This is a genomic window from Micromonospora fiedleri (genome assembly GCF_016774385.1).
Classification (GTDB): Bacteria; Actinomycetota; Actinomycetes; order Mycobacteriales; family Micromonosporaceae; genus Micromonospora; species Micromonospora gifhornensis.
Map to the genome: position 1 here is coordinate 456,827 of NZ_JAETXL010000005.1, position 57,671 is coordinate 514,497.

Annotated in this window: 49 protein-coding genes and 1 pseudogene (1 of these 50 cut by a window edge); 21 read left to right on the plus strand and 29 right to left on the minus strand. The window is 71.0% G+C overall.

What is annotated here, in order from left to right; all coding sequences use genetic code 11:
* Positions 1-1,838: the 5' portion of a DNA helicase PcrA gene (gene pcrA / locus JMF97_RS16200; protein WP_203222324.1), read on the minus strand. The gene continues 556 nt to the left of window position 1, outside the view; only the first 1,838 of its 2,394 coding nucleotides appear in the window; its start codon is at positions 1,836-1,838; the stop codon falls past the left edge of the window.
* A gap of 367 nt (positions 1,839-2,205) precedes the next feature.
* On the opposite strand from pcrA, the gene JMF97_RS16205 reads away from it, so the two are divergent.
* Complete coding sequence (locus JMF97_RS16205) at positions 2,206-2,523, plus strand: chorismate mutase (protein WP_203222452.1); 318 nt, start codon at positions 2,206-2,208, stop codon at positions 2,521-2,523.
* Between the two features lie 152 nt (positions 2,524-2,675).
* Here the strand turns inward: JMF97_RS16205 and JMF97_RS16210 are convergent, their stop codons facing one another.
* The 7 genes from JMF97_RS16210 to JMF97_RS16240 form a co-directional block, all read right to left on the minus strand.
* Positions 2,676-3,686 (minus strand): ABC transporter ATP-binding protein, encoded by a 1,011-nt coding sequence (locus tag JMF97_RS16210; RefSeq protein WP_203222325.1) that lies wholly within the window; start codon positions 3,684-3,686, stop codon positions 2,676-2,678.
* Positions 3,679-4,716 carry an ABC transporter ATP-binding protein gene (locus tag JMF97_RS16215; protein WP_203222326.1) on the minus strand — a complete coding sequence of 346 codons (1,038 nt, stop codon included), beginning with the start codon at positions 4,714-4,716 and terminating at the stop codon, positions 3,679-3,681. The genes JMF97_RS16210 and JMF97_RS16215 overlap by 8 nt, the downstream gene beginning before the upstream one ends.
* A gap of 3 nt (positions 4,717-4,719) precedes the next feature.
* Positions 4,720-5,664, minus strand: a complete 945-nt coding sequence (locus JMF97_RS16220) for an ABC transporter permease (protein ID WP_203222327.1) — start codon at positions 5,662-5,664, stop codon at positions 4,720-4,722.
* Between the two features lie 150 nt (positions 5,665-5,814).
* Positions 5,815-6,825 carry an ABC transporter permease gene (locus tag JMF97_RS16225; protein ID WP_013735852.1) on the minus strand — a complete coding sequence of 337 codons (1,011 nt, stop codon included), beginning with the start codon at positions 6,823-6,825 and terminating at the stop codon, positions 5,815-5,817.
* Between the two features lie 106 nt (positions 6,826-6,931).
* The gene (locus JMF97_RS16230) at positions 6,932-8,563 is read right to left on the minus strand and encodes a peptide ABC transporter substrate-binding protein (protein WP_203222328.1); all 1,632 of its coding nucleotides are present in this window, start codon (positions 8,561-8,563) and stop codon (positions 6,932-6,934) included.
* A 362-nt stretch (positions 8,564-8,925) separates the two neighbouring features.
* Positions 8,926-9,612 (minus strand): response regulator, encoded by a 687-nt coding sequence (locus JMF97_RS16235; RefSeq protein ID WP_203222329.1) that lies wholly within the window; start codon positions 9,610-9,612, stop codon positions 8,926-8,928.
* Positions 9,612-10,850 (minus strand): PspC domain-containing protein, encoded by a 1,239-nt coding sequence (locus JMF97_RS16240; protein WP_415878021.1) that lies wholly within the window; start codon positions 10,848-10,850, stop codon positions 9,612-9,614. Before JMF97_RS16240 ends, JMF97_RS16235 begins: the two co-directional genes overlap by 1 nt.
* A 193-nt stretch (positions 10,851-11,043) precedes the next feature.
* Between JMF97_RS16240 and JMF97_RS16245 the strand changes: the two genes are divergently transcribed.
* From JMF97_RS16245 to JMF97_RS16255, 3 genes are all read left to right on the plus strand, one after another.
* Complete coding sequence (locus JMF97_RS16245) at positions 11,044-12,753, plus strand: PspC domain-containing protein (protein ID WP_203222330.1); 1,710 nt, start codon at positions 11,044-11,046, stop codon at positions 12,751-12,753.
* Complete coding sequence (locus tag JMF97_RS32345; protein ID WP_203222331.1) at positions 12,750-13,139, plus strand: hypothetical protein; 390 nt, start codon at positions 12,750-12,752, stop codon at positions 13,137-13,139. The genes JMF97_RS16245 and JMF97_RS32345 overlap by 4 nt, the downstream gene beginning before the upstream one ends.
* A gap of 185 nt (positions 13,140-13,324) precedes the next feature.
* Positions 13,325-14,572, plus strand: coding sequence for a phosphatidylserine decarboxylase (locus tag JMF97_RS16255; RefSeq protein ID WP_203222332.1), 1,248 nt, complete (start codon positions 13,325-13,327; stop codon positions 14,570-14,572).
* A gap of 61 nt (positions 14,573-14,633) precedes the next feature.
* On the opposite strand, the gene JMF97_RS16260 is transcribed toward JMF97_RS16255, so the two are convergent.
* The 3 genes from JMF97_RS16260 to JMF97_RS16270 form a co-directional block, all read right to left on the minus strand.
* Positions 14,634-15,560: a CDP-alcohol phosphatidyltransferase family protein gene (locus JMF97_RS16260; RefSeq protein ID WP_203222453.1), complete on the minus strand. Its 927-nt coding sequence runs from the start codon at positions 15,558-15,560 to the stop codon at positions 14,634-14,636.
* 371 nt (positions 15,561-15,931) lie between these two features.
* A complete protein-coding gene (locus JMF97_RS16265) occupies positions 15,932-16,837 on the minus strand; it encodes an NUDIX hydrolase (RefSeq protein WP_203222454.1) in 906 nt (301 codons plus the stop codon).
* Positions 16,838-16,967: 130 nt separating this feature from the next.
* Entirely contained in the window at positions 16,968-17,915 is a 948-nt protein-coding gene (locus JMF97_RS16270; RefSeq protein ID WP_043721911.1) for an NUDIX hydrolase, read from the minus strand.
* Positions 17,916-18,059: 144 nt separating this feature from the next.
* On the opposite strand from JMF97_RS16270, the pseudogene JMF97_RS16275 reads away from it, so the two are divergent.
* Positions 18,060-18,299: pseudogene (locus JMF97_RS16275) on the plus strand (PspC domain-containing protein); the annotation flags it as partial.
* A 244-nt stretch (positions 18,300-18,543) separates the two neighbouring features.
* Here the strand turns inward: JMF97_RS16275 and guaA are convergent.
* On the minus strand, positions 18,544-20,100 hold the full coding sequence (gene guaA / locus JMF97_RS16280; RefSeq protein ID WP_043721915.1) for a glutamine-hydrolyzing GMP synthase: 1,557 nt from the start codon (positions 20,098-20,100) through the stop codon (positions 18,544-18,546).
* Positions 20,101-20,295: 195 nt separating this feature from the next.
* Positions 20,296-21,963: an FAD-dependent oxidoreductase gene (locus JMF97_RS16285; protein WP_203222333.1), complete on the minus strand. Its 1,668-nt coding sequence runs from the start codon at positions 21,961-21,963 to the stop codon at positions 20,296-20,298.
* 174 nt (positions 21,964-22,137) lie between these two features.
* Between JMF97_RS16285 and JMF97_RS16290 the strand changes: the two genes are divergently transcribed.
* Positions 22,138-23,253 (plus strand): LCP family protein, encoded by a 1,116-nt coding sequence (locus tag JMF97_RS16290; protein WP_203222334.1) that lies wholly within the window; start codon positions 22,138-22,140, stop codon positions 23,251-23,253.
* Positions 23,254-23,318: 65 nt separating this feature from the next.
* Here JMF97_RS16290 and JMF97_RS16295 read toward each other — a convergent pair whose 3' ends face one another.
* The 3 genes from JMF97_RS16295 to guaB form a co-directional block, all read right to left on the minus strand.
* Positions 23,319-24,716 carry a M1 family metallopeptidase gene (locus tag JMF97_RS16295; protein WP_438803758.1) on the minus strand — a complete coding sequence of 466 codons (1,398 nt, stop codon included), beginning with the start codon at positions 24,714-24,716 and terminating at the stop codon, positions 23,319-23,321.
* A 178-nt stretch (positions 24,717-24,894) separates the two neighbouring features.
* On the minus strand, positions 24,895-26,013 hold the full coding sequence (locus tag JMF97_RS16300; protein WP_126711213.1) for a GuaB3 family IMP dehydrogenase-related protein: 1,119 nt from the start codon (positions 26,011-26,013) through the stop codon (positions 24,895-24,897).
* A gap of 27 nt (positions 26,014-26,040) precedes the next feature.
* On the minus strand, positions 26,041-27,603 hold the full coding sequence (guaB, locus tag JMF97_RS16305) for an IMP dehydrogenase (RefSeq protein WP_126711214.1): 1,563 nt from the start codon (positions 27,601-27,603) through the stop codon (positions 26,041-26,043).
* Between the two features lie 207 nt (positions 27,604-27,810).
* Here guaB and JMF97_RS16310 point away from each other — a divergent pair, with 207 nt between their 5' ends.
* Positions 27,811-28,230: a DUF5319 domain-containing protein gene (locus JMF97_RS16310; protein WP_013735869.1), complete on the plus strand. Its 420-nt coding sequence runs from the start codon at positions 27,811-27,813 to the stop codon at positions 28,228-28,230.
* A gap of 83 nt (positions 28,231-28,313) precedes the next feature.
* On the opposite strand, the gene JMF97_RS16315 is transcribed toward JMF97_RS16310, so the two are convergent.
* The gene (locus JMF97_RS16315; protein ID WP_203222336.1) at positions 28,314-29,111 is read right to left on the minus strand and encodes a helix-turn-helix transcriptional regulator; all 798 of its coding nucleotides are present in this window, start codon (positions 29,109-29,111) and stop codon (positions 28,314-28,316) included.
* A gap of 255 nt (positions 29,112-29,366) precedes the next feature.
* Here JMF97_RS16315 and JMF97_RS16320 point away from each other — a divergent pair, with 255 nt between their 5' ends.
* Positions 29,367-29,750 carry a WhiB family transcriptional regulator gene (locus JMF97_RS16320; protein WP_043725796.1) on the plus strand — a complete coding sequence of 128 codons (384 nt, stop codon included), beginning with the start codon at positions 29,367-29,369 and terminating at the stop codon, positions 29,748-29,750.
* 169 nt (positions 29,751-29,919) lie between these two features.
* Here JMF97_RS16320 and groL read toward each other — a convergent pair whose 3' ends face one another.
* Together groL and groES are read right to left on the minus strand one after the other, a co-directional pair.
* Positions 29,920-31,563: a chaperonin GroEL gene (groL, locus tag JMF97_RS16325; RefSeq protein ID WP_203222337.1), complete on the minus strand. Its 1,644-nt coding sequence runs from the start codon at positions 31,561-31,563 to the stop codon at positions 29,920-29,922.
* A gap of 70 nt (positions 31,564-31,633) precedes the next feature.
* Positions 31,634-31,942 (minus strand): co-chaperone GroES, encoded by a 309-nt coding sequence (gene groES, locus JMF97_RS16330; protein WP_013735873.1) that lies wholly within the window; start codon positions 31,940-31,942, stop codon positions 31,634-31,636.
* A gap of 364 nt (positions 31,943-32,306) precedes the next feature.
* Between groES and JMF97_RS16335 the strand changes: the two genes are divergently transcribed.
* The 10 genes from JMF97_RS16335 (at position 32,307) to JMF97_RS16380 (ending at position 42,639) form a co-directional block, all read left to right on the plus strand.
* On the plus strand, positions 32,307-33,107 hold the full coding sequence (locus tag JMF97_RS16335; protein ID WP_203222338.1) for a helix-turn-helix domain-containing protein: 801 nt from the start codon (positions 32,307-32,309) through the stop codon (positions 33,105-33,107).
* A complete protein-coding gene (locus JMF97_RS16340; protein WP_203222339.1) occupies positions 33,098-33,307 on the plus strand; it encodes a DUF397 domain-containing protein in 210 nt (69 codons plus the stop codon). Before JMF97_RS16335 ends, JMF97_RS16340 begins: the two co-directional genes overlap by 10 nt.
* Positions 33,308-33,429: 122 nt before the next feature.
* Complete coding sequence (locus tag JMF97_RS16345) at positions 33,430-34,650, plus strand: THUMP-like domain-containing protein (RefSeq protein WP_203222340.1); 1,221 nt, start codon at positions 33,430-33,432, stop codon at positions 34,648-34,650.
* Between the two features lie 139 nt (positions 34,651-34,789).
* A complete protein-coding gene (gene ybaK / locus JMF97_RS16350) occupies positions 34,790-35,269 on the plus strand; it encodes a Cys-tRNA(Pro) deacylase (protein ID WP_102658816.1) in 480 nt (159 codons plus the stop codon).
* Between the two features lie 335 nt (positions 35,270-35,604).
* Positions 35,605-36,702, plus strand: a complete 1,098-nt coding sequence (locus JMF97_RS16355; RefSeq protein ID WP_203222341.1) for a sugar ABC transporter substrate-binding protein — start codon at positions 35,605-35,607, stop codon at positions 36,700-36,702.
* Between the two features lie 101 nt (positions 36,703-36,803).
* Complete coding sequence (locus tag JMF97_RS16360) at positions 36,804-37,622, plus strand: ATP-binding cassette domain-containing protein (RefSeq protein ID WP_203222342.1); 819 nt, start codon at positions 36,804-36,806, stop codon at positions 37,620-37,622.
* Positions 37,619-38,878 carry a sugar ABC transporter permease gene (locus tag JMF97_RS16365; RefSeq protein WP_203222343.1) on the plus strand — a complete coding sequence of 420 codons (1,260 nt, stop codon included), beginning with the start codon at positions 37,619-37,621 and terminating at the stop codon, positions 38,876-38,878. Before JMF97_RS16360 ends, JMF97_RS16365 begins: the two co-directional genes overlap by 4 nt.
* Positions 38,879-38,906: 28 nt before the next feature.
* A complete protein-coding gene (locus JMF97_RS16370; RefSeq protein ID WP_203222344.1) occupies positions 38,907-40,088 on the plus strand; it encodes an ROK family transcriptional regulator in 1,182 nt (393 codons plus the stop codon).
* A 148-nt stretch (positions 40,089-40,236) separates the two neighbouring features.
* Positions 40,237-40,974, plus strand: coding sequence for a DUF4142 domain-containing protein (locus tag JMF97_RS16375; RefSeq protein WP_043721931.1), 738 nt, complete (start codon positions 40,237-40,239; stop codon positions 40,972-40,974).
* Between the two features lie 9 nt (positions 40,975-40,983).
* Positions 40,984-42,639, plus strand: coding sequence for a copper resistance CopC/CopD family protein (locus tag JMF97_RS16380; RefSeq protein WP_203222345.1), 1,656 nt, complete (start codon positions 40,984-40,986; stop codon positions 42,637-42,639).
* Between the two features lie 45 nt (positions 42,640-42,684).
* On the opposite strand, the gene JMF97_RS16385 is transcribed toward JMF97_RS16380, so the two are convergent.
* From JMF97_RS16385 to JMF97_RS16425, 8 genes are all read right to left on the minus strand, one after another.
* Positions 42,685-42,939 carry a hypothetical protein gene (locus JMF97_RS16385; RefSeq protein WP_043725801.1) on the minus strand — a complete coding sequence of 85 codons (255 nt, stop codon included), beginning with the start codon at positions 42,937-42,939 and terminating at the stop codon, positions 42,685-42,687.
* A gap of 61 nt (positions 42,940-43,000) precedes the next feature.
* Entirely contained in the window at positions 43,001-43,453 is a 453-nt protein-coding gene (gene rimI / locus JMF97_RS16390; RefSeq protein ID WP_203222346.1) for a ribosomal protein S18-alanine N-acetyltransferase, read from the minus strand.
* A 356-nt stretch (positions 43,454-43,809) separates the two neighbouring features.
* A complete protein-coding gene (locus JMF97_RS16400; protein ID WP_203222347.1) occupies positions 43,810-44,961 on the minus strand; it encodes a glycoside hydrolase family 11 protein in 1,152 nt (383 codons plus the stop codon).
* 576 nt (positions 44,962-45,537) lie between these two features.
* Positions 45,538-45,888, minus strand: coding sequence for a hypothetical protein (locus JMF97_RS16405; RefSeq protein ID WP_203222348.1), 351 nt, complete (start codon positions 45,886-45,888; stop codon positions 45,538-45,540).
* Positions 45,889-46,046: 158 nt separating this feature from the next.
* Entirely contained in the window at positions 46,047-46,748 is a 702-nt protein-coding gene (gene ung, locus JMF97_RS16410) for a uracil-DNA glycosylase (protein ID WP_203222349.1), read from the minus strand.
* Positions 46,749-46,845: 97 nt separating this feature from the next.
* A complete protein-coding gene (locus JMF97_RS16415; RefSeq protein ID WP_203222350.1) occupies positions 46,846-47,940 on the minus strand; it encodes an alpha/beta fold hydrolase in 1,095 nt (364 codons plus the stop codon).
* On the minus strand, positions 47,937-49,055 hold the full coding sequence (alr, locus tag JMF97_RS16420) for an alanine racemase (RefSeq protein WP_203222351.1): 1,119 nt from the start codon (positions 49,053-49,055) through the stop codon (positions 47,937-47,939). The genes JMF97_RS16415 and alr overlap by 4 nt, the downstream gene beginning before the upstream one ends.
* A gap of 91 nt (positions 49,056-49,146) precedes the next feature.
* Positions 49,147-50,616, minus strand: coding sequence for an NAD(P)H-hydrate dehydratase (locus JMF97_RS16425; protein WP_203222352.1), 1,470 nt, complete (start codon positions 50,614-50,616; stop codon positions 49,147-49,149).
* Positions 50,617-50,787: 171 nt separating this feature from the next.
* On the opposite strand from JMF97_RS16425, the gene JMF97_RS16430 reads away from it, so the two are divergent.
* Positions 50,788-51,084 carry a hypothetical protein gene (locus JMF97_RS16430; protein ID WP_203222353.1) on the plus strand — a complete coding sequence of 99 codons (297 nt, stop codon included), beginning with the start codon at positions 50,788-50,790 and terminating at the stop codon, positions 51,082-51,084.
* Entirely contained in the window at positions 51,081-52,697 is a 1,617-nt protein-coding gene (locus JMF97_RS32035) for an alpha/beta hydrolase (protein WP_203222354.1), read from the plus strand. The genes JMF97_RS16430 and JMF97_RS32035 overlap by 4 nt, the downstream gene beginning before the upstream one ends.
* A 132-nt stretch (positions 52,698-52,829) precedes the next feature.
* Here the strand turns inward: JMF97_RS32035 and glmS are convergent, their stop codons facing one another.
* Complete coding sequence (glmS, locus tag JMF97_RS16440; RefSeq protein ID WP_203222355.1) at positions 52,830-54,743, minus strand: glutamine--fructose-6-phosphate transaminase (isomerizing); 1,914 nt, start codon at positions 54,741-54,743, stop codon at positions 52,830-52,832.
* A 157-nt stretch (positions 54,744-54,900) separates the two neighbouring features.
* On the opposite strand from glmS, the gene JMF97_RS16445 reads away from it, so the two are divergent.
* On the plus strand, positions 54,901-56,088 hold the full coding sequence (locus JMF97_RS16445) for a pyridoxal phosphate-dependent aminotransferase (protein ID WP_203222356.1): 1,188 nt from the start codon (positions 54,901-54,903) through the stop codon (positions 56,086-56,088).
* A 45-nt stretch (positions 56,089-56,133) separates the two neighbouring features.
* On the opposite strand, the gene glmM is transcribed toward JMF97_RS16445, so the two are convergent.
* Positions 56,134-57,489: a phosphoglucosamine mutase gene (gene glmM, locus JMF97_RS16450; RefSeq protein ID WP_203222357.1), complete on the minus strand. Its 1,356-nt coding sequence runs from the start codon at positions 57,487-57,489 to the stop codon at positions 56,134-56,136.
* Positions 57,490-57,671 lie beyond the last annotated feature (182 nt).

Here is a 57,671-nt window from a genome sequence, read left to right on the forward strand (position 1 = left end):
AGGAAGACCACCGGGAACTCCAGGCCCTTGGCGGTGTGCAGGGTCATCAAAGTGACCACGCCCTGGTGGTCCGGGTCGTCGGTCGGCACCTGGTCGGCGTCGGCGACCAGCGCGACCTGCTCCAGGAAACCGGCCAGGGTGGCCCGCTCCCCCTCCTCGCCGGTCGACTCGATCCGCTCGGTGTACTCGCGGGCGACGCTGACGAGTTCCTGGAGGTTGTCCACCCGCCCGGCGTCCTGCGGGTCGAGGCTCTCCTCCAGCTCGGTCAGGTATCCCGAGCGGGTCAGCACCGCCTCCAGCACCTCTTCCGGGGTGCCGTCGACAGCCAGCTCCCGGGCGGAGTCGAGCAGCGCCACGAAGTCGGCGATGCCGTTCGCCGCCCGGCTGGAGATGCCCGGCGCGTCCTTGGCCCGGCGCAACGCGGCACCGAACGAGATCCGGTCCCGGCTGGCCAACGCCTCCACGCACGCCTCGGCCCGCTCGCCGATGCCCCGGCGCGGGGTGTTGAGGATGCGGCGCAGGCTGACCGTGTCGTCGTCGTTGACCACCGCGCGCAGGTAGGCCAGCGCGTCCCGGACCTCCTTGCGCTCGTAGAAGCGCACCCCGCCGACGACCTTGTACGGCAGGCCGACCCGGATGAACACCTCCTCGAAGACCCGGGACTGGGCGTTGGTGCGGTAGAAGACCGCCACGTCGCCCGGTCGGGTCTCGCCGTCGTCGACCAGCCGGTCGATCTCCCGGGCCACCCAGTCGGCCTCGGCGTGCTCGGTGTCGGCGACGTACGCGACGATCGGCTCACCCGTGCCGGCGTCGCTCCACAGCCGCTTCGGCTTACGGGAGGTGTTGCGGTCGATCACCGCGTTCGCGGCGTTCAGGATGGTCTGGGTGGAGCGGTAGTTCTGCTCCAGCAGGATGGTGCGGGCGTCGGCGAAGTCGCGCTCGAACTCCAGGATGTTGCGGATCGTCGCGCCCCGGAAGGCGTAGATCGACTGGTCCGCGTCGCCGACCACGCACAGCTCGGCCGGTTCGAGCCCTTCGGTGCCGGAGACCAGCTCCTTGATCAGGACGTACTGCGCGTGGTTGGTGTCCTGGTACTCGTCGACCAGGACGTGCCGGAACCGGCGCCGGTAGGTCTCGGCGACGTGCGGATGCGACTGGAGCAGATGCACCGTCGTCATGATCAGATCGTCGAAGTCGAGGGCGTGTGCCTCGCGCAGCCGCCGCTGATAGAGCGTGTACGCCTCGGCCAGCGCCCGCTCGTTGGGCCCGGAGGCGCGGGCGGCGAAGGCCTCCGGATCGACGAGCTCGTTCTTCAGGTTGGAGACCTGGGCGGCCAGCCCCCGAGCCGGGTAGCGCTTGGGGTCGAGATCCAGCTCGCGGGCGACCATCTGCATCAGCCGGCGGGAGTCGTCGGCATCGTAGATCGAGAAGGTCGACTTCAGACCGGCGTGCTCGTGCTCGGCCCGCAGGATTCGGACACAGGCCGAGTGGAAGGTGGAAACCCACATCAGCCGGGCGCGCGGCCCGACCAGTTTGGCCACCCGCTCCTTCATCTCACCGGCGGCCTTGTTGGTGAAGGTGATCGCGATGATCTCGCCGGGATGCACGTCCCGGGCGGCGAGCAGGTAGGCGATCCGGTGGGTCAGCACCCGGGTCTTGCCCGAGCCCGCGCCGGCGACGATCAACAGCGGCGATCCCGCGTGCGTGACCGCGTCCCGTTGCGGACCGTTGAGGCCCTCCACCAGTTGCAACGGGTCGAGGCGGCCCGGCGCGGCGACCCGGCGCGGCGGCGGCTCGGGCGCGGGCGAGGACACGGGGATGTCGAAGAGAGGATGCATCGCAGAGCGAGTCTATGCCGCCGGCCCGACACCGCCCGCCTTGGCGGTGTCGCAGCGCTCCCCACTGCACCGGGCCGGGCCGCTGACAGCCGCGTTCTCGCAGCGTGTGACGGTCGTTCGCTTGCGCACCGCCCGACGCGGGCGGCATACTCGACGACATGTTCGATCAGCGCTTCTACTTTTACTACGGCACCGGGAGTCCGGCTGCCGTAGGTCGCGCCTGATCAATCAGACCTACGAAAGCCCCGGGCTCACGGAGCCCGGGGCTTTTTTCGTCCCGGGATCCGGGCAGCGGGCACCAGACTCTGAGAGGTACCCGAAGATGTCAGACGTGATGGAACAGAGTGGCGTCCCGGCCGGTTCCGGCATGGCCCCCGACCGCACCGGGGCGGCCGGCACACCCGACTCGGCGGAGCCGGGTACCGGAACCACGGAGCCGATGGCCGCGGCCCGGATCGTCGAGATCCGGACCCGGATCGACGAGATCGACCGAACGCTCATCGAGTTGTGGCAGGAACGGGCCGAACTGTCCCGTGAGGTGGGCGCGACCCGGATGGCCTCCGGCGGCACCCGGCTGGTGCTCTCCCGCGAGCAGGAGATCCTGGAGCGGTTCCGCAGCGCCCTCGGGGCCGACGGCACCCAGCTCGCCCTGCTGCTGCTGCGCGCCGGCCGTGGGCCGCTCTGACCGGCCGCGCCCGCGCCGACCGCGTAGTGCTCGGCGATACAGGAATCCGGGACGCCGGCCGCTGGTGACGGCCGACGCCCCGGATCACTGAGGAGGCACTTACCCTTACCGCCGATCCCGTACGGATGGTCGGGGCGGCGGCGTCTGTGCGGCTACTCCGTCGCGTGCACCACGTCGCGTACCTCGGCGAAGTGGCAGGCGCTCGGGTGGCCGGACTTGTCCCGAACCTCCAACAGCGGCTCCTGCTCGGCGCAGATGTCCTGAGCCTTCCAGCAGCGGGTGCGGAACCGGCAACCCGACGGCGGGTTGGCCGGCGAGGGCACGTCGCCGGTGAGCACGATCTGGTCGCGCTGCCCACGCAGCGTCGGGTCCGGCACCGGCACCGCCGACAGCAGCGCCTGGGTGTACGGATGCGTGGGCGTCTCGTAGATCTCGTCCTCGGTGCCGACCTCGACGATCTTGCCGAGGTACATCACCGCGACCCGGTCGGCGATGTGCCGGACCACGGACAGGTCGTGGGCGATGAAGATGTACGACAGACCCAGCTCGTTCTGGAGCTTCTCCAGCAGGTTGATCACCTGGGCCTGGATGGAGACGTCCAGCGCCGACACCGGCTCGTCACAGAGGATGATCTCCGGGTTGAGCGCCAGGGCCCGGGCGATGCCGATGCGCTGCCGCTGACCGCCGGAGAACTGGTGCGGGTACCGGTTGATGTGGTCGGGGTTGAGACCGACCAGCTCCAGCAGTTCCTGCACCTTGCCCCGCCGCTGCCCCTTGGGCACCACGTCCGGGTGCACCTCGAACGGCTCGCCGATGATGTCACCGACGGTCATCCGGGGGTTCAGCGAGGTGTACGGGTCCTGCATGACCAGCTGGATGTTGCGCCGGCCCCGTCGCCGTTCCTCGGCGCCGACCCTGGCCATGTTGCGGCCCTGCACGAACAGGTCACCGGAGGTCGGCGTCTCCAGCCCGACCAGCATCCGGGCCAGGGTCGACTTGCCGCAGCCGGACTCGCCGACGACACCGAGGGTCTCCCCTCGGCGCAGTTGCAGGTTGACGCCGTCGACGGCCCGCACCGCGCCGATCTGCTTCTTGAAGACGATCCCCTGGGTCAGCGGGAAGTGCTTCACCAGGTCGCGGGTCTCCAGCACGTAGTCACTCATCGCCCTTGACCTCCTTCCAGAAGTGGCAGGCCGACGTACGGCTCGGCGTCACCTGATACAGCGGCGGCCCCGGGTTCTGGCGGCAGACGTCCTGTGCGTACCGGCAGCGGGGGTTGAAGGCGCAGCCCGGCGGGATGTTGGTCAGCGCCGGGGGCAGGCCCTTGATGGCGCTGAGTTCCTGGCCCTTGAGGTCCAGGCGCGGGATCGACTCCAACAGACCCTTGGTGTACGGGTGGGCCGGGCTGGCGTAGATGTCGTTCACGCCGGCTTCCTCGATGACCCGACCGGCGTACATGACCGAGATCCGGTCCGCCACGTCGGCGACCACACCCATGTCGTGGGTGATCAGCACCAGGGCCATGTTCCGCTCCTGCTGGAGCTCGGCCAGCAGGGCCATGATCTGGGCCTGCACGGTCACGTCCAACGCGGTGGTCGGCTCGTCGGCGATCAGCACCTCGGGGTCGAGCGCCAGCGCCATCGCGATCATCACGCGCTGCCGCATGCCCCCGGAGAACTGGTGCGGGTAGTCGTTCACCCGCTGCTTCGCCGCCGGGATCTTGACCAGGTCGAGCAGCTCGACGGCGCGGGCCTTGGCGTCCTGGCGGGACATGCCCCGGTGCTTGCGGAACAGCTCGGCGAGCTGGAACCCGACGGTGAAGACCGGATTCAGCGCGGACAACGCGTCCTGGAAGATCATCGCGATCCGGTTGGCCCGGACCTTGCGGCGCTGCGCCTCGGGCAGCTTGAGCAGGTCGACACCCCGGTAGAGGATCTCTCCACCGGTGATGAACCCGGGCGGGCTGTCCAGGATGCCCATGATCGCCTGAGCGGTCACGCTCTTGCCGCAGCCCGACTCGCCGAGGATCGCCCGGGTCTCGCCGGCCCGCACGTCGAAGCTCACCCCGTTGACCGCGTGGGCGATGCCGTTACGGGTACGGAACTCCACCTGAAGGTTCTTGACCTCCAGTGGCAGCGCGTTCGGGTCCAGGCCCGGCAGCGCGTCCAACTTGACGTTCACATCAGTGCTCATGCCTCACCGGAACTTCGGGTCGAGGGCGTCACGCAGGGCGTCACCCATGAGGATGAAGGACAGCACCGTGCCGATCAGCAGGCCGCAGGGGAAGAGCAGCAGCCACGGATCCTCCAGGAAGTAGACCTGGTGGACCGAGATCATGATGCCCCACGACTGGGCCGGCGGCTGGAGCCCGACACCGAGGAAGGTGAGCGTGGCCTCCGCGGCGACGAACGAGCCGAGCACGATGGTGGCGTACACCAGCATCGGGGCGATCGCGTTCGGCAGGATGTGCCGGAACATCAGCCGCGAGTTGCGGGCACCGACCGCCTTCGCCGCGTGCACGTAGTCCAGATCCTTCGAGGAGATCACGCTGCCTCGGATGATCCGGGCGATGGTCGGCCAGGCCAGCAGGAACAACACCATCGTGATGGTCCAGATGTTCTGCCGCTTGATCACGGTCAGGAACACGATCGCGCCGAGCAGGAACGGCAGCGAGAAGAAGATGTCCATGATGCGCGAGATGATCGCGTCGACCCAGCCACCGTAGTAGCCGGCCAGCAGACCGAGCAGGCCGCCGACGATCACGATGGCGGAGGTCGCCATCACCGCGATCACCATCGAGGGCCGGGCGCCGTAGATGGCGTGCGAGTAGTAGTCGCAACCCAGGATGTCGTACCCGAAGGGGTGCTCCCAGCTCGGCGAGATCCGAGACCGGTCGGTGCTGCAGTTACGCGGGTCCTGGCTGGTCCAGAGCCACGGGAAGGCGGCCATCGAGCCGACCGCGAGGATGTAGAGGGAGGCGATCACGAAGACCGGGTCGCGGACCAGCTGCCGCCGGGCATCCGCCCACAGGCTGGCACTGCGCTCCTTGCCGCTGCCGCCGGTCGTGGCCTCCGTCGTCGGGCCGTCACCGCCGACCGGCGCGCCGCCGACGGCCGCACCCGCACTCGTCAGGTCGCTCATGCCGGCACCCCGCTTCGCTCCGCGCCGCCATGAGGCACCGCCACACTGAGCTTGATGATCCGCTCACTCATGTCCACACCTCGTTTCGCTCCAGCCGGCCACCGGAGGCGGTCGGATGCCCGTACGGTCCGCGTCGTCACCACGATTCGGTCACTCATAGCGGATCCTCGGGTCGAGCACGGCGTACAGGAGGTCGACCAGCAGGTTGGCGACCAGGACGACCAGCACGAGCATGGTCACCACACCGACCACGACTGACGATTCGCCGGTACGGGCGGAGAAGGTCACCAGTCGACCGATGCCGGGAACGTTGAAGATCGTTTCCGTGACCACCGCACCGGCCATCGCCGCACCGATGTCGACGCCGAGGAAGGTGATCACCGGAATCAGCGAGTTGCGCAGCGTGTGCACGCCGATGACCCGCTTGTTCGTCAGCCCCTTGGCCTTGGCGGTCCGGACGTAGTCGGCCCGGATGTTCTCCATGATGCTGGTCCGGGTCAGCCGAGCCGTGGTGGCCAGCGAGACCGCACCGAGGACCATGCCGGGAATGATCAAGCTGGCGAACGGATAGTCGGGCTTGAAGCCGGGGGTGAACACTCCGACGGAGATCAGGTCAGGGATCCAGTCCTGGCCTCGCAGGATGTTACCGAACTTGACGCCGACGAACTCCCGCACCACCACGCCGAGCACGAAGATCGGCACCGAGATGATGAAGACCGTGCTGATCTTGACCATGTAGTCGAGGAAGCTGCCGCCGCGCAGACCGGCCAGCACACCGGCGGCGATACCCACGACCGCCTCGAAGACGATCGCGATCACCAGCAGCTTGAGGGTGAACGGGATGGCGTCGGCCACCAACTCCGTCACCGGACGCTGACGCAGGTTGATGCCGAAATCGAAGTGGAAGAAGATGTTCTGGAGCCGGTCCAGGAAGAGCCCGAAACAGGGGTTGCCCTTCTGGTCGAGGCATGGGTCACCGTAGCCGAGTCGCTCGGTGATCGCCTGCAACAGCGCGGGCGGCGGGGTCCGGTCACCGAAGATCGCCCGGACCGGGTTCCCACTGAACTGGATCGCCAGCGAAGTCATGTAGTGGAGCAGGAACATGGTGCCCAGCACGGTGGGAATGAACTGGAGCAACCGTCGAATGACGTAGCGCCCCATCTCGGGGTCTCCTCTCGGCGCTGACGTGGCGGCAACGATCACCCTGGTGAGGTGACCGTTACCGCCACGTCGTATTACGGCTGGGTCAGGAGCCTGAAGCTCACTTCTACTTCAGAGAGGTCGCTGCGTAGTCCGCGTCGGAAACGGCGTTCCAGACGAACTGGTCGACGTTCTCGCTGTAGAGGGCACCAACCTTGTTGAACCACATCGGGATGACCGGCAGGTCCTCACCGACCAGGTCCTCCGCCTTCTGGTAGGACGGGATCGCGGCCTGGATCGAGTCGGCCGAGTCACCCTCCTTCATCGCGGCGTCGAACTCCGGGTTGCTGTAGGTCGAGTTGTTGCTGCCCGAGCCGGTGCCGTACAGCGGGTAGAGGAAGGTCTCCATGAACGGGTAGTCCGGGCCCCAGCCGAGCCGGAATCCACCGGTGAACTTCTTCTGGTCGGCAGTCTCGAGGTACTCGGCGAACTGCAGGTTGACCTTCAACTCGTAGTCGATACCCAGGGCTTCCTTGATCTGGTCACCGACGGCCTGCAGCCACTGGTCGTGACCGGCACCGGCGTTGGCCCACAGGATCAGCTTCTGACCGGCCGGCCAGCCGCCAGCCTCGGCGAGCAGCTGCTTGGCCTTCTCGACGTCCTTCTTGCAGTACTTGCAGACGTCGGCGCGGGCACCCTCGAAGGTCGGGGCGACGAAGCCGGTGGCCGGGGTGAACCGGCCGTCGAAGACGGCGTCGATGATCGACTGGCGGTCGATCGACAGCGAGAGCGCCTGACGGATCCGCTTGTCCTTGAAGTTGTCCTGGTACAGCGGCATGCCGACGTAGGTGAAGCTGTCACCCGGCTGCTCGTACATGCGGTCGCCGTAGGTGGCCTTGGCCTCCTTGTAGCGGGCCGGCGGCACGGTGTACATCACGTCCAGCTCGCCGGCCTGGAAGGCGGCGTAACCGGCGTCGACGTCGGCGAAGATGCGGTACTCGATGCGGTCCGGCTTGCCGGGCTCACCCTTCCAGGTGTCGCTGCGAACCACGTTGATCGCAACGTTGTGCTGCCAGCTGCCGTCCATCTTGTACGGGCCGTTACCGATCGGCTTCTCGTTGCAGGCCGCGATGTCGGCGACGCACGCCTCGGCCATCGGGAAGAAGCCCGGGTAGCCGATGGTGGTCGGGAAGCCGGAGAACGGAGCCTCCAGCTCGACGGTGAAGGTCAGGTCGTCGACCTTCTTGAGGCCGGAGAGCTCCTTGGCCTTCGGCTCCGGGGCCTTCTGCGGGCCGTCGCCGTCCGGGTCGGCGGACTGGACGTCCTTGATCCCGGCGATGCGCTTCATGAAGTAACCGTTGTTCTGGGCGTTCGGGCTGTAGGCCGCGAAGTTCCAGGAACGGATGAAGGCGTCGGCGTTGACGGGCTCGCCGTTGTCGAAGGTGTAGCCGCTCTTGATCTTGATGGTCCAGAGCTTCTGGTCGTCCGACTCGACCGACTCGGCCAGGTCCATCTCGACAGCGGAGGTCTGGGCGTTGTACTTCACCAGACCGCGGAAGAGCGAACGGATCACGTACAGCGACGGCTCGTCGTCACCACCGGAGGGCGTCAGGAACGCCGGCTCCGCGTTGTAGACGCGCAACGTGCCACCGGTGGAGGCGGCGTCGTCGTTGTCGTTGTCGCTACCGCCGCCGCAGGCGGTGGCCAACATGGCGGTGGCGGTCGCCGCGACCGCCACCTTCAGGAATTTCCCGCGCATGGGAGTGCCTCCTCAGGGCGCTCGGCTCACGAGGGGGTTGTGAGGTGCCTGCCACTGTGACACTCGATGCGCCCAGGCCGGAAGGCGTGTTATCAAGCCGATACCCGCCCGGGACGGTGCCGACATCCACCTGGAGGCGAATTCATGTCACCCCAGACGCATGGTATGACCTGCCCGTCAACAGCTTTTCGCGCCCGAACGGGGGATTGGCAGCGGGGCGTTGTTGATCTCTGTGATGGCGGGAAATCAGAACGTGAGTCCGGCCACTTGTAGCCGCAGCCTACCCGAAAGTAGGAGGTGGCAGCCAGACGTGACGGCACACAGACCACCCGGGTGATCGATCCCCCGGCCCCGCCGATCAGTCAGACGAGTCGCCGGTCCGCCGCCCACCGGGACAGCTCGTACCGGTTGGACATCTGGAGCTTGCGCAACACGTTCGAGACGTGCGTCTCCACCGTCTTGATCGAGATGTAGAGCTCCCGGGCGATCTCCTTGTACGCGTACCCACGGGCCAGCAGCCGCAGCACCTCGCGTTCCCGGTTGGTCAGCTGGTCCAGCTCGGGATCCGCGACCGGGGCGTCCGGGCGGGCGGCGAAGGCGTCCAGCACGAAGCCGGCCAGCCGCGGGCTGAACACCGCGTCCCCGTCGGCCACCCGGCGGATCGCCGCGGCCAGCTCGTCCGGGGAGATGGTCTTGGTCACGTAGCCGCGGGCACCGGCCCGGATCAGCCCGATCACGTCCTCCGCGGCGTCGGAGACGCTGAGCGCCAGGAAACGCACCTGTGGGTGGCTGCGCCGCATCGCCTCCAGCACCGCCCGACCGCCGCCGTCCGGCATGTGTACGTCGAGCAGGACGACGTCGGGTTCGGCGGCGGCGATCCGGCTGACCGCCTCGGCCACCGTGCTCGCCTCGCCGACCACCTCGACGTGTGCCCCCAGCTCAGCGCGGACGCCGGCCCGGAACATGGCGTGGTCGTCGACCAGAAACACCCGCAACCGCTGCGCTCCGGCGTCGTTCGGCTCCACCGGTGGCGTCGACTGCTCAGCCATCATCTGTCCCTCTCCGCAGTGGCCGAGTCCCGGGCGATCGGCAAGATCAACCGGACCTCGGTCCCCTCCCCCGGCCGGGAGCGGATCTCCGCCCGGCCGCCGTGCCGCTTCATCCGTCCGATGATCGAGCCTCGGACCCCGTGCCGGTGATCCTCCACGGTATCCGGGTCGAACCCGGCACCCCGGTCCCGTACGAAGACACTGACCTGGTCGGGTTCGACCTCGGCGTACAGCGAGACGGTCTGCACCCCGGCGTGCCGGGCGGCGTTCACCAGCGCCTCGCGGGCGGCGGCGACCAACGCGCCCACCCGCTCGTCGGTCTCCCGGTCGCCGACCACCACCGCCTCGACCGTGATCGCGAAGGTGTCCTCGACCTCGGCCGCCGCCTGCTCCAGTGCGGCCGCGAAGCGTTCCGTCGGCGACGCGGTGGGCTTGTAGAGCCAGTTGCGCAACGAGCGCTCCTGGCCCCGGGCGAGCCGCTGCACCATCTTGACGTCACTGGCGTTGCGCTGGATCAACGCCAGGGTGTGCAGCACCTGGTCGTGTACCATGGCCGCCAGCTCGGCCCGCTCCTGCTCGCGGATGCGGCCCTCCCGCTCCGACCGGAGCTGGTTCCAGGTCCGCCAGAGCACCGGCGCGGCCACCACTCCCACCCCGGCCAACCCGACCAGGGCGAAGATGACCCCGTTGACCACGGCATCGAGGTTCTGGGCCGGGGAGTACACGGCAGCGACCCCGATGATGCCGACCGCGACCAGCACCCCACCACCGACGAAGCGGAGCACGAAGGCCCGCCGGTCGCTCTCCTCGACCACCGCGCTGAGCCACGGCACCGGCATCGACTCGTTCCACTGACGCCGCCGCTCCGGCCCGGACTGGTGCCATATCACTCCGGCGCCGACCGCGATGATCGCGACCAGCCAGCCGGCCGTGCCGGCCACCCCGACCGAGTCGAAGACCAACACCTGGATCAGCAGTACGCCCAGCCCGATCGCCACGAACGGCAGCAGTTGGGTGACGTCCCGACGCGGTGGCGCCGCGGTGTCACCGGGACGCAGCGGAACGACGGCCCAGAAGGCGGCGTACAGCAGCAGACCGAGGCCGCTCAGGCCGAGCAGCACCATGAAGGCGACCCGGACCCGGACCACCGGGACGCCGAGGTGCTCGGCGATGCCGGCGGCCACCCCGGCGGCCATGCGGTCCTTCGGGTCTCGGTAGAGACGGGGTGGCTGACTCACGGTACTGATCACGGACTCCCTGGGCAGGACCTGCGCCGGATGCGGTGGGGTTCCGGCCCAGGTTGATCGTCACATGCAGGGGGAACAGCCGACCACGGGGACGCCCCGGAGATTGCGGGGCGCAGGATCTCAGGGTGGGGTCAGGGTCGCATCCGGAGGTCGTTCAGGCATCGAGCCGCGCAGGATCGAAGGCATGACCGACGACGCTGTGCAGCCGAACCGACCGGAGCCGACGGACGCGGGCACGACACCGCCGACCGCATCGCCCGGCCCGGCCGCCGCATCGGGCACGACCGGGGACGACACGGCAGCACCGGGCACCCCACCACGGATGCCCACCGCGCAGACCCCCTCCAGCGCCCCCACAGCGCCCGTCGGGCCCGGTCCGGCAAGCCCGCCCAGGTACGACCAGACCGCCTCACCACCCCCCAGCGGCGGCTCGCCCGGCGCCCCGCCGCCTCCCGGCGGTGCTGGCGGACCCTACGGAGATGCTGGGGGACCTTACGGCGGTGCCGGCGGACCGTACGGAGGTGCCGGGTTCACCTCGCGGTACGGGCTCGTCCGCCCGCGCGACGGTCGCTACCTGGCCGGCGTCTGCGCCGCCATCGGTCGGGCCACCAACACCGATCCGGTGCTCTGGCGGGTGCTGCTCGCGGTGCTCGGCTTCTTCGGTGGCGTCGGCATCCTGATCTACGTCATCGGCTGGTTGATCATCCCGGGTGAGGGCGACACGGCCTCGCCGGTCGAGTCGATGCTGGGCCGGGGCAGATCCAGCATGTCCCCGGTCACCGTGATCGTGCTCAGCATCCTGGTCGCGGTGGCCTTCGGCTACATCGTCACCGACGCGTTCCGCGCGGTGCTGCTCGGCGCGGCCATCCTGGTCGGCGGGGCGTTGCTGCTCAACCGGCAGCAACACCAGACGCAGCCCGAGCCGGCCCCGATGACCACACCGCCGAGCGCACCGGTCCCGCCGGTCAGCTACCCCGCCCCCAGCGTGTACTCACCGGCGTACGCCGCCAGCACCCAGACCAGGACCAACATCCCGCCGTACGGCCCGGTCCCCCCGCCCGGTACGCCCTCCACTGCCGCACCGAGAGAACCGAACATGCCTCCCTCCCCCACGCCGCCCTGGCCGACGACGAGCACGCAGAGCGCACCGCTCGGCCCGCCGCCCCCCGCGCCGCTACCGCCGACGTACCGCCCCCCGTTCGCCCCGCACGGCCCGTACGCCAGCCGGACCATGCCACCACCACCTCCGCAGGCACCGCCCAAACCGCCGAAGAAGCCCCGCGAGCGGTCCGCCCTCGGCGCGGTGACGTTCTCGCTGATCTTCGTCGCGCTCGGTCTGGTGGTCGTGCTCGACCTGCTGAACGTCTTCGGGATCGGCGCCTCGGCCTACTTCGCGGCGGCGCTCGCCGTGATCGGTCTCGGCCTGCTGGTGGGTACCTGGTTCGGTCGGGCTCGCTGGCTGATCGCGCTCGGCCTGGTCACCGCCGCCGCGCTCGCGGTGGCGACCGTCGCCGAGTCGTACAACCGGCTCGGTGGCATCGACGGCGCGGTTGTCTGGGCCCCGACCAACCAGCGCGAACTGGCGCTGCGGTACGAGCAGAGCTTCGACGACGCGGTGCTCGACCTGCGCGCGATCGACTTCAGCCAGCTGGACACCGAGGTCACCGTCGTCATCAACTTCGGTGAAGCCACCGTGTTGGTGCCACCGAACGTGGACGTGACGACAGTTACCCAGGTCACCGCCGGCGACGCGGACATCTTCGGTGAGCAGCGCGGCTGGGGCCGGGACAACCACCGCAGGGAGATCGTCGATCTCGGTCCGGACGGGCCGGGCGGCGGGAAGCTCCGCCTGAACCTGCACGTCAACGCCGGAAAGATGGAGGTGACCCGATGAGGGCACACCGCACCGACCTGGTGTCGTTCGCCTTCGGGCTGCTCTTCCTCGCGTTCGCCGCCTGGTGGCTGCTCGCCCAGGTGGTCGGCCTCGTCCTGCCACCGGTGGGCTGGTTCCTCGCCGGCGGGCTGATCCTGATCGGTCTCCTCGGTCTCGTCGGCGCGCTGCGTTCCAGCAAACAGGCCAACCAACCGGAGCAGGCTCCGAGCCCCGCAGGCTCGGACACGGCCGGTACCGGCGGGCGCGAGGCGACCGGGTCGCCGGACGCCCGGCGGGACGAGGACGCGGGTACGGGCACCGATGCGGACCGGAGCACCGACGACGACCGTACGCTCGATCTGGCCGACGACGCGGACCTGCCGCGACGGCGAGGCCCGGCTGCCTGACCATGCGACAGCGGCGGTGGGCCGCCTATGCTGGCCGGTGTGCTCCCGCCATCGCCGGCCGGCCCACGCGCGGGCATCCCGCGCGGGTCAGCCGGTTCGCGCGGGCCGCTCGCGGCCGGGCCGACCTCGCCGCCGGGCGGTGATCTCGCGTCAGTCGCCTCTATCCCGTCAGGAGCCCGTTCGAGATGACCCAGTTCCCCGGCGTGCGTGCCGCCGGCCGGTCCGGCCCGGTCCGCCTCGGCGAGCGTGCCGCCCGCACCCTCGTCGCCGAGCTCGCCCGGATCAACGACCCCAAGGCCGCGCTGCTGGTCGGCGCGGCACCGGAGTCCGCGGTGCTGGCCGCGGCCATCGAAGCGCTGCTGCCCGGTGACACCCTCACCGTGGTGCCGGCCGAGTCGGTCAGCCCCACGGCCCTGCGTGAGCACGTCAGCGCCCAGGGACGCTGGGTCGCCGATCGGGTCCGCGTGGTGGACAGCCTCGCCGAAGCCGAGCCGGCCGCGGTGGTCGTGGCCGGTGAGGCGCTGGCCGGCACCGCCGAGGAGGCGCGCGCGACCGTCGAGACGCTGACCAAGTACCTGGCCGACGGCGCGGTGTTGAGTGTGGCCAGCGCCGTCGGCCGGACCGCCGGTGCCGCCGCCGAGTTGGAGCGCCAGGGCGCGCTGCACGGTGTCGGTGTCGACCTGGTGCTGCGGAACCCCGAGCCGGTACGCGTGTTCCGGCTCCGTTTCACCCCGACGGACGCGGCGGCGGCGGAGCGCCTCGCCCCCGCCTACCGTCCGTCGAGCGTGCCGGTGACCCGCGACATGCACATCGACTCCAACGGGGTGGCCGCCGCCGGCATCGCCCTCGGGTTGGCCGCGCTGACCCGGCTGGCCCGGCCGAAGTCCAAGCTGTGGCTGGTGCCCGCGCTGGCCGCCGCACCGGTGGCCGCCTTCTTCCGGGACCCCGAGCGCGATGTGCCGGAGGACCCGTCGGCGGTGGTGGCCGCTGCCGACGGCAAGGTCCTGTCGGTCCAGCGGCTGCACGACGAGCGCTTCGGCGACGGCGAGTTCCTGCGGATCGCGGTCTTCCTGTCGGTGCTCGACGTGCACGTCAACCGTTCCCCGGTGGCCGGCAAGGTGGTCGACTACTTCGTCGCCGACGGCGGCTTCGTCAACGCGATGAAGCCGGACGCCGAGCACAACGTGGCCGCGTACACGGTGCTGGACACCACGCACGGCACGGTGGTGGTGGCGCAGCGGACCGGCCTGATCGCCCGGCGGATCGTGCAGCGGGCGCCGATCGGCACCCTGCTGGCGCGCGGCGAGCGGTTCGGGCTGATCCGGTTCGGCTCGCGTACCGACGTCTACCTGCCCGTCGAGGCCGCGGACCCGCTGGTCGGGCCGGGCGACAAGGTGGTCGGCGGGTCGACCGTCATCGCCCGCTGGCGCTGATCGGAACCGAACGACAAAGGGCGCCGCGGTCGACCGCGGCGCCCTTTCGTCGGTACGGAGATCAGATGGTGCGGCGCTGGTGCAGCCAGAGCAGCGGCCCGCTGATCAGGTAGCCCACCACGATCAGGCCGAAGGTGAGCCGCACGTCGATCAGCGCGCCGATCACCGGAGCGAGCCAGAGCCACGGCGGCAGCTTGACCAGCCGGGCGAGCTTGGCGTACGGGAAGCTGCTGACCATGGTGAAGGCGAGCAGCGCCACCCCGGCGATCTGCACCGCTCCCGGCACCGGCAGTCCGATGACCACCATCAGGGCGAGCACGGCCGCCGCCATGGTGGTGGGTACGCCGCTGAAGAAGCGGCCGTCCTGGGGCGAGACGTTGAACCGGGCGAGCCGGATCGCGGCGCAGGCGGCGACGAGCGCGGCGGCCACTCCGGCGGCAGCCGTCGGCACCTCACCGGCGAGCGAGGCGTAGACCACCACGGGCGCGGCGAGGCCGAAGGAGCACATGTCGGCCAGCGAGTCCATCTGGGCGCCGAACGGGCTGGAGACGCCGAGCTTGCGGGCCAGCGCGCCGTCGAGTCCGTCGAAGGCGACACAGGCGATGAGGAGCAGAGCGGCGACCCGTACGTCGCCGTTCATGGCGATGAAGATCGCGTTGATGCCGAGCACCAGGCTGGCCAGGGTGCAGGCGTTGACCAGCGCGAACTTCACCCGACGCGCCATTGTCCGCTCACCGGGCAGCAGCGGTACGGCGCTGACCGTGGCATCGTCCGTCACCGGGGATTCGACACGGGGAGCCGGGCCGATCGCCGCAGGGGCGATCGTCTCGATCCGGGTCCGGTGGAACCGCTGCAGGCCGTAGCGACGGCGGGGACGATCCGAATACCGGGGCTCGGGCAGGGCATCGGTCGCGCCGTGCAGCTCGCCATCGCGGCGGCCGACGCGGACCAGCAGGACCTGACGGGCCAGGCTGCCGCTGCGGCGCAGCGGGCCCGTCCAGCTTCGCCCTGCGGGACGCGGGCTGTCAGTCGTACGACGCCGGCGCCAGGGGGCTCTCGGCACGCTTCCTCCATCACCGGATCAGCTGGCCGCCCGTGCGGGGCGGGTGTCCGGCTGTCTCGTTGCCGGACCGTTCGGGCCCGGCAGCCCATTTTGCGGTGTACACCATCGCATAGGCGAGTGGGGATTGGCGATAGCTGCCGGCGGTACTTATATCTCCCCTAACCACGCGAACCGCACGGTTGTTCCCATCTGGGGCATCATCGCCCGTTTTCCTCCCTCGGCCCTTCTCCCGACTGTACCGGAGATCGCCTTCCCGGGCCGCCGGGCGACCGGCGGGGTCCGGTCGCCCGTCCGGCTCACCCGCCGGTCGCCACAGCCTCGGCGGCGATCTCCGTCAACGGAAGTTCGCGCAGCTCGGCCGGGTTGAACCAGGCGGCGCGGGCGGTGGAGCCGCCGGCCAGCTCGGTGACCGCCGGCTCGGTCGGGCGGTCGACCAGCACCCGGTAGACGACGCGGATGCCATGCCAGTCGATGGGATAGCCCTCCGGCCCGAGCGCGGCCGGGTTGTGCAGGTTGTCCACTCCGATGAGTTCGGTCACCCGACCCAATTGGCCGGATTCTTCGACCAGTTCGCGTAGCAGCGCGGTAACCGGCTGCTCACCATGGTCCGTACCGCCGCCGGGCAGATGCCACTGACCGGCGCCCGGATAGCCGTCCGCGATCAACGCCAGCAACACCCGTCCGGCCGGATCGGAAACCAACCCGTACGCCCCGAAGCGCTGCCGCCGAGTGGCGTCCGGCGCGGCGAACGGCTCCCGCCGACGCAGCGCCCCGGAGGGCAGCGGCACGACCGGCAGGCCCAGCGCCTCGGCGGTGAACGGCAGCAGCGGCAACCCGGTCGCCTCGTCCGGCGGCAGCCAGCGCGCCAGATCGGTGGTGCCGTCCCGCTCGCCGCGCAACGTGCCGCCCACGGCCGTCACGTCGAACAGCACCCGATCCGTGTGCAGGGCGACCCCCAGGTCGGGGTAGGGCGTCACGTCGGCGACCACCGCGCGCAGCCCGGTCACCTCGACGGCGAGCCCGGTCTCCTCGGCGACCTCACGGAGCACCGCCCGCGCCGGATGCTCGGCGTGCTCCAGGCCGCCGCCCGGCAGCGACCAGACGCCGGGGAAGTCGGCCCGGTCGGACCCCCGCACGAGCAGCACCCGCCCGTCGGGGTCCCGCAGCACGCCGTACGCCCCCACCCGCCGTACCTGCTCCACACCGACTCCCGCCCGCACGACCGTCTCCGGCCGCCCGGCCGCTGTCGATCACGAAGTTGTCGCCACCTGTCGGAGGCGTGCCCCGACAATAACTTCATGATCGTGCGGCCGGGCGCGGAGTGTGCGGTGGTCAGGTGAGGCGGGCGGCCTGGACGGCCTCGGCGGTCACCTCGGTGAGGCGGTCGGTCGGCAGGGCACCGAGTTCCTCGCGGGCGAACCAGCGGGCCTCACAGGTGGAGCCGCCGACGTCGGCGACCGTGGGCGGGGCCGGCTTGTCGACCACCACCCGGTAGAAGGCGCGTACGCCGTGCCAGTCGATCGGGTAGCCCTCCGGGCCCAGCGAGGCCGCGTCCCGGTGGCTGGCGACACCGAGCAGCCCGATCAGGCGCCCGGTCTGCCCGGTCTCCTCGACCAGTTCCCGGATCAACGCGGCACCCGGCTGCTCGCCGTAGTCGGTGCCGCCGCCCGGCAGGTGCCAGCAGCCGGCACCCGGGTAACCGTCCGAGACCCGGGTCAGCAGCACCCGGCCGTCCGGATCGGTGACCACCGCGTACGCGGCGAAACGCTGCGCCCGGTGCAGGCCGTCCGGACCGGGCACCGCGTAGAAGGAGGGAAACTCCGGCGGCTCGTCGGGCACGATGTCGGCCGAGGAGGTGGGCAGCCCGAGGGCGCGCGCGGTGAACGAGCGCAGGGGCAGTTGCCGGGCCTCCTCGCGGGTGAACCAGCGGGCCAGGTCGGTCGGCCGGTCGACCCGGTCGGTCAGCGAACCACCCCGGACCGAGACCTGGTAGACCAGCCGGTCGGTGTGGATGGTGATGCCGCGCTCGGGCAGCGCCCGCATGTCGGCCAGGACGTCCTGAAGGCTCGCGACGGAGACCGACAGCCCGGTCTCGGCGGCGGTCTCCCGGACGACGGTGTGCTGAGGGTCCTCACCGTGGTCGACCGCCCCACCGGGCAGAGACCACGTACCGGGGGTGCCGGAGCGCTCCGATGCGCGAACCAGCAACACTCGGTCTACCGAATCAGTACAGACTGCGTATGCCGCGATCCTGCGGAGCGGCTCCAGCATGGTGGTCACGGAGCCAAATTCTCCCCGTGACCCGTTAACGGCGCGGAAAAGAGTCGGATTCCTGACTTCTTACTTACCCCTGAGCCGCAAGTCAGGGTATTGATCCGGGCGGTCACCGAGGTCGATGCGCCCCGAGACGCGGACCGTGGAGGCATGACTTCCACACCCCACGCCCCGTACAAGCAACTGCGCCGCCCGACCACTGACCGGATGGTCGCCGGAGTGGCCAGCGGCGTCGGCCGCTACCTCAACGTCGACCCGACCCTGGTCCGGGTCGTCTTCGCGGTCGGCACCCTGCTCACCGGCGGGATCGCCGCACTGGCGTACCCGATCATGTGGTTCCTGATGCCCGCGGAACCGGCCAGCGCGCCGGCCTGGCCGCACCCGACGGGCGTCCCGCCGCAGGGCCCGGCCAGCGGTCCACCGCACGCCGGACCGGCGGGCCCCGCCCCGCATCCGGCATGGCCCTACCCCGCGCCCGGCGCACCGACACCGCACCACGGCCCGGTCCCGCCCACCGCGCAGTACGGCCCCGCGGTGCAGGAGAGCAGCGCGCCGACGGTACGGATCGCCACCGCCGACGGCACCGCGCCGACCAGGCCCGAGGCGGCTGCTCAGCCGCCGGCCTGAGTCGGCGTCACTCCCACTCGATGGTGCCCGGCGGCTTGCTGGTCACGTCCAGGACCACCCGGTTCACCTCGGCGACCTCGTTGGTGATCCGGGTGGAGATCCGGGCGATCACGTCGTAGGGCAGGCGCGACCAGTCGGCGGTCATCGCGTCCTCGCTGGAGACCGGGCGCAGCACCACGGGGTGACCGTAGCTGCGCCCGTCGCCCTGCACGCCGACGCTGCGCACGTCGGCCAGCAGCACCACCGGGAACTGCCAGACGTCGCGGTCCAGGCCGGCGGCGCTCAACTCCTGCCGGGCGATGAAGTCGGCCCGGCGCAACACGTCCAGGCGCTCCTGGTCGACCGCGCCGATGATCCGGATGGCCAGGCCCGGGCCGGGGAACGGGTGCCGCCAGACCATCGCCTCGGGCAGGCCGAGTTGCAGACCGAGGGTACGGACCTCGTCCTTGAACAGCGTGCGCAGCGGCTCGACCAGGGCGAACTTGAGGTCCTCGGGCAGCCCGCCGACGTTGTGGTGGCTCTTGATGTTGGCGGTGCCGGTGCCGCCACCGGACTCGACCACGTCCGGGTAGAGGGTGCCCTGCACCAGGAACTCCACGTCACCGTGCGAGGCGATCTCCCGGGCGGCGGCCTCGAAGACCCGGATGAACTCCCGGCCGATGATCTTCCGCTTCTGCTCCGGGTCGGTCACCCCGGCCAGCGCACCGAGGAACCGGTCGGCCGCGTCGACCACCTTGAGCTTGATGCCGGTGGCCGCGACGTAGTCCTTCTCCACCTGCTCGGCCTCGCCGGCCCGCAGCAGACCGTGGTCGACGAAGACGCAGGTGAGCTGGTCGCCGACGGCCTTGTGCACCAGCGCGGCGGCGACCGCAGAGTCCACCCCGCCGCTGAGGCCGCAGATGACCTCCTTGTCGCCGACCTGCGCGCGGATCCGGGCCACCTGCTCGTCGATGATGTTCTCGGGCGTCCAGGTGGGCTCGATCCCGGCGATCTCGTACAGGAAGCGGGTCAGCATCTCCTGCCCGTGCGCGGTGTGCCCCACCTCGGGGTGGAACTGCACGCCGGCCCGCCGACCGGCCAGGTCCTCGAAGGCGGCGACCGGTGCACCGGCGGACTCGGCGGTCACCGTGAAGCCCTCCGGCGCCTCGGTGACACAGTCGCCGTGGCTCATCCAGACCGGCAGGTCGGCCGGCAGGTCACGGAGCAGTACGCCTGGTTCGAGCAGACGGGGGCGCAGCGGAGTGCCGCCGTACTCCCGGTTGCCGGTGCGCGCCACCGTGCCGCCCAGGGCCTGCGCCATCGCCTGGAAGCCGTAGCAGATGCCGAAGACCGGCACCCCCGCCGTGAACAGCCCGCCGTCGACCTGCGGGGCCTCGGGCGCGTAGACGCTGGCCGGACCGCCGGACAGGATGATCGCGGCCGGGTTCTTGGCCAGCATCTCGGCCACGGGCATGGAGTGCGGGACGATCTCGGAGTAGACCTTGGCCTCACGCACCCGGCGCGCGATCAGCTGGGCGTACTGGGCACCGAAGTCGACCACGAGGACAGGACGCGGCAGGCTCATGTGCAGCAAGCCTACCCACAGTCACCCCCTCCCCCACCCCCACCCCACCCACCCCGCACTCCGCCCCACCCCACACCCCCTCCCCCGCCGATCTTGCACTTTCGGTCGCGGATACGCGGCTTATGCACCCTTCACCCCGACACAAAGTGCAAGATCGCCGGGGGCTGGGGGCGGGGGCGGGGCGGGGGCGGGGGCTTAGGGGAGGGCGGGGTGGGTTGGGGGGATGGGTGGGAGGGGGTGGTAGGGGGAGGGGTGTGGGGGGCGGGGGTCGGGGGTGTTCTTGTTGGGCCAGAGGGCCAGGGCGCGTTCGGCTTGGGCGGTGATGGTGAGGGAGGGGTTGACGCCGAGGTTGGCCGAGATGGCGGCGCCGTCGACGACGTGCAGGCCGGGGTGGCCGTAGACGCGGTGGTACGGGTCGATGACCCCGGTCTCGGGGGTGGCGCCGATCACCGCACCGCCGAGGATGTGGGCGGTCATCGGGATGTCGAACGGTTCGGTCAGCGCGCCGCCGGGCGTACCGTCGATCTCTTCGGCGAGCAGTCGGGCGGCCCGGTTGCCGGCGGGGATCCAGGTCGGGTTTCCGGGGCCGTGGCCGGGGGCGGCGACCAGTCGGCGACCCAGCGGCCCGCGCCGCAGCCGGGTGGTGAGCGAGTTGTCCGCCGACTGCATCACCAGGGCGATCACCGTACGTTCCGACCAGTTGCGCACCCACAGCAGCCGGGCGGCCTGCCAGGGATGCCGGACGAGTTGGCCGAGCCAGCGGCGTACCCGGTGCGGGCCGCCGTCGACCAGCAGGGATTGCAGCAGACCCATCGCGTTCGAGCCGCGCCCGTAGCGGACCGGCTCGATGTGGGTCTGCGGGTCGGGGTGGAACGAACTGGTGATCGCCACTCCCTCGGAGTAGTCCACTCCGGCGGCCTTGGCCCGCCGACGCGGTACCGAGGCGCCGAGGATGGCCTCCGAGTTGGTCCGGGTCAGCCGACCCAGCGTCGGCGAGATGTTGGGCAGGGCGCCACGCTCACGCATCTCGTGCAGCAGTCGTTGGGTGCCCAGCGCCCCGGCGGCGAAGACCACCTGGTCGGCGTGGATCACCTGGGGGCGCTTGCGCAGCCAGGCGCCGGTGCGTTCGGTGTGTACGGCGTACCCGTCGCCGGAGGGCCGTACGGCGGTGACGGTGGTCAGCGGATGCACCTGGGCACCGAGCCGCTCGGCCAGCCACAGGTAGTTCTTGACCAGGGTGTTCTTCGCGCCGTACCGGCATCCGGTCATGCAGGCGCCACAGTTGGTGCAGCCGGTACGCTCCGGCCCGGCACCGCCGAAGTACGGGTCGGCCACCCGCTCACCCGGCCGCCCGATGTACACCCCGACCGGGGTGGCGTGGAAGGTGTGCCCCACCCCCATCCGGTCGGCCACCCGCCGCATCGCCCGGTCCGCGGGGGTGTGCAGCGGGTACGTGGTCACCCCGAGCATCCGCTTCGCCTGGGCGAAGTGCGGGGCGAGTTCGGCCCGCCAGTCGGTGATGTCCCGCCACTGGGGGTCGGTGTAGAAGGCGTCCAGCGGCTCGTACAGCGTGTTGGCGTAGACCAGCGAGCCTCCGCCGACCCCCGAACCGGACAGCACCAGCACCCCGCCGCCGGCCCGCCGGTCGGCCGCCCGCAGTAGGGTGATCCGTTGCAGGCCGAAGCAGCCCAGCTTCGGCGCCCAGAGGAACCGCCGCAGCCGCCACGAGGTCTTCGGGAACTCGTCGTCGGCGAACCGTCGGCCCGCCTCCAGGACGCCGACCGAGTAACCCTTCTCGGCCAGCCGCAGGGCGGCCACGCTACCGCCGAAGCCCGACCCGATGACGACCACGTCGTACCGCATGCCTCGAATCATTACTCCCGAGTAGCTCTCGCGCCAGAAGCAGTGTGCGCGCAATCATGCTGCGCAGCCCGCCGGGAGAAGCCCACGCGGGTGATCGAAGCGACAGAGCGGTCGACGCAACCCTGAGCCCACCTCACGGCGTTGTGTCGGCAGGTGCGCGAAGAAGGCGGGGGAATGATGCTCGGAGAACCTCGGAGACGGCTGACGCTGGTGCTTGCCGCCCTGGTCGCGGTGGCGGTGGTGGCCGTCGGCGCGGTGGTGATCACCCGGCTGGTCGGCACCGACCGGAGCACACCGACCGCCGGCCCGACCGGCCCGAGCGCGTCGGCTGACGCGCAACCGAGCCCGAGCCCGAGCACCCCGCCGCCGGGCGCCGACATCACCGGCCCGCTCAACCTGCTGCTGGTCGGCATCGACACCCGGGTCAGCGTGCCCGGTTGGGAGCCGCACGCCGACGCGGTGCTCATCCTGCACGTACCGGCGGGGTTGTCCCGGGCGTACCTCTTCTCGCTCCCCCGCGACCTGGTGGTGGACGTCCCGGCGTTCAAGCCGGCCGGTTACCGGGGCGGGCGGACCAAGCTCACCAACGCGATGAGCTACGGCAGCCGGGTGCCGGACCGCCCGAAGCAGCCGGACCCGGCCCAGGGGTACGAGCTGCTGAGCCAGGTGGTCAGTGACTACACCGGGCTGCGCATCGACGCCGGCGCGGTGCTCACCTTCGGCGGCTTCGACACGTTGGTGGACAGCCTCGGCGGCGTCGACATCCACGTCGACCAGCGGGTGGTCTCGCGGCATCGCCAGCCCGACGGCAAGCACCGCGCACCCGGGCCGGGCGTCGGCGGGTACGTCGGACCGCAGATGGTCTACGAGCCCGGCGATCGGCACCTCAACGGCTGGCAGGCGCTGGACTACGCCCGACAGCGCTACCTGCCCGGTGGCGACTACACCCGGCAACGCCACCAGCAGCAGCTGATCCGGTCGCTGGTCGGCAAGATCCTCGACACCGACCTGGCTCGCCAGCCGGAGCGAGTCGAGCAGGTGGTGGCGGCCCTCGGCGACATGCTGGTCTACGTCGGCGGGCGGCGGATCGTGGAGTTCGCGTACGCCCTCGGCGGGCTCTCCCCCGACGCGCTGACGCTCGTCACCCTGCCCGGCGCGGCGGTGGGTCGGGGCAACGCCTACCGGGGCGAGGAACTGACCCAGACCGGCCGCCGCTTCATCACCGAGTTGCGGGCCGGCAAGGTCGACGAGTTCCTCGCCGAGCACCCGAAACTGGTGGTGCCCCGATAGGGCGAAACTGTCAAGATCGTGGATCTCGTCCCGGACCGCCGGGCGACCAGCGGCCGGGCGGTGGGTCAGGGCAACGCGGGGGCGGTGGTCCCGGTCAACCAGGAGTCGAAGAACGAGCCCAGCTGACGCCCGGAGATCCGCTCGGCCAGGGCGACGAAGTCCGCCGTGGTCGCGGTGCCGTCCCGTCGCTCGGTGGTCCAGGTGCGCAGGATCCGGAAGAAGTCGTCGTCGCCGACGGTACGCCGCAACGCGTGCACGACGAGTGCACCTCGCTTGTAGACGGCGGGGCTGAACATCGCGCCGGGGCCGGGATTCAGGGTGGGCCGGGACCAGTCCGTCACCGCGTACTGCTGCTCGAAGTTGCGTTGGGCGCTCGGGCCGCCGTCGTGTTCCTCCCAGAGCCACTCGGCGTAGCTGGCGAAGCCCTCGTTGAGCCAGATGTCGCTCCACCGGGCCAGTGCCACACTGTTGCCGAACCACTGGTGGGCCACCTCGTGGACGACCACGCCGTAGTTCGGCTCGCCGGAGCGGAAGAACCCGGGGCCGTAGACCGGTCGGGACTGTGTCTCCAACGCGTACCCGATTCGCGGGTCGGCCACCGCCACCCCGCCGTACGCCTCGAACGGGTACGTCCCGAAGAGACCGGCCAGGTAGTCGGCGATCTCACCGGTGCGCGACAGCGACCGTGCCTGCGGCCCGGTGGCCGGCATGCCGGTCGGTACCGCCGTGATCATCGGCTTGCCGCTGTGCGTGCCGACGTCCACCCGGTAGTCACCGATCACCAGCGTGGTCAGGTAACTCGCCATCGGTGACCGCTCGGCCCAACGCCAGGTCGTCCACCCGTCGGCCGTGGTCCGCTCCCCCGGTACGCCGTTGCTCAGCGCGGCGAGCCCTTCGGGGACGGTCACCTCGATGTCGTAGGTCGCCTTGTCGGAGGGGTGGTCGTTGACCGGGAACCAGGTCGCCGCCGAGTGCGGTTGGCCCAGGGCGATCGCCCCGTCGTCGGTGTGCTGGAAGCCACCGCTGCCCAGCACACCGTCGGTGACCGCCGTGGGCACCCCGGCGTAGCTCACCTCGACGGTGAACCGGCTGAGGTTCGCCAGCCTCCGGCTCGGCGTGACGACAAGTTCACCGTCGGCCTGCCGGTGCTCGGCGGAGGCACCGTCCACGGTGACCGAGTCGACCGTGAGGCCGCTCAGGTCGAGGTTGAACCGGGAGAGATTCTGCGTGGCGGTCGCGGTCACCACGGCCCGCCCGACGAGCCGGTCGTCGGCCGGGTCGTACCGCACCGCGAGCCGGTAATGGTCGACGTCGTAGCCACCGTTGCCACTGCCCGGCACGTACGGATCGGCAACGTCCACACTGCCCGGCCGGAACCCGTCCTCACGCTCCCCCGTGCAACTCACCAACGCGACCGCAGCCACCACCGCAACCGCAACCCCACTCCACCGCAACCCCACCACCCTGCTCACCCCGCCGAGCCTACCGCCGCCCACCCCGTCGATTTTGCACTTGCGGTCGCGGCGAAACACCCGAAACCAGCATGAACCGGCGACCACAAGTGCATGATCGACGCTGCGGAGGGCGGGGGGGGGGCGGGGCGGGGCGCGTGGGGAGAGCGTGGGCGTGGGGGGGCTTGGGTCAGCGGTCGAGGACGAGGCCTACTTTTTGGAATTCCTTGAGGTCGCGGTAGCCGCACTTGGCCATGGCGCGGCGGAGGCCGCCGAAGAGGTTGAGTTGGCCGTCGGGCTCGTCGGCGGGGCCGAAGAGGAGGCGTTCCATGGAGCCGAGCGGTTCGCCGGCCACCTCGAAGGCGCCTCGGGGCAACGACGGGTGGCTGGCGGCCGAGTGCCACCAGGCACCGCCGGCCGGGGCCTCCGCGCAGAGCGACAGCGGCTCGCCGAGCATGACCGCGTCCGCGCCGCAGCCGAGCGCCTTGGCGATGTCCCCGGAGGTACGGATGTCGCCGTCGGCGATCAGGTGCACGTACCGGCCGCCGGTCTCGTCCAGGTAGTCCCGCCGGGCGGCGGCGGCGTCGGCGATGGCGGTGGCCATCGGCACCCGGATGCCGAGCACCGATTCGGTGGTGGACCACTCGTCGCCACCGATGCCGATGATCACACCGGCCGCGCCGGTACGCATCAGGTGCAGCGCGGTCTTGTAGTCGGTGCAGCCGCCGACGATGACCGGCAGGTCGAGGTCGGCGATGAACTCCTTGAGGTTGAGCGGCTCGTCGGTGGTCGAGACGTGCTCGGCCGAGACGATGGTGCCCTGGATGACCAGGAGGTCGACGCCCGCGTCGAGGATCACCGGGGCCAGCGCCAGGGTGTGCTGCGGGGAGACCCGCACCGCCACGGTGCCGCCGCCCTCGCGCAGCTCACGGACCCGCTCGGTGATCAGATCCGGGCGGATCGGCTCGGCGTACACCTCCTGGAGCCGCTTGGTGGCGCGGGCGTCCTCGCCCAGGCCGGCCAACTCCTCCAGCACCTTTGTCGGGTTCTCGTAGCGGGTCCAGAGCCCTTCGACGTTGAGCACGCCGAGGCCGCCGAGCTGGCCCAGGCGTACCGCCGAGGCCGGGCTCATCGTCGCGTCGGAGGGGTGCCCCACGCAGGGGATGCCGAACTGGTACGCGTCCAACTGCCAGCCGGTGGAGACGTCGTCCACGTCCCGGGTACGACGGCTCGGCACGATGGCGATGTCGTCCAGGTGGTAGCCGCGCTGCGCGGTCTTGCCCAGCCCGATCTCGACCACGTCACGCATGGGGGGCTCCAGTTTCCACGAAAGGGGTCAGCGGGTGTGGTAGTTCGGTGCCTCGACGGTCATCTGGATGTCGTGCGGGTGGCTCTCCTTGAGCCCGGCCGCGGTGATCCGGATCAGCTGGCCACGCTGGTGCAGCTCGGCGATGCTCTCCGCGCCCGCGTACCCCATCGCCAGCCGCAGACCGCCGACCAGCTGGTGGGCCATCCGCGACAGCGGCCCACGGTAGGGCACCTGGCCCTCGACACCCTCCGGGACCAGCTTCTCGTCGCTCGTCACGTCCTGCTGGAAGTAGCGGTCCTTGGAGTACGACTTCGCCTGCCCCCGCGACTGCATCGCGCCGAGCGAACCCATCCCCCGGTACGCCTTGAACTGCTTGCCGTTGACGAAGATCAGCTCGCCGGGGCTCTCCTCGCAGCCGGCCAGCAGGCTGCCGAGCATCACCGTGTCGGCCCCGGCGACCAGCGCCTTGGCGATGTCGCCCGAATACTGGATGCCACCGTCGCCGATCACCGGCACGCCGGCCGGTCGGGCCGCCCGGGCGGCCTCCATGATCGCCGTGATCTGCGGCACGCCGACACCGGCCACGATCCGGGTGGTGCAGATGGCACCCGGGCCGACGCCCACCTTCACCCCGTCGGCACCGGCGTCGACGAGCGCCTTCGCCCCGGCGTAGGTGGCCACGTTGCCGCCGACGATGTCGATGGCGACGTCCTTCTTCAGCCGGGCGACCATCTCCAGCACGGCCCGCTGGTGGCCGTGCGCGGTGTCCACGATCAGCACGTCGACCCCGGCGTCGACGAGCGCCCGGGCCCGCTTGTAGGCGTCCTCGCCGACCCCGATCGCCGCGGCCACCCGCAGGCGACCGGCGTCGTCCTTGGTGGCGTTCGGGTACTGCTCGCTCTTGGTGAAGTCCTTCACGGTGATCAGCCCGCGCAGCTTGCCGGAGCCGTCGACGATCGGCAGCTTCTCGACCTTGTGCTGGCGCAGCAGGCCCAGCGCCTCGTCCTTGCTCACCCCGACCGGGGCGGTGACCAGCGGCGGCTGGGTCATGATGTCGCGAACCGGCGTGGCCGGGTCGGAGACGAACCGCATGTCCCGGTTGGTGACGATGCCGACCAGCTGCCCCTCGGCGTCCACCACCGGCACGCCGGAGATCCGGTAGCGCCCACAGAGCTGGTCGACCTCACGCAGGGTGTCGTCCGGGCTGGCGGTGACCGGGTTGGTGATCATGCCGGACTCGGAGCGCTTCACCAGGTCGACCTGGAGCGCCTGGTCCTCCACGGAGAGGTTGCGGTGCAGCACGCCGATGCCACCCTGGCGGGCCATGGCGATCGCCATCCGCGCCTCGGTCACCGTGTCCATCGCGCTGGACAGCAGCGGGATGGAGAGGGTGACGTTGCGGGTGAGCCGAGTGACGGTGTTCACCCGGCTGGGCACCACGTCCGACTCGCCCGGTTGCAGCAGCACGTCGTCGAAGGTCAGCCCCAGCGGCACCACCCGGGCCGAGCCCGCCGGCAGCTCGGGCAGGTGGCCGCCCAGCTCGCCAGCATCGGCGCCGGCGGAAAGGTCGGTCTGGGGCGAATTCTCCACGATTTGCTCTCCTGAGCTGCTCGAACGGGCTTCAGTGAGGGTGGTCTGGGCACCGGCGAACGGCCGGGCAGGAAGGCGTCAGCCCCATCGTACCCAGTGGCTCCGGTGGCACCCGCGAGCGGCGGTAGGCGCGGCGACGGGATGTCCCGAGCTGGATTGCTCGACGGGGGACGGGCATCGGCGGGTGCTTGGGTCTACGGTGAGGGGGTGCAAGACGAGCCCATCGACCCGTTCACCGGTGACCCCGCCGACCCGGCAGCCGGCCTGGACGACCCTGACCGCGACTCCTCGCTCGACCCACTGACCGACGTCGAACGCCAGGACGTGCTGGAGGATCTCGCCGACCTGGAGATCTACCAGGCGCTGCTCGCGCCGATCGGCGTACGCGGGCTCGTCATCGAGTGCGAGGACTGCCGGGAGCCGCACTACTTCGACTGGGACCTGCTCCGGGGCAACCTGCGGCACCTGCTCAGCTCCGGGCGCCCCCGGGTGCACGAGCCGGCCTTCGATCCGGACCCGGACCACTACGTCACCTGGGACTACGCGCGCGGCTACGCCGACGGCGTGCACGACACCCTCAGCGAGGGCACCGAGGACAGCGAGGACGAGGCCGCCTCCCGGGACTGACCCGTACGCCCGGGTGACGGCATCAGCAGAGCACGACCGATCACCCACAGCGGACTCGCCCCGGTGGGGTCGGTCTACGGCCGTCAGGCGACCAGGCCGGCACGGAATCCGGCGGCCACCGCGTGCGCCCGGTCCCGGGCGCCCAGCTTGCGGAACAGCCGTCGGGCGTGGGTCTTCACGGTGTCCTCGGAGACGAACAACTCACGGCCGATCTCGGCGTTGCTCTTGCCCTCGGCCATGCCGAGCAGCACCTGCAACTCGCGTTCGGTGAGCCCGATCGTGGACCGGTCGGCGCGGGGCGGCCTGGCGGCGGCGCCCTTCTCCTCCTCGGCGTCCGGCTCGGCCGGATCCTCGCCGCGCTGCACCGGCACCATCGCGGGGCTGCCCGCCGCGTCCGTTGCCGTCCAGGTCGGGGAGCTGTCGCCGGTGGGCCGACCGTTGGGTGCCGGCCGCTGGCCGCCCACCGCCGCGGTGTCCCGCGCCGGGTCGGCGATCCGGTGTCGGTTGGCCCGGCCCGGTGCGGCCAGCAGCAGCAGCGCCTTGGCGACCGCGCTGGTCAGGTCATGGTCGATGCCCTGGATCAGCCCACGCGCCCCGGCATGGATCGTCGCCGCCGCCGCCTCGGACTCCTCCATGCCGAGCAGCAGCACCGCGGCCTGCGGCGCGCGTGCCAGTACCCGCCGGACGAACCCGGCACTGTCGGGGCGGGTGAGGGCGGTGTCGGCGAGCACCACGTCGGCGGGACGCTCGGCCAGTCGCAGCATCACCTCGGGGTCGGAGACGGCCGTCCGGACAGCACCGGACAATCCCAGCCGCGCCGCTGCGGAAGTCAAATGCTGTGCAGCGAGCGGCGTCCGAACGCACACAAGAACGGTACGCACAACGATCTCCTCTCCGCAGACGAGCAGACCATGACCGGGCAGCCTCGGGAGGAACTTCCGGGCAATCCTCCCAAGTTTTCCGACAGATAGGTCATTTGCCCCAAGTCGCCCACAGCTTTTGGATCACAAGACGTGTGAGCCGAGAGCGGTCGGGGTACCGGGGGCTCAAGGCCGGGAACGGTGCCCTGCGCGGCCCGCCGCCCGGACAGCCGGCCAACAAGCATCTCGCGGTGCCGCGCGAGAGGAGGGGTGCTGATGTCGAACGTACGTAGACTGCCCGGACCCATCGTCGACCTCTGGGACTGGCAGCGCCTCGGTGCCTGCCGGGGCCGCGACAGCGCACAGTTCTTCCACCCGGACGGCGAGCGGGGCTCGTCGCGGCTGCGCCGCGAATCGGGTGCCAAGGCCGTCTGCCGCGCCTGCCCGGTACGGGCCGAGTGCGCCGCGCACGCCCTGACCGTGCGGGAGCCGTACGGGGTCTGGGGCGGCTTCAGCGAATCCGAGCGGCTGCGGCTGCTCGCGGTCGGCTGGGAGGATCTCGCCGACCGCCGACAGACCCGGGTGGACGTCGCCCGCCTGGAGGCCCGGCTGGGCAGCAGCCACCGGTCGACCGTCCCCACCCAACGCAACGTCGCCTGACCCACCCATAAACCACCGCTGCCGCGCCCTGCACAAAGGGCGCGGCAGCGTGCTGTCCGGCTCGACCCCGAGGTCGCCTGGCGGGAGGTACCGGCAGCTGACAGCCGTCACGCGGTACGGCGGGTGCTCCGGGGGAGCGGCGCACCCGCCGTACCGTGTCGCGGACGACTCAGAAGCCCGGGCCGTGCTGGTGGCTGTGACCGTGGCCGTGGCCGTGACCAGCTGCGGCGGCCTCCGGCTCCTTGGGCTTCTCCACCACGAGGCTCTCGGTGGTGAGCAGCAGGCCGGCGATGGACGCGGCGTTGGTGACCGCGTTACGGGTCACCTTCACCGGGTCGATGATGCCGGACGCGGCCAGGTCCACGTAGTCGCCGATGGCGGCGTCGAGGCCGTGGCCCCACTTGCCCTCGGTGACCTTCTGCACCACGACGTACCCGTCGTGCCCGGCGTTCTGGGCGATCCAGCGCAGCGGCTCGACCAGCGCCTTGCGCACGATCGACACGCCGACCTTCTCGTCACCGGTGAAGCCGAGGTCGTCGTCGAGCACCGACAGGATCTGGGCCAGGGCGGCGCCACCGCCGGGCACCGTACCCTCCTCGACCGCGGCCTTGGTCGCGGCGATGGCGTCCTCGATGCGGTGCTTGCGCTCCTTCATCTCGACCTCGGTGGCCGCGCCGACCTTGACCACGGCGATGCCACCGGAGAGCTTGGCCAGCCGCTCGGCCAGCTTCTCCCGGTCCCAGTCGGAGTCCGAAGCCTCGATCTCCTTGCGGATCTGAGCGACCCGGTCGGCGACCTCGCTGGCCTGGCCACCACCGTCGACGATGGTGGTGTTCTCCTTGTCGACCACGATGCGCCGGGCGGTGCCGAGCACCTCCAGGCCGACCTGGTCAAGCTTGTAGCCCAGCTCGGGCGCGACCAGCTCGGCACCGGTCAGGATCGCCATGTCCTGGAGCATCGCCTTGCGGCGGTCACCGAAGCCGGGCGCCTTGACCGCGCAGACCTTGAGGGTCTTGCGGATCGAGTTGACCACCAGGGTGGACAGCGCCTGACCCTCGACGTCCTCGGCGATGATCAGCAGCGGCTTGTTGTCCTGGAGGACCTTCTCCAGCAGCGGCAGCAGCTCCTCGATCGCCGAGATCTTCTGCGTGGTGATCAGGATGTACGCGTCCTCCAGGACCGACTCCTGCGCCTCCACGTCGGTGACGAAGTTCGGCGAGATGAAGCCCTTGTCGAACTGGAGGCCCTCGGTGACGTCCAGTTCGGTCTGCAGCGCAGAGCCCTCCTCGACGGTGATCACACCGTCGCGGCCGACCCGCTCCATCGCCTCGGCGATCAGCTCACCGATGGTGGAGTCCTGCGCCGAGATCGTCGCCACGTGCGCGACGGACTTCTTGTCGGAGACCTCGACGGCCTTGCCGAGCAGCGCCTCGGAGACCTTGGCCGCGGCGGCGTCGATGCCCCGCTTGAGACCCGCCGGGTTGGCGCCCGCGGTCACGTTGCGCAGGCCCTCGCGGACCATCGCCTGGGCCAGCACGGTCGCGGTGGTGGTCCCGTCGCCGGCGACGTCGTTGGTCTTGGTCGCCACCTCCTTGACCAGCTGCGCGCCGAGGTTCTCGTACGGGTTGGTGAGCTCGATCTCCTTGGCGATGGTCACACCATCGTTGGTGATCGTCGGCGCACCGAATTTCTTGTCCAGGACGACGTTGCGCCCGCGCGGCCCGAGCGTGACCTTGACCGCGTTCGCGAGCGCGTTGACACCGTGCTCCAGCTGGTGCCGGGCGTCATCCGAGAAGCTCAGGATCTTCGCCATGTATGTCCCTTCGAAGCGACGTTGCCCCGGCCCGGCGAGCCGGACCGGGGCAACGACACTGATCGGTTGCTTACTTCTCGATGATCGCGAGGACGTCGCGGGCGGAGAGCACCAGGTACTCCTCGCCGGCGTACTTGACCTCGGTGCCGCCGTACTTCGAGTAGAGGACGGTGTCCCCGACCTTGACGTCCATCGGGATCCGGTCACCGTCGTCGTCGAAACGACCCGGGCCGACAGCGAGGACGGTGCCCTCCTGCGGCTTCTCCTTGGCGGTGTCGGGAATCACGATGCCCGACGCAGTGGTGGTCTCAGCCTCGTTCGCCTGGACCAGGATCCGGTCCTCGAGCGGCTTGATCGCAACCTTGGTCGCGGTAGTCACGGGCATACCCTCCTGGGGTACTGGTTTCGTTGCTGGCCGGCGTGCCGACCAACGTCAATTTGCCACATGCCACCGGGCGGGGCCGTCGTCGCGGGTGCCGGTCCGCCTGGCGTTCAACTCCCGGGCACGAGGGCCCGAGCGTTGGCACCCTCAGGGTGAGAGTGCTAATCGCAGGTTATTCCTCGGCTAGCACTCCGTCAAGGAGAGTGCCAACGCTCCCCCTTCGTGTCGCCACCTTTCCGACACCCGCGCCAGCCCTTCTCCACTCCCGCGCCAGGGGTTACCGCAACATGCCGGCCCTGTCTTCCGCCCGGCCGCCCGATTCCCTACGTTGCGGCACGAAGACATCACGGAGGGAGACGGCATGGTCGACGTACCAACCCTGGGGTTTCTCCGCGATCAGCTGCGCCGGGCCCGCAAGACCCGCGGGCTCAGCCAGGAGGACCTGAGCAGGATGATCAACTACGCGCCGTCGTCGATCAGCGCGATCGAGACCGGGCAGAACCAGCTCAGCGCCGACTACCTGGCCCGGTTCGACAAGGTGTTGGAGACCGGTGGCCTCTTCGTCGGGATGCTGGAGCTGATCCGCCTGCACGCCGAGCCGGACTGGTTCCGACCATGGGGCGAGATCGAGCGGGAGGCCGTCTCGCTGCGCTGGTACGACCCGGCGGTGGTGCCGGGTCTGCTCCAGACCGAGGCGTACGCGCGAGCGATGCTGCGTGCCGGGCCGCCGCTGACCAACGAGCAGGTCGAGAAGCGGGTGCTGGCCCGGATGGCCCGGCAGCAGGTCCTCAGTCGCGACGAGCCGCCGCAGCTCATCGCGATCCTGGACGAGCTGGCGCTGCGTCGGCAGGTCGGCGACCGGGCGACCATGGTCGAGCAATGTGAGCACCTGCGTGCCCTTGCCGACCGGCCATTCGTCCAGGTGCGGATCATTCCGGCCGCGACTCCCTGGTACATCGGGCTTCATGGTCCCTTCGTGCTGGCCCGGCTCGCTGACGGCACCAAGGTGGCCCACCTGGACAACCAACTGCGCGGGCACACCGTGGACAGCCCGAACGACCTTGCCGCCCTGGGGCGGCGCTGGGAGACTGTGGCTGGTGAGGCGCTGCCGCGCCGGCAGACCGCCCGCCTGATCGAGGAAGTGGCGAAGTCATGGACCTGACCCGTGCCACCTGGCGCAAGTCCTCCCGCAGCAACGCCAACGGCGGTGCCTGTGTCGAGGTCGCCGACAACCTGCCCGACCTGGTCGCCGTACGCGACAGCAAGGACCCGACCGGCCCGGCGCTCGCCTTCACCCCCGCCAGTTGGCGCGCCTTCATCACCTCCCACCATCCCGCCCGATCCCGGGCGTCAGGCGCATGATCGACACCGTTACGCCGAAGTAGCGGTAATCCACGCGCAGGAACACCGCCATTCCGGCGTAACCGTGTCGATCACACCTGGCCGGGCGGATGGGGTGGTCGGTGGGTCGGGACAATGGGTGGGTGGATCTGGAGCAGCTTGCGGCGTTGCGTACGCCCGAGGGGTCGGGCGCGCTCGCGGCGGCGGCCCGGGTGGCGGGCGGTGACCCGCTGGCCGCGGCGGCGGCGCTGCGCTCGGCCGGGATCCCCGCCGGGTTGGCGGCGGCGGCGCTGACTCAGGCGGAGTTGCGCCGCCGGGCGGCGGGCAAGTTCGGGCCGGCGGCGAGCGGCATGTTCTTCACCCGGCCCGGCCTGGAACAGGCGACCCGAGGGGTGGTCGCGCGACGCCGTGCGCACCGGCTGCGCAAGGCCGGGGTGACCAGCCTGGCCGACCTGGGGTGCGGGTTGGGGGCCGACGCGCTCGCCGCCGCCCAGGCCGGCATCCGGGTGTACGGCGTGGAGGCCGACCCGTTCACCGCCGCGTTGGCCGAGGCGAACGCGCAGGCAGCCGGGCTGGCCGAGCTTTTCACCGTCGAGTGCGGGGACGCGACGGCGTTCGACGTGACCCGGGTCGAGGCGGTCTTCTGCGACCCGGCCCGCCGCCGGGCCGGGACCGGACGCCGCATCTTCGACCCGAACTCGTACTCGCCGCCGTGGGACTTCGTCACCGGGCTCGCGCAACGGGTGCCCCGGACGGTGGTGAAGGTCGCCCCCGGTCTCGACCACGCTCTCATTCCCGCTGGCGCCGAGGCCGAGTGGGTAAGCGTCGACGGCAACCTGGTCGAGGCGGCGCTCTGGTGCGGCCCGCTCGCCGAAACCCCCCGCCGCGCAACCGTACTGAAGGACGGGCCGGTCGACGCCGCCGACGGGCACCCTGCTCACCCCGTCGAGAACCAACTCGTCGGCTCGGGGCGGCAGGAGGCACCGGTCGGGCCGGTACGCCGCTTCGTGTACGACCCGGACCCGGCGGTGGTCCGCGCCCACCTGATCGCCGAACTCGCCGCCGACCTGGATGCCTCGCTGGCCGACCCGAGCATCGCCTACCTCTACGCCGACGCGCCGACGCCGACGCCGTACGCCCGCTGCCTGGAGGTGACCGACGTGCTGCCGTTCTCGCTGAAGCGACTGCGGGCGTTGCTGCGGGAGCGCCGGGTCGGCCGGGTGGAGATCCTCAAGCGTGGCTCGGCGCTGGAACCCGAACGGCTCCGGCACGACCTGCGCCTGACCGGCGACCAGCCGGCGAGCCTGGTGCTGACCCGGGTCGCCGCCGCCCCGACGGTGCTGGTCTGCCAGCCGGTCACCTGAACCCCACCACCCGCCTGCCGAAGCAGGACCAAAGCCCACCCGCCGAGCAGGACCAAAGCAGGGTCAAAGCTGGGCCGGAGCAGGGCCGACGCAGGAAGCCGCTGGCCTCCAGACCGGGAGCGCAGCTAGGTTGGCGCACATGACGGGACGGGGTACGCCGGCGATGGTGCTGCTGACGAAGCACCGCATCACCCATCGCACCCATCCCTACGATGTCGCGGCGGACTCGCCGAACTACGGCGCGTTGGTCGCCGCCGCGATCGGCGTACCGCCCGGACGGGTCTTCAAGACCCTGATCGCCGAGGTGGACGGCGCCCTCACCGTGGCGATCGTGCCGGTGACCGGCGAGCTGGACCTCAAGGCGCTGGCCGCGGCGGTCGGTGGCAAGCGGGCCACGCTTGCCGAACGTGGTGCGGCCGAACGCGCCACCGGCTACGTACGCGGCGGCATCAGCCCGTTGGGGCAGCGTAAGCGGCTGCCCACGGTGCTCGACGACTCCGCCCTGGAGCACGACACGGTGTACGTGTCGGCGGGCCGGCGCGGTCTTCAGGTCGAACTGGCCCCGGCCGATCTGGTCGCCCTCACCGACGCCCGGACCGCACCCCTCGCCACCGGCTGACCTCGGTCATCACCGTTGCGCCGCAACGGTGGGATCCCGGCGTGCGGGTCAGCCACGAAACCCGTGCCCGTTGGGGCCAAGGTTCGCCGGGGGCGTGAACCCTCTGCCGTCTGCCACGTCCGCCGATGTGGGCGTCTGACCAGGCATTTCAGCTGGCCGATGCCACCGCGGTGACACGAGCGCTTCATGGGCGTTGCCGAATTGTTACTGCCGACAACAAATTAGCGACCACCGCGCCCTTGTGTCGGCGCCCGGCAGCGGAATACGTTGCCGGGCACAACAAAAGAACACCATCGACACACCGACACCTTCCCACTCTCGAAAGGACCCTGCACATGCGCAAGGGCTTCCTCGCCATCGGCGCTGTGGGCGTGCTCGCCCTCGGCAGCCTGACGGCCTGCGGCGACGATTCCGGCGACCAGGCCGGCGGCGGCTCCGGCAAGACCCCGAAGATCGGCGTGATCCTGCCGGACAGCAGCTCCTCGGTCCGCTGGGAGAGCGCGGACCGCAGGTTCCTCAAGGAGGCGTTCGACGCGGCCGGTGTCCTGTCGGACATCCAGAACGCGCAGGGCGACAAGAACGCCTTCCAGACCATCGCCGACCAGATGATCACCAACGGCGTCACCGTGCTGATGATCGTCAACCTGGACTCCGGCACCGGCAAGGCCGTCCTGGACAAGGCCAAGTCGCAGGGTGTCGCCACCATCGACTACGACCGCCTGACCCTCGGCGGCTCGGCGCAGTACTACGTCAGCTTCGACAACGTGGCCGTCGGCAAGCTGCAGGGCGAGGGCCTGGTCAAGTGCCTCACCGACGCGAAGGTGGAGAAGCCGGCGATCGCCTACCTCAACGGCTCGCCGACCGACAACAACGCCACCCTGTTCAAGGAGGGCTACGACTCGGTCCTCAAGCCGAAGTTCGACTCCGGCGAGTACACCAAGGCCGCCGACGACTCCGTGCCGGACTGGGACAACACCCAGGCCGCGACCATCTTCGAGCAGCAGCTCACCAAGACCGGCGGCAAGATCGACGGCGTGCTCTCCGCGAACGACGGCCTCGGCAACGCCGCCATCTCGGTGCTGAAGAAGAACAACCTCAACGGCAAGGTCCCGGTGACCGGGCAGGACGCCGACCCGCAGGCGCTGCAGAACATCCTCGCCGGTGACCAGTGCATGACCGTTTACAAGGCGGTCAAGAAGGAGGCGGACGCCGCCGCCGAGTTGGCCATCGCGCTGGCCAAGGGCGAGCGCAAGGAGACCGGTCAGACGGTCCGGGACCCGGAGGGCAACCGTGACGTGCCCGCCGTCCTGCTCACCCCCGCGGCGATCTACAAGGAGAACGTCAAGGACGTCATCGCCGACGGCTACGTGACCAAGGAGCAGGTCTGCACCGGCGACTACGCCAAGCTCTGCACCGACGCGGGCATCAGCTGACCTGTCCCCCGCCAGAGTGACGCCGCCCGGTACGGCAACCCCGTACCGGGCGGCGTCGCTGGACGGGCCCCGATCTCCCTCCGTGGAATAAGGAGAACCCCGTGTCCGCGAACCCACTGCTGGAGCTACGCGGGATCGACAAGAGTTTCGGTCCCGTCCAGGTGCTGCGCGACGTCGCCTTCGCCGCCTACCCGGGCGAGGTCACCGCCCTCGTCGGTGACAACGGCGCCGGCAAGTCGACCCTGGTCAAGTGCATCAGCGGCATCTACCCCGTCGACGCCGGCGAGTTCGTCTTCGACGGCCGACCGGTGACCATCAACAGTCCGCGCGACGCCGCCTCGCTCGGCATCGAGGTCGTCTACCAGGATCTCGCGCTCTGCGACAACCTCGACATCGTGCAGAACATGTTCCTCGGGCGGGAGAAGCGCAACGGCCTCGTCCTGGACGAGCCGACGATGGAACAGATGGCCGCGGAGACCCTGGCCGGGCTCTCCGTACGCACCGTCAAGTCCCTGCGCCAGCACGTCTCCAGCCTCTCCGGTGGGCAGCGCCAGACCGTGGCGATCGCCAAGGCGGTGCTCTGGAACAGCAAGCTGGTGATCCTGGACGAGCCGACCGCCGCGCTCGGCGTCGCGCAGACCGCCCAGGTCCTCGAACTCGTTCGACGGTTGGCCGACAACGGCCTGGCCGTCGTCCTCATCTCGCACAACATGAACGACGTCTTCGCCGTCTCCGACCGCATCGCCGCGCTCTACCTCGGCCAGATGGTCGCCCAGGTGAAGACGACAGAGATCACCCACGCCCAGGTGGTCGAGCTGATCACCGCCGGCCGCTCCGGCGAGCTCGGACTCGCCGTCGACCCGGGCGTCAACGGCAACGGCGCGGCGCCGGCCGACAGCACCGCAGGAGGCGTCTCATGAGCATCACCGCCGTCACGAAGGAGGGCCCCGCCGCCGTCGCACCGGCACCCACCGTCGGCAGCCACGTCCGCGACTACTGGCAGCGGGTACGCGGCGGAGACATCGGTGCCCTGCCCGCCGTCGCCGGTCTGCTCGTCCTCTGCACCATCTTCTCGATCATGCGGCCGTCGTTCCTCACCGCCGGCAACTTCGCCAACCTGTTCACCCAGGGCGCGGCGGTGACCCTGATCGCGATGGGTCTGGTCTTCGTCCTGCTGCTCGGCGAGATCGACCTGTCGGCCGGTTTCGCCAGCGGCGTCTGCGCGGCGGTGCTGGCCAACCTGGTCACCGTCCTGGGCTACCCCTGGTACGTCGCGGTGCTCGCCGCCCTGCTCACCGGCATGGTCATCGGCACCACGCTCGGCTTCCTGGTCGCCAAGGTGGGCATCCCCTCGTTCGTGGTCACCCTCGCCGGCTTCCTCGCCTTCCAGGGCGTGGTGCTGCTGCTGATGAAGGAGGGCCGCAACATCTCGGTCCGCGAGCCGGTGGTGGTGGCGATCGTCAACCGCAACATGCCGGTCGCGCTCGGCTGGACGCTCGCCGCGATCGCGGTCGCGGGATTCGCCGTGGTGCAACTGCTCCGCTACCGCAGCCGTGCCGCGCGAAACCTGATCAACGATCCGTTCGCGGTGGTGCTGGGTCGCATCGCCGCCCTGGCGCTCGTCCTGGGCCTCGCCGTCTACGTGCTCAACCTGGAGCGCAGCCTCAACACACTGATCACCTCGCTCAAGGGTGTGCCGATCGTGGTGCCGATCGTCGCCGTACTGCTGGTGGTCCTGACTTTCGTGCTCCAGCGCACCAGCTACGGCCGGCACATCTACGCGGTCGGCGGCAACCGGGAGGCCGCCCGCCGGGCCGGCATCAACGTCGACCGCATCCGCATCTCGGCTTTCATGATCTGCTCGACGATGGCCGCGGTCGGCGGGATCGTGGCGGCCAGCCGGGCCAACTCCGTGGACCCGAACACCGGCGGCAGCAACGTGCTGCTGTACGCCGTGGGCGCGGCGGTGATCGGTGGCACCAGCCTCTTCGGCGGCAAGGGACGCATCCTGGACGCGGTCCTCGGTGGCGCCGTCGTGGCCGTGATCGACAATGGGATGGGTCTGATGGGCTACAGCTCCGGCGTCAAGTACGTGGTCACCGGCGTCGTGCTGTTGCTCGCGGCCAGTGTCGACGCGCTGTCCCGACGACGAGCTTCGGCCACCGGAAACCGCTGAACGCACCACCGAAAGTAGTAACCACCCGATGCGCGTAGGACCCAGCCAGGACGAGATCCGCCGGCAGAATCTCGGCGCGCTGCTGCGTTACGTGCACCTGCACGGGGCGACGACCCGCGCCGAGTTGACGAACGCGCTCGGGTTGAACCGGAGCACCATCGGCGCGCTCACCGCCGACCTCGCCGCGGCCGGCCTGGTGACCGAGGGGGCGCCGAAGGAAACCGGCCGGGCCGGACGACCGTCGCTTGTCGTCCGGCCCGAGTCGGACCGGATCTTCGCGTACGCGTACAGCATCGAGGTGGATCGGCTGCGGGCCGCGCGGGTCGGTCTCGGCGGCGCGGTGCTCGACCGCCGGGAGCTGGACCGGCCGCGCGGCCTCTCCGCCGCGGAGGCCGCGCCGCTGCTGGCCGGGGCGGTCAAGGAGATGCGGCAGGCGCTGCCGAAGGATGCCGTCTGCGTCGGTGCCGGCATCGCGGTCTGCGGCATGGTGCGCCGCGACGACGGCCTGGTCCGGCTCGGGCCAGCCACCGGCTGGGTGGACGAGCCGATCGGGGCGGCGGTCAGCGCCGAACTCGGCGTCGAGGTACCCGTCACCGTCGGGAACGTGGCGGACGTGGCAGCCTTCGCCGAGCACGCCCGGGGCACCGCCGCCGGCTGCGACAACGTCATCTACCTCTACGGGGACGTGGGTGTCGGCGCCGGGATCATCGCCGGGGGTCGGCGGCTGACCGGGCACGGCGGCTACAGCGGCGAGGTCGGTCACATGGTGGTGTCCCGCGACGGGGCCCGCTGCGAGTGCGGCAACCGGGGCTGCTGGGAGACCGAGATCGGCGAGCACGGCCTGCTGCGCGCCGCCGGGCGCTCCGACGCCCGGGGCCGCGACGCGCTGCTGGCGGTCTTCGACGCCGCCGACCGGGGCGACGCCCGGGCCCAGACGGCGGTACGCCAGGCCGGCGACTGGCTGGGCTTCGGCGTGGCCAACCTGGTCAACATCTTCAACCCGGAGATGGTCATCTTCGGTGGCACGATGCGTGATCTGTACCTGGCCGCCGCCGCCCAGGTACGCAGCCGGCTCAACTCCAACGGGCTGCCCGCCTGCCTGGAGCACGTACGCCTGCGCACCCCCATGCTCGGCGCGGACGCCCCGCTGATCGGCGCCGCCGAACTGGCCTTCGACCGGCTCCTCGCGGACCCTCTCGACGTCGGTTGAGCTGTCCGCACGCACCGCCGTGAGGTGGATTCGCGAGCGATGAACTGATCGGCCGGTCGATCCGTACCAGTGTGCGGACGGGCGGCCAACGGCGTGCGGACGCCCGTCGGGCAGATGATCGGTTCTCGACCGAGGAGGCACCGCAGACATGGCATCGCTGGATTCCGCTCGTCGCCGGCAGGGCAATCGGTCCCCTCGGTTGGCGGTGCTGCTCACCACGATCGCCGCGGCCCTCGTCGTGCTGCCCGGGATGGCGTTGGCCGCGCCCGCAGGTCAGCAACTCGCCGCCGCCGATCAGGCCCTGCTCGACGGCGTACGGCTGGCCGGGCTCTGGGAGATGCCGGCCGGGCAGATGGCCGCCGAGAAGGGCCAGTCCCGGGTGGTCCGGGAGATCGGCGCCGAAATCGCCCGTCAGCACGAGGAACTGGACCGGCTGACCGTGGAGGCCGCCAACAAGCTCGGCGCGACCATCCCCAACCAGCCGACCGCCGAACAGCAGCAGTGGCTGACCGAGATGAAGGACGCCACCGGGGCCCGCTTCGACCAGATCTTCGTCACCCGCCTCCGGGTCGCCCACGGCAAGATCTTCCCGGTGGTCAGCGCGGTGCGGGCCAGCACCCGCAACGACGTCATCCGGGACCTGGCCAACGCCACGAACAAGTTCGTCGGCGACCACATGCTGATGCTGGAGAGCACCGGTCTGGTCCGGTACGCCGAACTGCCGCCGGCCGCCCTGCCCGCGCCGGGCAACGACGGTCTGATCGCCGCCGCGTCAGCCAACACCGGCCCGCAGATCGGCATCAGCAACACGGTGATCTGGGTGGTCTTCCTCGGTGCCATCGGCACCGGCGGCTTCCTCAGCTACCGCCTGCTGCGCCGCAACTGATCCCGCGCGATGCCCACCCGTACCCGGGCCGGGGTCCTGCTCGGGCTGGTCCTGGCCACCTTCTGCGCCACCCTGGGCGCGGTCCTGGGGGCGCCCGGCCCGGCGGCGGCGCACGCCGTGGTGGTCGCCACCACGCCGCAGCGTGACGAGGTGCTGGGCTACGCCCCGCGCGAGGTGCTGGTGACCTTCAGCGAGCCGGTCGCCGTCGTGCCCGGCCGGGTGCAGGTGCTCTCCCCCGACGGCAAGCGGATCAACGTCGGTGACCCGGAGGTCCGCGACCGGACCATGCGCATCGCGCTGCGGGCGGCGGACCGGCCACTCGGCACCTACCTGGTCAGCTACCGGGTCGTCTCGGCGGACAGCCACCCGATCTCCGGCAGCTTTACCTTCGCCGCCGGAGCCCCGTCGGCCACCCCACCGCTGCCGGCCGACGCCGGAGCCGAGTCACCGGCCGGAATCCTGGTGCCGGTGGCCAAGTACGTCGGCTACCTGGGCCTGCTGCTGGCCGTCGGCCCGCCGCTGCTCACCGCGTCGATGTGGCCCCACCGACGGTCCCGGCGAGGTGCCACGGTGATGGCGCTGGTCGGGCTCGGTCTGGTCACCGCCGCCACCGTGGGCACCTGGATCGGGCAGGCCGCGCAGGTGGTCGGCGCACCGGTCGGGCGGCTGTCCCTGGCCGACCTGCGCACGGTCGCGGACAGCGACATCGGGCTGGTGCTGGCCGTACGCCTGGCGCTTGTCGGCCTCGCCGCGGCGCTGCTGCCGGCGGTCACCCGGGGCACCGCCGGACGCGGTCGCACCGGGGCGCTCGCGGTGGTCGGGGTGGCCGGGCTGGCCACCTGGCCGCTGGCCGGGCATCCGGTCGCCGCACCGGTCCCTGCGGTGAGCATCGTGCTCACCACCGTGCACGTCGCCGGGATCACCGTGTGGCTGGGCGGCCTGCTCGCGCTGACCGTGTTCCTGCTGCGGGGCACCCACGAGCGGGTCCTCGCCCGGATCCTGCCGGCCTGGTCGCGGTGGGCCACGGTGGCCGTGGCCTGGCTGGTGACCGCCGGGCTGATCCAGGCCGCCATCGAACTCGGCCGACCGTCGGCGCTGCTGGAAACCGCGTACGGGCGGCTGCTCGGTGCCAAGGCCGCGCTGCTGGCCGTGGTGCTGGCGGTGGCCGCCGGACAGCGGCGACTGATCCGCCGACGGGCCGCCGCAGCCCAGCCCCGACGGGTCGCCCGGGCGGCCGGCGTCGAACTCGCGGTGACCGCGGTGGTCCTGGCGCTGACCGCGTTACTGGTGCAGACCCCGCCGGGCCGTACGGCCGGCACGGCAGCGGCCGGGGTCACCCGCGAGGGCGTCGCGCAGTCGCTGACCACCGACCTGTTCACGCTCCAGTTCGACATCTACCCGGCCGCCGCCGGCACCACGAACAGCCTGCACGCCTACGTCTACACGCCGCAGGCGCGGGAGTTGCCGGTCGCCGAGTGGACCATCACCGCGGCCCTGCCGGAGGCCGGCATCGAACCGATCACCGTCGAGGTCTTCGCGCTGGAACCGCACCACGGCAGCGCTGAGATCCACTTCCCGGTGGCCGGTGACTGGACGCTGCGCATCGCCGCCCGGACCAGCGAGATCGACCGGTCCACCGCCACCACCACGGTGACCATCCGCTGAGCCCGCACCGGGCCGGGGTTGAACCCAGCCCACCGCCTGTCGGCGTCAGCGGTCGACCTGGGTGAAGTCCCAGGAGTGTGGTGGCCGGGCGAGCAGCATCACCGGTGGTTCGGGCAGCGGGCGCGGGTTGCTGCGCCACTTGGAGATCACCACGACCCGGTGATCCGTGGAGGAGAAGACCTCGCTGGACACGTGCAGCGGATCGTGCTCGAACTCGGGTAGGGCCGTGTCGCAGACCCAGGTGATCAGCTCGGCGAGCCCGTACGGCTCGGCCCGCGCCTCCCACATCCGTACGATCACGTCGCCGTCCTCCCTCAGCCGCTGACCCTGGTCATCGGCATGGCCGTCAGCCATGGCGGTCTCAGTCCTCGATGCGCCGCATCACCAGCGCGTCGGTGTTGCTCGGTTGGTAGTAGCCACGACGTACGCCGATCGGTTCGAACCCGTATCCGGCGTAGAGCCGCTGGGCCGGGGCGTTGTCCGCCGCGACCTCCAGCAGCACGGCACGCAGGTCGCGCCGCGCCGCCTCGGCGAGCAGCTCCTCCAGCAGCAGCCGCCCGATCCCCCGTCGCTGCGCGTCCCGGCGTACCGCGATGTTCTGCACCCACGCCTCGTCGGGGGGTGCGACGGCCAGTCCGGCGTAGCCGAGCACCGTACCGTCGTCGTCGGTCGCGATCCGGTAGTGGTGCCCGTTGGCCAGTTCGTTCCAGAACATCGCGGCGGACCACTGCTCGGCGCCGAAGAGGTCCGCCTCGATGGTCAGCACCTCGTCTATGTGCCACCAGCGGAACCGGTCGAGCCGCACCGCGCTCACGGCCGGGCCGGCCTGGCTGCGGCGACCGCCCGGGGCGTACCGCCTCTCACGGTGGCCTCGACGAGCGCCGCCGTCACCGCCGGGGTCGGGCTGTCCACCACCAGTACGAGCACAATGGCCCAGCCTAGCCGCATCGCCTCCGGCCCTTGGACGCCCGCCCGCCATCGCCGTAGCGCTCGCGCGCACCGCACCCATGACGGTGGGCGGTCAGGACATTGAACGGCGTCAGTCGCACCAGGTACCGGCGCTGTGATTGCACAGAGCAATCAATATTCAATATTGCTGTGGTTCTCAAAGAGGAACGGGGCCAGGCACGTCAGCGCCTGGCCCCGTAGTGATGGATCGGTTGCGACGGATCAGTTGCGGCGGCTCCACTGCTGGTTTGCTCCACCCCAGCAGCTGTACAGCTGGATAAGCGCCCCGTTACCGCTGCCACCGGCGTCGAGGCACAACCCTGACTGCACTCCGGTGATCGTGCCGTTGGAGTTGATGTTCCACTGCTGGTTCGCGCCGCCGTGGCAGTCGTAGATGGTCACCCGCGTACCGTTGCTGGTGCCCTGATTCGCGGCATCCAGGCACTTGCCGTTCACCGTCAGCTGCCGGCTCGAGGTGTGGGTGAACCGCTGGTTCGAGCCACCCCAGCAGTCATACAACTGGATCTGGGTGCCGTTGCTGGTGCTCGAGTTCGGCACGTCCAGACACCGGCCGGACTGCTGACCGACGATCATCTGGCCGCTACCGCCACTGGGCGGCGGGGTGGTCGGGTTGGTCGGGCCGGGGCCGGGGGTGCCGCCTTCCGAGACGGTGATGTCCGAGCTTCCCTGGCTCTGGTAACCCTCGGTGGCCATGATCTGGTAGTAGTGGTTGCCCAGGTTCAGGCCAACGCGGGCCCAGGCATCGAAGTGGTTGGCGGTGGTGATGGTGCCGCTGCTGCGCTTCTGCTGCCGGACGCTCCAGTACTGGTAGAACGTCGCGGTGCCGTCGATCGAGGGCTGGTTGACCCGCTGGCTGCGCAGGATGTCGTAGGTGCCGCCGTCGGTGGTGATGCTGCCGAGCCGGGTGGCGCCGCTGCTCGGGTTGTAGCTGCCGAAGTTCTCGACGATGTAGTACTCGACCAGCGGGTTACGGGTCCAGCCGTACAGGGCGAGATAGCTGTTGTTGTTGCCCGGGTTGTAGCTGCCCGAGTAGGTGATCGTGCGGCGGGTTCCGGGGTTCCAGCCCTTGCCGCCGACCCAGTTGTTGGTGCTCCTGCTCCACGAGCTGGAGTAGCGGCCGTTCTCGCGCAACACCATGCAGGCGTCGCCGCTGTCCTTCCAGAACGAGAAGAAGAACCCGTTGTGGGTGCCTTCCGTGTTCGAGCAGACCTGCCGGTCGGCCTCGGCGTGGGCGGGGCTGGCCGAGATCGCGATGGTGCCGGTGGTGGCCAACACTGCGGCGAAGGCGGCGGCAGCCAGCATCCTGATGCGGCCGCGTCGGCGACTCTTGCGGTGGGTGGGGACTTCGTTCATGGTGGCGTGCTTCTCCTTGAGAGAGGCGGCGTGGCGTAATCGACGGGGTGTGTGTGGTCGAGGGACGGTCACCGCGCGTCGATGCTGCGCCTTGGTTGTACGAAATTTCCGGACTGTCGGTTGTGTGGGTACTCCGCTGCTACTTTGCGTCGCCACTGACCTCCAGGCTGAAGGGCGTTAGCCAGCATCTATATCTTCGATATCGTTATCCAAATATCGACGCCAGTCAAGGAATGTCGTCCGACCGGCTCCACCGACCAACCAGGCGGACGCCACCACCTGGTACGTGCCGGCAGCATGGAGGGACGAGCACACGGCTCAGCCGGCCGACCGCTCCCAGTCGATTGTGGGCAGGCCGGCGTCGGCGAGCGCTTTGTTGTCAAGGTGCAGGTGGCGAGCACCGGTGAACTCTCCGCCGCGGAGATGACCAGGATCGCGGAGTCGATCGAGGTGCTCGACGAGAGCACCTGGCTCCCGGCGACCGAGGCGCTGGCCGGCCGGTAGGTAGGTCCGTCACGACCGACGGCGCCGTGTTCGTCATCGAACACGGCGCCGTCGGTCGTGGGCGCGCCGAGGTCAGACGACCTTGAAGCTGCTCAGCGGGGCCTGCACGTTGTGCAGGTCACCGCTCGGCACGTAGTAGCTGATTCCGGTGCAGTTGACGCCCTCGTAGACCCGCAGCGAGTAGTCGGTGAGGTTCAGCCAGCCCAGGAAGCCCATCGAGCTGTTCACGCAGTCAGTGCCGAAGGGTGCCGGGTACTCGACCGTGGCGCCGTTGAACCACTTGGACTCGTGCAGGCACAGGGTGCCGTCGACGTAGGTGCAGCTGCGGGATTCGGCCGCAGCCGCAGGGGCTCCGGTCACCGCGATCGCGGCGGCGCTGATGGTGGCGAGCAGGGCGGTCCGGACAGACTTCGACGGGCGCATGCAGTCCTCCTTGATGCGGGTGGTGGCAGGTCGGCGACGAGTCGCAGGGATCGACAGTCACCAACTAGTTGCATGGTCGACTGTCCGGATAAGGACTGTCAACGCATCAACCACTCCGCCGGCATCGGCAGGAACGAACGTGCAACCGCTCTGCACGCTCAGCCCGCCGTACGCTCCCAGTCGATGGTGGGCAGGCCGGCGTCGGCGAGCGCCTTGTTCGCCGCGCTGAACGGCCGGCTGCCGAGGAAGCCGCGCGGGTTCATCGGGCTCGGGTGCCCCGCCTCCAGCACCACGTGCTGCGGGTTGCCGACCAGCGCCGCCTTCTTGCGCGCGTAGCCGCCCCAGAGCAGGAAGACCACCCGGGACTCCATCGCGTCGAGCGCCCGGATGGTGGCGTCGGTGAACTCCTCCCAGCCCTGGTTGGCGTGCGAGCCCGGTGCGCCCTGGCGCACGGTCAGCACCGAGTTGAGCAGCAGCACACCCTGCGCCGCCCAGCCGTCGAGGTTGCCGCTGGGCGGCTTGGGCACGCCCAGGTCCTCGCCCAACTCCTTGAAGACGTTGCGCAGCGACGGCGGCACGGACACGCCCTCGCGCACGCTGAAGCTGAGCCCGTGCGCCTGACCGACACGGTGGTAGGGGTCCTGGCCGAGGATGAGCACCCGGCAGGCCGACGGAGCGCAGAGCCGGTAGGCCGAGAAGAGGTCCTCGACCGGCGGGAAGACCGTGCCGGTGGCGTACTCCCGGGCGACGAACTCGCCCAACGCGGCCGTGCGGGCCGGGTCGAGGTGCGGGGCGAGCACCTCCCGCCACTCGCTCGGTAGCAGTGCCGGCAGGTCCAGGGTGACAACGTCGTCGGGCATCAGCGGCCTTTCAGTGGCGAGGTCGGTCCCCGGCACTGTAGGCAGAGGGTACGACGACCCTCGGCCCAGGGCCCTCAGCCGCTCCGCACCCCGGTCACTACCGCCCGCAGGTGCCGAGGAACGCCAGCAGGGCCTCGTTCACCTCGTCGGCGTGCTCCAGCATCACCACGTGCCCACTGTCGTTGATCTTGACGAACTCGGCGTGCGGCAACCGCCGGACGATCTCCTCGGAATGGGTCACCGGAGTGATCATGTCCTTGTCCCCGACGATCACCAGCACCGGCGTGCCCTCCAACGCCACAAGCGCCGGGAACCGCGAGTGGGTGGCGATGGTCCGCAGGTAACGGGTCACCGTGTCGGCCGAGGTACGCGAGTTCATCTGCTCGACGTACGACACCAGCGCCGGGCTCGGGTTGCGGGTGCCGAAGCCGTACTTGCGGGTGAGCAGCCAGGCCACGTTGGTGGTCGACTTGCGGGCCCGGTCGATCACCGGCCCGGTGTAGCGGGTGACGTTGCCGGCCATGTAGAGCACCGGGCTGCCCACCCGCCCGAGCAGGGCCGGGGCGACCAGCTTCGTCTCCGCCAGCAACCCGCCCGAGGTGGCCATCAGCACGGTGCCCACCACCCGGTCGTCGAACATCTCCGGATACAACTCGGCGAGCGCCATGATGGTCATGCCGCCCATCGAGTGGCCGACCAGCACCAACGGCCCCTCGGCCGCCACCTCGTCGATGACCCGGCGCAGCGTGTGGCCGAGCGCGTCGAGGTCGTACTCGCCGGTCTCCAGCCGACCGGAACGGCCGTGACCGGGCTGGTCGTACGCGACAACCCGGTGCTCGCCCCGCTCGGCGAGCAGTTTGCGCTGGAAGTGGAAGGTGCCCATGTCCAGGCAGAAACCGTGCACCAGCACCACCGTCGGGTTGCCCTCGACGGGACGGGTCGGCTCGACCACCTCGACGTGGATGTCGGTGCCGTCCGGCATCTCCAGCCGGTACGCCTCGTCGTACCGCTGCTGACCGAAGACCTCACCGGCGTACGGATCGGTCGGGTCCGCCTTCAACCGGCGGACCAGGGCCCGTTCGGTGGCGACCCCGGCGGCGGTCACCGCGGCGGCCACCCCGAGCGCCGCACCCACCAGACCGGCGGCCCGCCCCGCCGCCGTACGCGGCCGAGGAATCAGGTGCCGACTCATGAATCGGTGCCGTCGTACACGCGAGGGACGCGGGTGCTGCCGAAGCGGGTGACGATCTCGTAGTTGATCGTGCCGACCGCCTCGGCCCAGTCGTCGGCGGTGGGCTCACCGTCGGCACCGCTGCCGAACAGGGTCGCCACGTCACCGGCGGCCACCGGGTCGTCGCCGCAGTCGAGGACGAACTGGTCCATGCAGACCCGCCCGGAGATGGTCCGGCGGCGTCCGCCGAGCTGCACCGGGCCGGTGTTCGAGGCGTGCCGGGGCACCCCGTCGGCGTACCCGAGCGGCACCACGGCCAGGTTCGCGTCGCGCTCGGTGGTGTACGTGTGGCCGTACGAGACGCCGGTGCCGGCCGGGACCCGCTTGGTCAACATCACCCGGGCGCGGGCGGTCATCGCCGGCCGCAGCCCGTGGGTCTCGCCGGCCACCGGGGAGAGGCCGTAGACGGCCAGCCCCGGGCGGACCAGGTCGAAGTGGGTGTCGGGTCGGGTCAGGGTGGCGGCGGAGTTGGCCAGGTGCCGGTAACGGGGGCGCAGCCCGGCCCGCTCGACCATGGCCAGACCCTCGTGGAAGACGGCCAACTGCCGGTCCGTGGTCGGATGACCGGGCATGTCCGCGTACACGAAATGGCTCCACACCCCGACCACCTCGACCAGGCCGTCGGCCTGCGCCTTGGCCGCGGCGTCGAGCAGGGCCGGCCAGTCGGCGACCGTCGCCCCGTTCCGGGACAACCCGGTGTCGATCTTGAGGTGGATGCGGGCGGGCCGTTGCGCCCGGCGGCTCGCCTCGCCCGCCTCGTCCAGCTGCGGCAGGCTCGCCACGCCCAGGTCCACGTCGGCCGCGACACCGGTGTGCAGCGGCAGTCCCGGCGCGAGCAGCCAGGCGAGCACCGGGGCGTCGATGCCGGCCGCGCGCAGCGCCAACGCCTCGTCCAGGGTGCAGACACCGAGCCAGGTCGCCCCGGCGTCGAGCGCGGCGCGGGCGGCCGGGACCATGCCGTGGCCGTAGCCGTCGGCCTTCACCACCGCCATCAGCTCGGCGCTGGTGCCGGCGCGCATCCGGTCGACGTTCTCCCGGATCGCGTCGAGATCCACGCGCACCTCAGCCTGCCACATGCCTCCACCCTACTTTCCGCGCTGATCACCGCAGGGCGACCCGGCCAGGTCCGGCCGGTCGACTGCCCCGGTGGGCGGGGTCGGAGGGCCGTCAGGGCAGCCGGGCGAGCACCGGCCGCAGCGCCGCGGCCACGTCGGGCGCGGTGACCGGACCGGACCGGGCCGCCTCCCGACCGGCCAGGCCATGCAGGTACGCCGCCGCGGCGGCGGCCCGCTCCGCCGGCAGCCCGGCCGCGAGCAGCGAGCCGAGCAGCCCGGCCAGCACGTCCCCGGTCCCGCCGGTGGCCAGCGCGGGGGTGCCGGTCGGGTTGACGTACGCCCGGCCGTCCGGCGTGCCGATCACCGTACGGTCGCCCTTGAGCAGCACCACGGCGTTCATCCAGGCGGCCAGCCGGAGCGTGGCGGCCACCCGGTCGGTGCCAGGCGTCTCGCCGCAGAGTCGGGTGAACTCCCGGTCGTGCGGCGTGACCACGATCGGGGCGTCACGTCGGCGCAACTGGTCGGCGAGGGACCCGTCGACGAGCAGGGTCAGCGCGTCCGCGTCCAGCACCGCGGGCACCGGGGCGGCCAGCACCGTACGCAGTTCAGTCGTCGCCCGCTCGTCGGTGCCCAACCCCGACCCGCACACCCAGGCCTGCACTCGTCCGGCGTCGGCCACCCGGCCGGTCGCGATCACCGACGGGTGCTCGCGTACCACGTCGTCGCGGGCGCCACCGGCGTAGCGGACCAGGCCGGTCGGCCCGGCCAGCGCCCCACCGACGGAGAGCATCGCGGCGCCCGGGTACGTCGCCGAACCGGTGGCCACCCCGACCACGCCCCGGGTGTACTTCTCCGACGCGGCACCGAGGCGGGGCCACCACTGCGCCACGTCCGACCACTCCACCACGTGCAGCGCCGGGGTGCCGCGCAGCCACGGGGTGAGCCCGATGTCGACCAGCTCCACCTGCCCGGCCAGCGCGGCGGCCGGGCCGACCACCAGGGCCGGCTTCAGCGCGCCGAAGGCGACCGTGACGTCGGCGCGTACCGCGTTGGGTCGGCCGGAGGCGGTCAGCGGGACGTCGCCGGTGTCCACCGCCACCCCGCTGGGCACGTCCACCGCCACCACCGTCGCCCGGGCACCGTCGCGCCCGGCGTGGTCCAGCAGGCTCGCCGCCAACTGCTCGGCGGTCTCCCGCAGCCCGCCGTGCCCGCCGATGCCCACGATGCCGTCGAGCACCAGGTCGACCACGGCCGGGGGATGCGCCACGACCCGTCCACCGGCGGCGCGCAGGGCGGCCAGCCCGTCGGCGTGCGCGCGTTCCGGGGTGAGCAGCAACGCCGACACCGCCGCACCCCGCTGGGCCAGGCGTGCCCCGGCGTAGAGGGTGTCGCCGCCGTTGTCGCCGGAGCCGACGAGCAGCAGCACCGGTGCGGCGTACACCCCGCCCCGCTCGGCGAGCAGCAGCGCGCAGCGGCGCGCCAGCCCGGCGGCGGCGCGCTGCATCAGCGTGCCCGGCGGAAGTTCGGCCATCAGTGCCGCCTCCGCCGCCCGTACGTCCGCGACCCGCCAGACTGATCTCACCCGGCCCACCCTACCGGCGCGAGGGTCGCAAGATAGCCCTCCGTCGCCGACCGGGCAACGCCTGTGGACAACCCGACGGTACGCCCCACAGTGGTTGTCCACAGGGCACCGTCGTGCCGCCCGGCACCGCCTAGCGTCCTGCCCGTCGGCGCTACGGGGGTGGGAGAGGCGATGAGCGAGCAGGACTTGACCGTGCAGCCGGAACGGCTGGACCGGACCGGGCGATCGCTGGGTGAGCAGGGCCATCGGCTGGCGAGTGGGCTGGCCGGGATACCGGGGTTGACGGCACCGACCCCCGGCTGGTCGGCCGGGGTTGCGCTGGGCACCCTGGAGGCGGCCGTGCACTCCTGGTCGGCTCGGCTCGGCGCCCGGGTCACCCAGACCGGTGACGCGGTACGCGCCGCCGCTCGGTCCTACGAGTCGGTGGACGGTCGGGCGGCGGCCCGGCTGGCCACCCTGCCCCGGTGACCCGGCCGGGAGTGGTCCGGCCGGACCAGGTCGGCTACGCCCAGCTCTCGACGGCCGACCCGACGCGCTGGCGGGCCACCGGGACGGCCTGGGCGGGACTGGTCGGCCCGACCCGACGACGGGCCACCGAGTTGGCGAACGACGCCGCGGCGTTGCGGTCGCAGTGGTCGGGTCTGGCCGCGACCGCAGCCGAGAAGCAGGTGTCCGACCTGCGGGTCGAGTTGCTCGCCCTGGCCCCGGTGGCGATCGAGATCGACCAGGTGCTGGCCGAGTTCGCCGCCCGGCTGACCGTGGCCCGGGCACGGCTGGCGGCAGCGGTGACCCTGGCCGCCAGCGCCGGAGTGCTGATCGACCGTTGGGGTCGGACCAGTCCCGATCCGAGCCGGGTGCCGGCCCACCGGGCCGTCCAGACGGTGGCGCCGGTGACGACGGCGCTGCGCGACGCCCTCGACCTGGCCACGGCGGCGGATCGGGAGGCCGCCGACCGTCTCGACCAACTGACCGCGGACGCCGAGTCGGGTTGGCTGAGCCGACCGCCGGCGGGCCGACCCGCACCGCACTCCGATCCCGCCGAGGTCAACCGCTGGTGGAACGGGCTCAGCCCCGCGCAGCGCCGTTGGCTGGTCGGGCACGAGCCGGAGCTGATCGGCGGGTTGGACGGGATTCCGGCCGCCGCCCGCGACCAGGCCAACCGACTGCTGCTGGAGGTACGCCGAGCCGCGCTGGTGCGACGCTGGGAGGAGTTGCTGGCCCGGATGCCCCGCGGCCCCGCCGAGATGGTCGGGCTACGTGCCGTCGAAGCCGCGCTGAGCGGGCTGGACGCGTTGACGTCCCGGCTGGCGTCGCCGGACGCACCGCGCGCGTACCTGCTCGGACTGGACGTCGGCGGTGAGGGGCGGACGGTGGTGGCGTTGGGCAACCCGGATCGGGCCGCCAACATCCTGACCCACGTGCCGGGCACGACCTCCGGGCTGCACGACGCCACCGATGATCTGGGGCGCGCCGCCCGGGTGCTGTCCCGCTGTGCCGACCTGGCGCCGGGGCAGGAGACCTCGGCGGTGCTCTGGCTGGACTACGACGCCCCGGATTTCCTGCACGAGGCGGCCTGGGACAGGCAGGCCCACGCGGCCGGTGACGCGCTGCACCGGTTCCAGGAGGGGTTGCGGGCCACCCACGACGACGGGCCGGCCGCCCGGCAGACAGTGCTCGGGCACAGCTACGGGTCGCTGGTGGTGGGCGGCGCCGCCCGGGATCACGGGCTCGCCGCCGACGCGTTGGTCTTCGTCGGCTCGCCCGGAGTCGGCGTGCAGCACGCCACCGACCTGGGCGTACCGGCCGGACAGGTGTGGGCCAGCCGCGCGCCCGACGACGTGATCCGGCTGACCCGCTCGCCGGGCGAGCTGGCCCGGCACGCGGTGCTCAGCCTCTCCCCCGCCGCCGGGATCGTCGGGCTGCTGACCGGCGACGACGACCAACGCTGGTTCGGGCGGGACCCGGCCGAACCCTCCTTCGGCGGCCGGAGCTTCCCCAGCGGCCGGTACGGCCACAGCGGCTACTGGCATCCGGACAATCCAGCGCTGGACGGCATGGCCCGGATCGTCCTCGGCCAGTGACGGCGCTCCCAACGGCAGAAGCGGCGGCCAGGCGGTGACGATGCTCCGGCAGAAGCGCGGCGGCCAAGCAATGACGGCGCTTCGGCAGAACCGGTGGCCGGGCGGTCAGGGGTGACCGCCCGGCGCGACCGGCTACTCGACGGTGACGGACTTGGCGAGGTTGCGCGGTTGGTCCACGTCGTGCCCCCGGGCGGCGGCGATCTCGGCGGCGAAGATCTGCAACGGCACGGTCGTCAGCAGCGGCGCGAGCAGCGTCGGCGTACGCGGCACGTAGATCAGATGGTCGGCGTAACGCACCACCGACTCGTCGCCCTCCTCGGCGATCACGATGGTGCGGGCGCCTCGGGCGCGTACCTCCTGGATGTTGGAGACGATCTTGTCGTGCAGCAGGCCGCGGCCCACCGGCGAGGGCACCACGCAGATCACCGGGGTGCCCTGGTCGATCAGGGCGATCGGGCCGTGCTTGAGCTCGCCCGCGGCGAAGCCCTCGGCGTGCATGTACGCCAACTCCTTGAGCTTGAGCGCACCCTCCAGCGCCACCGGGTAGCCCACGTGCCGGCCGATGAACAGCACCGTCGGTTGGTCGGCCAGCTCGCGGGCCAGCTCCCGGACCGGCTCGATGCGCCCGAGCAGCTCGCGCAGCTTGTCCGGCACCTGGTGCAGCTGCTCCACCACGGCCGCCACCTCGTCGGCGAACTTGATGCCGCGCACCTGGGCCAGGTGCAGGCCGATCAGGTAGCAGGCGACCAACTGGGTGAGGAACGCCTTGGTGGAGGCGACGGCGATCTCCGGCCCGCCGTGGGTGTAGAGCACCGCGTCGGACTCGCGGGGAATGGTGGAGCCGTTGGTGTTGCAGATGGCCAGCACCCGGGCCTTCTGGTCCTTGGCGTGCCGCAGCGCCATCAGGGTGTCCATCGTCTCGCCGGACTGCGAGATCACCACGATCAGCGTGGACCGGTCGAGCACCGGGTCGCGGTAGCGGAACTCGCTGGCCAGCTCCACCTCGCAGGGGATCCGGGTCCAGTGCTCGATGGCGTACTTGGCGACCAGTCCGGAGTGGTACGCGGTGCCGCAGGCCACGATGAAGATCTTGTCGACATCGCGTAGATCCTGGTCGCTGAGGCGCACCTCGTCGAGCATGATCTCGCCGCTCTCGGTCAGTCGGCCGAGCAGCGTGTCGGCGACGGCCTGCGGCTGCTCCTCGATTTCCTTGAGCATGAACCAGTCGTAGCCGCCCTTCTCCGCGGCCGAGGAGTCCCAGTCGATGTGGAAGTCCTTGCCGCTGGCGGGCTGACCGGCGAAGTCAGTGATCTCGATGGTGTCGGCGGTGATCAGGACGATCTGGTCCTGGCCCAGCTCGACCGCGTCGCGGGTGTGTTCGATGAACGCGGCGACATCGCTGGCCAGGTAGTTCTCCCCGTCGCCCCGGCCGACCACCAGGGGTGAGTTGCGGCGGGCGCCGACCACCGCACCGGGGATCGCGGCGTCCACGGCGAGCAGCGTGAAGGCACCCTCCAGCCGCTGGCAGACCACCTGCATGGCGGCGGAGAGCAGGTGCGGCCCGTCCGGCTGACCGGCCGCGCGCAGCTCGGCCAGTGCCTTGGCGAGCAGGTGCGCCGCGCACTCGGTGTCGGTGTCGCTGGCGAAGGTGACGCCGTCGTCCTCCAACTCGGTGCGGAGCTTGGCGAAGTTCTCGATGATGCCGTTGTGGATGACCGCGACCCGGCCGTCCGGCGACAGGTGCGGGTGGGCGTTGCGGTCGGTGGGGCCGCCGTGGGTGGCCCAGCGCGTGTGGCCGATGCCGGTGGTGCCGTCGCCGATGCCGAGCGGGCTGGCACCGCAACCGTCCGGGTCCTCGGCGGCGCGTTCGGAGAGCACCTTCTCCAGGTTGGCCAGCTTGCCGGCCTTCTTCTCGGTCAACAGCTGTCCGTCGCAGGCGACGGCGACGCCGGCCGAGTCGTAGCCGCGGTACTCCAGTCGCCGCAGACCGTCGAGCACGATGCCGAGCGCCGGTCGGGCACCGGCGTAACCCACGATTCCACACATGGGTGGCAGCCTAACTAGTTTCGCTCACGTTGTCTGCGCGAAAGCCGGGTAAACAATCACTGAATTTGAGCGATTAGGCAGGATTGGGTGATCGGGCTCACAAAGCACTCACGTTGGGCCGGGCGACGCGATGGCCCGCACCCGTACCCTGACGGGCGTGACGAGCACTGATGTCGACCCCCTGGTGAACCGGATGCGCCCGTTCGGGACGACGATCTTCGCCGAGATGTCCGCCCTCGCCGTCCGGACCGGCGCGGTGAACCTCGGGCAGGGCTTCCCGGACACCGACGGCCCGCCGGAGATGCTCGCCGCCGCGGCCGAGGCGCTGCGCTCCGGCCGCAACCAGTACCCGCCGGGCCCCGGCATCCCCGAGCTGCGCGCGGCGGTGGCGGCCCACCAACACCGCTTCTGGGGCCTGGAGTACGACCCGGACGGCGAAGTGGTGATCACCGCCGGTGCCACCGAGGCGATCGCCGCGGCGATCCTCGCCCTCTGCGAGCCCGGTGACGAGGTGGTCTGCTTCGAGCCGTACTACGACTCGTACGCCGCCTCGATCGCGCTGGCCGGTGCGGTGCGGCGACCGGTCACCCTGCGCCCCGGCCCCGACGGCCGGTACGCCTTCGACCCGGCGGCGCTGCGCGCCGCGTTCGGCCCGCGTACCCGGCTGGTGCTGCTGAACTCGCCGCACAACCCGACCGGCAAGGTCTTCACCCCGGCCGAACTGGCCCTGGTCGCCGAACTCTGCCAGGAGCACGGCGCGTACGCGGTCACCGACGAGGTGTACGAGCACCTGGTCTTCACCGACGCGGCGAGCGAACACATCCCGCTGGCGAGCCTGCCCGGCATGCGCGAGCGCACCCTGCGCATCTCCTCGGCTGGCAAGACCTTCTCCTGCACCGGTTGGAAGGTGGGCTGGGCGAGCGGGCCGGCCGCGCTGGTCTCCGCGATGCTGCGGGTCAAGCAGTTCCTCACCTTCGTCAACGCCGCACCCCTGCAACCCGCCGTGGCGGTCGCGCTCGGCCTGCCCGACGCCTACTTCACCGAGTTCCGCGCCGGCATGCAGGCCCGCCGGGACCAGCTGATCGGCGGGCTCACCGAGGCCGGATTCGAGGTGCTCACCCCGGAGGGAACGTACTTCGTCACCGCGGACATCGGCCCGCTCGGCGGCGACGACGGCATCGAGTTCTGCCGTTCGCTGCCGCAGCGTTGCGGGGTGGTGGCCGTGCCCACCCAGGTCTTCTACGACGACCCTGTGGCCGGCCGTCGGCTGATTCGCTTCGCCTTCTGCAAACGCCCAGAGCTGCTCGCCGAGGCGGTGTCCCGCCTGGGCGCTGCGCTTCGTTAAGAGGGGGCCCTTCCTCTACCCGAGGCGTTAATAAGGTGCCCTTCCTTACACTGCAGGGCTGGCGGTGCGGACCTGGGTGGCGATGCGTTCGGCGACCTCCTGAGCGACCGCCTCGGTGGCCGCCTCGACCATCACCCGCACCAGCGGCTCGGTGCCCGACGGGCGCAGCAGCACCCGGCCGGTCTCGCCCAGCTCGGCCTCGGCCCGCTGCACCTCGGCGCGGACCGCCGGCGCGGCGGCACCCACGGTGCGGTCCCCGACCGGCACGTTGATCAGCACCTGCGGCAGCTTGGTCACCACCGCCGCGAGGTCGGCCAGGGTACGGCCGGTGGCCGCCATCCGGGCCATCAGGTGCAACCCGGTCAGCACCCCGTCGCCGGTGGTCGCGTACGCGGGCATCACGATGTGTCCGCTCTGCTCGCCACCGAGCGCCAACCCGGAGGCGCGCAACTCCTCCAGCACGTACCGGTCGCCGACCTTGGTCTCGATCAGTCGGATGCCTTCGGCGGACATGGCCAGGCGCAGGCCGAGGTTGCTCATCACGGTGGCGACCAGGGTGTCCCCGGTCAGCGTGCCGGCCTCCCGCATGGCCAGGGCCAGGATCGCCATCACCTGGTCGCCGTCGACCTCGTCGCCGTCGGCGGTCACCGCGACGCACCGGTCGGCGTCACCGTCGTGCGCGATGCCCAGGTGCGCGCCGTGCTCGACCACTGCCTGACGCAGGGTCGCGATGTGGTTCGACCCGCACTCGTCGTTGATGTTCAGCCCGTCCGGCTCGGCGTGGATCGCGATGACCTCGGCACCGGCCTCCCGGTACGCCGCCGGCGCCACCTCGGCGGCGGCGCCGTTGGCGCAGTCCACCACGACCTTGATCCCGTCGAGGCGGTGCGGCACGGTGCCGACGAGGTGCTGCACGTAGTGGTCGGCACCATCGAGCAGGTCGTGCACCCGACCGACTCCCGCGCCGACCGGGCGCTTCCAGGCGGTGCTGCCGTTGGCCTCGACGGTCGCCTCTATCCGCATCTCGATCTCGTCGGGCAGCTTGTGCCCGCCGGCCGCGAAGAGCTTGATCCCGTTGTCCGGCATCGGGTTGTGCGAGGCGGACAGCATCACCCCGAGGTCCGCCTTGGCCTCCGCGGTGAGGAACGCCACGGCCGGGGTGGGCAGCACACCGACCCGGACGACAGTCGCGCCCGCGCTGGTCAGCCCGGCGACCACGGCCGCCTCCAGCATCTCGCCGCTGGCCCGGGTGTCCCGTCCGACCACGGCCAGCGGGGCATGACTTCGATCCGACTCGGCAAGGGTGTGGGCAGCCGCGACCGCCACCGAGAGTGCCAACTCCGGGGTGAGATCGGCGTTCGCGCGCCCGCGTACGCCGTCCGTGCCGAACAACCGGCCCATACCCGCCAACCTCCGATGAAACTTGCCGTCGTGGGAGAAATTGCCCTGGGAAAGGAGGACGGAAACTGCCCTGTGAGAAGGGGCGGAACCTGCCCTGTCACGAAGAGGCGGAAACGGCCGGCCCACCTCCCGAGTCGAGGGGAGGCGGACCGGCCGTCCGTCAGAAGTACAAGGTGCGGCTG

Bases quoted from the DNA above. Each gene is read 5' to 3' on its own strand.
- JMF97_RS16205 (WP_203222452.1), top strand. From the start codon at position 2,206: ATGGCCCCCGACCGCACCGGGGCGGCCGGCACACCCGACTCGGCGGAG.
- JMF97_RS16210 (WP_203222325.1), bottom strand. From the start codon at position 3,686: ATGAGTGACTACGTGCTGGAGACCCGCGACCTGGTGAAGCACTTCCCG.
- JMF97_RS16215 (WP_203222326.1), bottom strand. From the start codon at position 4,716: ATGAGCACTGATGTGAACGTCAAGTTGGACGCGCTGCCGGGCCTGGAC.
- JMF97_RS16220 (WP_203222327.1), bottom strand. From the start codon at position 5,664: ATGAGCGACCTGACGAGTGCGGGTGCGGCCGTCGGCGGCGCGCCGGTC.
- JMF97_RS16225 (WP_013735852.1), bottom strand. From the start codon at position 6,825: ATGGGGCGCTACGTCATTCGACGGTTGCTCCAGTTCATTCCCACCGTG.
- JMF97_RS16230 (WP_203222328.1), bottom strand. From the start codon at position 8,563: ATGCGCGGGAAATTCCTGAAGGTGGCGGTCGCGGCGACCGCCACCGCC.
- JMF97_RS16235 (WP_203222329.1), bottom strand. From the start codon at position 9,612: ATGGCTGAGCAGTCGACGCCACCGGTGGAGCCGAACGACGCCGGAGCG.
- JMF97_RS16245 (WP_203222330.1), top strand. From the start codon at position 11,044: ATGACCGACGACGCTGTGCAGCCGAACCGACCGGAGCCGACGGACGCG.
- JMF97_RS32345 (WP_203222331.1), top strand. From the start codon at position 12,750: ATGAGGGCACACCGCACCGACCTGGTGTCGTTCGCCTTCGGGCTGCTC.
- JMF97_RS16255 (WP_203222332.1), top strand. From the start codon at position 13,325: ATGACCCAGTTCCCCGGCGTGCGTGCCGCCGGCCGGTCCGGCCCGGTC.
- guaA (WP_043721915.1), bottom strand. From the start codon at position 20,100: ATGAGCCTGCCGCGTCCTGTCCTCGTGGTCGACTTCGGTGCCCAGTAC.
- JMF97_RS16285 (WP_203222333.1), bottom strand. From the start codon at position 21,963: ATGCGGTACGACGTGGTCGTCATCGGGTCGGGCTTCGGCGGTAGCGTG.
- JMF97_RS16290 (WP_203222334.1), top strand. From the start codon at position 22,138: ATGATGCTCGGAGAACCTCGGAGACGGCTGACGCTGGTGCTTGCCGCC.
- JMF97_RS16300 (WP_126711213.1), bottom strand. From the start codon at position 26,013: ATGCGTGACGTGGTCGAGATCGGGCTGGGCAAGACCGCGCAGCGCGGC.
- JMF97_RS16320 (WP_043725796.1), top strand. From the start codon at position 29,367: ATGTCGAACGTACGTAGACTGCCCGGACCCATCGTCGACCTCTGGGAC.
- groL (WP_203222337.1), bottom strand. From the start codon at position 31,563: ATGGCGAAGATCCTGAGCTTCTCGGATGACGCCCGGCACCAGCTGGAG.
- JMF97_RS16335 (WP_203222338.1), top strand. From the start codon at position 32,307: ATGGTCGACGTACCAACCCTGGGGTTTCTCCGCGATCAGCTGCGCCGG.
- JMF97_RS16340 (WP_203222339.1), top strand. From the start codon at position 33,098: ATGGACCTGACCCGTGCCACCTGGCGCAAGTCCTCCCGCAGCAACGCC.
- ybaK (WP_102658816.1), top strand. From the start codon at position 34,790: ATGACGGGACGGGGTACGCCGGCGATGGTGCTGCTGACGAAGCACCGC.
- JMF97_RS16355 (WP_203222341.1), top strand. From the start codon at position 35,605: ATGCGCAAGGGCTTCCTCGCCATCGGCGCTGTGGGCGTGCTCGCCCTC.
- JMF97_RS16365 (WP_203222343.1), top strand. From the start codon at position 37,619: ATGAGCATCACCGCCGTCACGAAGGAGGGCCCCGCCGCCGTCGCACCG.
- JMF97_RS16370 (WP_203222344.1), top strand. From the start codon at position 38,907: ATGCGCGTAGGACCCAGCCAGGACGAGATCCGCCGGCAGAATCTCGGC.
- JMF97_RS16375 (WP_043721931.1), top strand. From the start codon at position 40,237: ATGGCATCGCTGGATTCCGCTCGTCGCCGGCAGGGCAATCGGTCCCCT.
- JMF97_RS16380 (WP_203222345.1), top strand. From the start codon at position 40,984: ATGCCCACCCGTACCCGGGCCGGGGTCCTGCTCGGGCTGGTCCTGGCC.
- JMF97_RS16400 (WP_203222347.1), bottom strand. From the start codon at position 44,961: ATGAACGAAGTCCCCACCCACCGCAAGAGTCGCCGACGCGGCCGCATC.
- JMF97_RS16405 (WP_203222348.1), bottom strand. From the start codon at position 45,888: ATGCGCCCGTCGAAGTCTGTCCGGACCGCCCTGCTCGCCACCATCAGC.
- ung (WP_203222349.1), bottom strand. From the start codon at position 46,748: ATGCCCGACGACGTTGTCACCCTGGACCTGCCGGCACTGCTACCGAGC.
- JMF97_RS16415 (WP_203222350.1), bottom strand. From the start codon at position 47,940: ATGAGTCGGCACCTGATTCCTCGGCCGCGTACGGCGGCGGGGCGGGCC.
- alr (WP_203222351.1), bottom strand. From the start codon at position 49,055: ATGTGGCAGGCTGAGGTGCGCGTGGATCTCGACGCGATCCGGGAGAAC.
- JMF97_RS16430 (WP_203222353.1), top strand. From the start codon at position 50,788: ATGAGCGAGCAGGACTTGACCGTGCAGCCGGAACGGCTGGACCGGACC.
- glmS (WP_203222355.1), bottom strand. From the start codon at position 54,743: ATGTGTGGAATCGTGGGTTACGCCGGTGCCCGACCGGCGCTCGGCATC.
- glmM (WP_203222357.1), bottom strand. From the start codon at position 57,489: ATGGGCCGGTTGTTCGGCACGGACGGCGTACGCGGGCGCGCGAACGCC.